Raw genomic sequence first — 57203 nt, forward strand, 5'->3', positions numbered from 1 at the left:
CAACGAAGCTGCCTTTGGGCAGGGCTTTCTTAACCAGGTCGAGCAGGACACAACTGTCCTTACCGCCCGAAAACGCTACATGGAAGCAGTCGAGCCTATCCTTGTACTTATTGTAGACAGCCAGTATTTTCTTGACCGTGGTCTGCTCGATGATTTCAAGCATCTCACGGTTTACTTCAACCGTAGCCTCTATGTCAATGGGGCGAAGCGATATGCCTTTAGGTTCTGGCATTATCGGTTTGCCGTCCTCGCCGTTCGGAATGATAATCTCAGGGGCGGTTTTGATATTGCCGCCTTTCAGCTTTGCAACAAGTGTCCCGCGATAGTAATAACTGTTCGCCTCCGCCCACATATATGGGCGGTCGGTCTGCTTGTCGTACTTCCAATACTTTTCAAAGCCCAGCACGTCCAATTCTGGCGCGTAAACCGGGCGAGGTTCTTTGGAGAATCCGGTCGGCGAGGAATTAAGAAGTATCCCACCCGCTTTCTTGTCGTAGGTATACGAGTACAATTTCAATCCATCCTTTCTCGTATGGCTCTCGCCTTATCGATAATTTCGTTAACTTGTGCGGTTGTCTTTCTACCCGTGTAGCCGCTCTCATACAGGAACTTGCCCACGGCGGCTTCCTTCAAGGGAACGTCGGCATTCGCCACGGCACAGGTCATAATCTCCGTATAATCCATGCCACAGCTTTTGCGGATAATTGCTCCGGCGTTCCGAGAGTTAACCGATGGGGTACCAAACCGAAACTTCCGACTGAAGCGGCGGCAGTAGCTTTCAAGTATAAACAAATTCCACGTCTGACCGCAGTCGGGGAACGCTCCGAATGTGGTGAAAGACTTAAGCGGAAGATAATCTCCCTTAACAAACAGCCCAATTGCTTCGTCGATTATGTCGGCGTTGAAGTGAACATATTTATCCGCCAAATATGTGTCTTTATCAATACGAACCAGAACGGTGTTACCCGCTTCCATCGGAATCCAACGGTGCGCTTCACCCGTCAGTTCACGTTCAAAGTTAAGCAGTTCTTGCAGTGTGCATTTCTCCAAAGAGCGACAATGTTCTTTCATAATTGACAGCGCATCGAGCGTGTCACCTTTACTCATTACTATTTTGCCGCGTCTATCGTATTTGTCCGCAATAATGATTTCAAACGTCGCGTTGCGGACGGCCGTGAGTGTTAGTTCGCAATTACGCTCCACAATTTCTCCGAGCGGAATGTCACTCAGGGAAGCATACCCGCACTTACGATAAGCCATCGCGACATAATTCGTTATGGCAGCGCGCTCTTCATCGTTAATGTCTACACTGCTGATGTGTGTGTACACGCCTTCGCTGTTCCAAATGAAGTCTTTGTTTTGCGCCAAAACGTTCTTTATCTTGTCAACGGGAACGTATGGGAGCCGTTCCGAAAGCTGCTCGTAGCTTAAGAGAACATCAGCGCCCCATACGCGAAGTACCTCTCTTCTGACTTTGCTGAGTACATGGCCGCTTTGCATTTGTAACGCAAAGTATTTCATCGTGTGCGCAAATCGAGGGCACAACTTCACAAGGATGTTTTTAAGCATATCCTTGGAGATTATATTCGCCGAGAACAGCCAATCCTCATTTTTCTCGTAGAAAGCACTATAGAATATGACTTCCGCTCCCTCGGTCATCGCCGTATCTATTTCGCTCTTTATTCTATTAGTGACATTTGCCCCGACAATATACAGTTTTCCGTCGAATAGTGTTCCACGAGACAGAATAGCTGAATTGAGTTCTTCATCGGATAAATCAATCTCCTCACCGAAATCTTCTGCTACAAACTTGCGAAGACGAAACAATTCTATCGGTGAACCGCTCCTGAATCCGTTTAGAAAATGCTCCCTCAGAGTTTTTATAAGTATGTTGCCAAGCTGTTCTTCGTCTTCTTTTTTCACATCGACTCTTCCGTTTATCATAATTGGAGAAGTGGTATAATTGATAGTAGAAATGTCGTAATCTACCAATTGAATAATCCTTTCTTAAATCAGACTGTCTATGGCAAATACATACACCAGACGGGGAAATTACTATTTATCAACCATAAAAATTGGCATTTTCTGAAACTATTAAACCTCGCGAATGATAAATCCAACTAATAGACTCTAAACGGAGATTCTGGCTTTTCCAAATTCATAAATGCGGTCCAGCAGTCAAACAAATGCGAAGCATCCCTCTGCCAGTACGGGGATAGATTAGTGATAACACCCCCGCGCAGACGTTCTGCGCAGCCCTCCTCTGCCATAGGGCTCCGGGATAGCCTCTAATCCTCCCCGGATTTTTCGAAAAATTTTTTTAAAATTCCCCCCCCTCATTCGTATACATACCAGTCACACTAATTTAATCAAATGGAGTTTGCCATGTCGAAAGTTAAATTTATCTCAGTCCTCACCGAGAGCCACGGGCGCATGAAGGATGTCGTCTTCAAGACCCGGAACGGGCGCTCAACCATGTACCAGTACGAGAAGCACACGCAGGACCTTACCGCCAACCAGGAAAAGGTCCGCAAAGCCTTCGTGAAGCTCGTGGACGACTGGAAACAGTTGAGCCCCCTTGTCCGCAAATCATGGGACGGGCACGGCGAGAACCCCAACGCGAGCGGCTACAACATCTTCATAGGCGACAATTCGCCCCGCCAGATGGCCGCGGAGCCACTTCGGCTCTCGCGGAAGCTGGGGGAGGAGCGGCTCGCGGATTTCAAGGCGACGCCGGGAGGCGCCGCAGGACAGATCTCATGCGGCTTCGCGCCGGTGAACGGTGACAGGCACCTCGCCTTTTTCGTACAGGAAAAGGCGAACGGCGTTGCCACCGGTTCCCTGGAGCGTCATGACGGGGGCGCGAACTGCGCGTCTCCCTTCATCGTAACGGGGCTCAACCCCGGGATGGAATACTTCGTGTACGCCCTGGTGACTGATAAGGCCTACCACGAGGCGATGCTCGTCTCCGAGTCCGTGGGGATGCTCACCACGGCCGGCTGAGGGCGCAGATGCGCTGATACGCTGGTCGCAGATTCACCGGTTCGCCGCCGTGCCGATACACCAAAGGCCCGGCGGCACCCGAGTTAAATAAAATACTTACCTCCCTGTTGATTCGCCCTCCCTCCCGGGAGGGCGTTTTTTTGCTCCGTTGATCCGCTTATTATCCTCTTATTGTTCCCTTCCGGACTCATCGCCCCAGCAACCGTCCTCCCCCTGTCATTTCGAACCCCTCCTTTCGGGGTGAGAAATCTTAACGGCATAACCCATGCCCTAAGATTTCTCCTCATCCCAAAAGGCCGGGATTCGTCGAAATGACAGGGGGAGCCTGAATAAATTCCAACACCCTGCATCTTTAAGATAAATTTTGTCGGGATATTTGGGACCTGAAGCGTAGTAAAAGAGAGGAAACCATGAAAAACGATATCTCAATAATCCTTCCCCCGTACATCCGCGCGATCGTGACGGAGGCCCACGGCAAATTCGGGGGGTATGTCCTGTGCACCAGAAACGGCAGGATCTTCCCACGGAGGCATTTCATCCCACCCAACCCGCGCACCGCGAAGCAGCAGGCCAGGCGCGCCCTCATGGCCTCCGCGGTGCGGCACTGGCGGAGACTGGACGAAAACAGGAAGCTCCCTTGGAAACGGGAAGCGGCGGCGCTCGGGAGGACCGGGTATCACCTGTTCATAAGCGTATTCATGGACAGGACTGGACGCCGTAGCGGGTCCGTTTCCCGCATTCAATTAACTGCTTTCGGCGCTTCACCCTCCCCCGGCCCCTCCCATCAAGGGAGGAGAGTTGTCCGATTAAGCATTCACCGGCACTTCCAACCAGTCGCGAACACGATGTTCGCGGCGGCCACCGCGATTTCCGCATCCTGCGGGCAGTGGCAGGCGAACATCGTGTTCGCACGCCACTGCAAGCCATGGACGGCTTATCAGGGGCCGCGAGCGGAACGCACATTTAATCACCAGCCGTTATTGAGCATCCGGCTTCTTGTACATTAAATCTGCTGGTCCGACATCGACCTGCAACCCGCCCCTAAATCGCCGCCGTTGCGGTTATCCATATTAAAGCGTGCGACGGACAGGATGTCCTAGTGCCGGGCACGCGACACGAGGTCGCGTCTGTGCCCGGCCAGGGGGTGTTTGCTGTTGAACACCCCCTGCAAGCTCCTCATTGCCAATGAGTCGGTAAAATGCCAATAACGCTTTGCGCAGCACTATCATCCCTCAATAAACCCCTTCTCGACCGCGTCCTCGATCATCTCCCGGACAAAATCCCACAGGGCCGGCGAGCCGTTCTCGATCCTGCTGTTGACCTGCATTATTTTTTCCGCGGGCACCTGGTGTGCCCGCCACCCTTTTCCCCCGCTCCGGTAATTCAGCATGACCGCCACCAGCCTGTCGATCGATCGCGCGAATCGGGCCTCGGGCGTGACGCCGTCTTCGAACTCCCTCCACAGGGCGAGATACTGCGCGGCCTGGTCGGCGGGAAGCAGGCCGAACAGTCGCTCCGCAGCGCGTTCCTCGCGCTCCCTCTGGCCGGCCTTCGCCGCATCGTCATAGATGAAGGTGTCGCCCGCGTCTATCTCGACGATGTCGTGGATGAGGCCCATGGTTGTCACCTTGAAGGCATCCACCGGCGTCCGTGCGTGTTCGGCCAGGAGCATCGCCGCGGTGGCGAAATGCCATGAATGCTCAGCGTCGTTTTCCGATCGTGAGCCGTCCGCAATGAAATTTCTCCGGAAGATCGATTTGAGCTTGTCGATTTCCAGCAGAAACTCGATCTGCCGCTGCAATCGTTCTTTCATTATTCGCCTTTCAGTTTTTTCATGACCGCATCACGGCCCGCCTTCTTTGACCTGTCGGCCTTTTTCATCAAGATGGCCATCCCGGTATCTTCAATTTCGTCGTCGGTCATGGTTTTGAAATTCAATTTCATTTTTCTCAGGAGCTCGCTGATAAGCCTGGATTCCCACTGGTTTTTCGGTGTAATGATTATCGGGTTCATGGTAATGCTCCGAAATGAAAAAATATGAATTGGTCTTAGCTAATTAAAATTATATAGTAAGGCAAGCGTAAAACACCAATCTGGGAGCCCGTATGGCGCTTGAGTTTTTCTTCATGCCCCTTCCATCAAGCTTATGGAGTTGCAAATTTCAAGCATTCACCAGTTAATCCAACCGGTCGCGAACACGATGTTCGCGGCGGCCGATTCAAGCCACGGATGGCTTACAATCGGCCGCGAGCAGAACGCACATTCAATTTCTAGCCGTTAATGAGCATCTGGCTTCTTGAACATCAAATCTGCTGGTCCGACATCGACTTGCAACCAGCCCCTAAATCGCCGCCGTTGCGGCAAACCAAATCCGCCCGCTTGTCTGAGCCAAATCCCACGCAGTGGGTTTGGCGAGAAAGGGCGGCCAGCCCCTCCGGCTTCTGAGGAGCGGCGCGGGGGTGCAGGGGGTGTTCGCTGTTGAACACCCCCTGCAAGCATCTCATTGCCAATGAGTCGGTAAAATGCCGATAACGGCCCGCGCAGGCGTGCCGCGCAACGTCTACCCCCCCGGCAGCTCCCTCCTCCTCACCCACTCAATCCCCTCCCTCTTCTTCAACTTCACCTTAACGTACCGAATATTCGGATACTCCATGAGCGCCTCCCGGATCACCTCGAACGCGAGCGGGACCGCGAGTGCGAAGAGCGCGACGGCCGCCGCGAGACCGGCGACCAGGAGCGCGATTTTCCCGTCCGCGTCCATGGGCAGGAGCGCGGTCAACGCTTCCACCCCGGCACCAGTTCCCGCGTAAAGAACGAGCATGACCCCGAACGCCGCGAGCACCGCGCATGCCGCCAGGTAATTGAAAAAAAGTATCCACTTGCCGAACTGCCGTGGGATGCCGCGCAGCGGCCTTGCCGCGAGCCTCCCCAGCGATTCCGCGAACCGCGTTCGCAGGATAGCTATCTTCCTGCGCGTTTTGCGCAGCGCACGGAAAAGCAGGAAGGCCAGCACGACCGACGCAAGCGATGTCGCGGCGAAGGCCGCAAGCAAGACCGCCGCGGCGAGTGCGATCATGGGCACGGTTACGAATACGATGGTCAGCACCGCGAGCGCGGCGGCGAGCCCGGACAGGATCGACAGCCCCGCGCCTATGGCGGCCCTCCAGACCCCCTCGAAGAGCCCCAGGTAATCGTCGGGATGGCGGACGAAGTACTCCCACTCCTCGCGGTACTCGTCGCCCTGCCGGAAGCCTTCGTACGCCTGCCGGAACGCTTCCTCCGCCCCGATATCGGCGGGCGAGGAATCGTGGTGTATCGTCCAGAGCCGGTCGTAGTCGGCGCGGCGCTCCGGGTCGGCGAGCACGTCGTAGGCCTCGCGTATCATGATGAAATGCTCATAGTTGTGCGCCTCACGGGTAATGTCCGGGTGTGTCCTGAGCGCCATTGCGCGGAAGGCCGCCCTGATCTCGCGGAGCCCCGCGAATCGGCCCACCCCAAGGATGGCGTAGTAGTCCTTTATTATGAACTCGGTCTGCATGATAAACCCTGGAAATCCGGCGCGGATACGGCTTCGCGCTATTTCATGAACACTCCCTCGTTGCGCGGCATGACGAGTCCCAGTATTTTCGTGCGAACCAGGGAGACCTCTTTCAGCCCGCTGCCCGTCATGAGCACGCGGATCTCGTCCATCGACATGGAGTGCCCCTCCTCGTCCGGCTCGTTGATGTGGAGTCTGCCGCCCGGTTTCAATACCCGCGCAAGGGCCTTCCCGATCCCCGGCCACAGGGATTTATCGATGCCGTGGATCACGTAATTGACCAGGATCACGTCATACGAGTTCTCCTTGATGGGGAGGCTCGTGATATCGCCGCAGATATACTCGACATTCGTGTACGCCGCCAGCCGTAACCGCGCCACCCTCTGCCAGAGGGGCGAGATATCCATGCAGGTAAGCGAGCCGCTGCTCCGCGACAGCGTGTCCGCGATGTAGATATCGGGCGCCCCCGAACCGCAGCCGAAATCGAGCACTTTCTCCCCGCCGGAAAGGCCCATACTATCGGCTATGGATTTATAGAAGAATGCGTACAGGTACCCGGTCATGAAGAAGTCCCGTTTCATCTGACGGATGCTGGGACGATCGTACGCCCGGGAGGAATCATCCGTGGTGTTCCCGATGTTCATCGCGTCAATAGCCTTCGATATCTGCCCGTACCGATACACCCCCCAGCCCGCCACGGCCGCCGCGCAGAGGACGAGAATCGCAAGACCCACCTGAAGCTTTTTCTTCATGCCCGTTTCCTCCTGACCAGGAAATTTCCTAATGGGTTGACACGCGCCCCCACCGGCATGCATATTATGATCACGCGTGTTCTGCGCGCCATTCATTTTTAAAGAGAGAGCCGATAATGCTTACCCTGATAAAGTGCCTGAAAATCCTTCCCCTGATTCTCCTTGGCGCATCGGCGGCATGTGCGGCGGCCGACCCGGCCCTCGTGCGCCAGAAGATCGCGGCCGGGGCGCTGGTGCTCGACGTGCGCACCATCGAGGAATTCAACGCGGGCCACTATCCCGGGGCGACCCACATCCCCGTCCAGGTGCTCAGGGAGCGCATAGGCGAGCTGGGCGCGCCCGGCAAACCGGTCGTCATCTATTGCCGCACGGGCCGGCGCTCGGAGATCGCGCGGGGCATATTGCTCGAGCACGGCTTCACCGACGTCACCAACGCGGGGGGGCTCACCGACATGCCCGTTCCCGGGAACTAGTTTGAATGTCTCCCCTCCCTCGATGGGAGGGGCTGGGGGAGGGTGAAGCGCTCTACGCCACTCGCCTATCGGACCCCCAAAATAATCTTTACTTTGCCCCCCCTTTCCTGTAACTTTTACCAGAGCATGATACCTTTATACCGGCGGCGAAGGTGACGATACTATAAACAGGGTGGACGTAATGAAAATGTCACTTATCATATCCGGGCTCATCATGCTTTGCGCGGCAGGCGGGTACGCCGCGGCGGAGGACGTGAAAAAGCCGGCCGAGGAAACCCTCTTCAAGAAGGCAGTGGCGTACTACTACCAGCAGAAATTCGAGATGGCCGAGCTTATGCTCCAGGAGGAGCTCAAGACCAACCCGGAGAACGCCCTCGCCTACTCGTACCTGGGCGACATCTTCCTGCTGAAAAAGCGCTATGACGGGGCCATGGACCTCTACCGCAAGGCGGTGGACCTGAATCCCTCGAGCGCCGAGGACCATTTCCGGATCGGCCAGATATACTATTACAAGAAGGACGGCAAGACCGCGATCGAGGAGTTTCGCAGGGCGTTCGAGATCAACGAGAACATCAAGTACGCCTACTACCACATGGGCCTCTCGTACCTCATGCTCATGCGCGACAAGAAGCAAACCATCGAGTGCTGGGAGACGTACCTGCGCATCGCGCCCGAGGATCCCCAGCACGAGAAGATCCGCCGCGTGATCGAGCTCCTGAAAGACCCCAACTTCACGATCCCCCCCGTGGGCAGCGAAATATCCATTGAGGAGGCCCTGCACCTGGGCGGCGCCGTGCTCAAGGAGACCGCGCACCAGACCGAGGACAAGAAGGCGGGCCACGAGAAAAAAAAGACCAAGGACACGATGGAAGACGTATACCGCGACGACGCGTTAAAATAAATCCCGGAGGGCCTCAATGTATTACGACCGTTCGCGCAGCATCAAGATGGTGGGCGCGGGAGCCCTTGTAGCGCTCTTTCTCCTGGGCGGCTCCTACCTGCTCTACAAGAATTTCAGCAACCCGGCGAAGGACGTGCCCGACCTGCGCTACGAGCAGATCGAGCTTTTCAAGAAGCTGCTCGCGACCGATCCCACGAACGTCGAGTACCTCATGAAGATCGGCGGCCTTTACAAGGCCCTGGGCGAGTACGACAAGGCAATCGATTATTTCAAGCGCGCCCTCAAGGAGGATCCCAACAACTACGCCGCGCTCACGGAGCTGGGTCACGCGTACGCCCTCAAGGGCGATTTCGACAGCGCCATAGCCACACTCGAGCTCGCGAAGAAGAATTTCCCGAAAAATCCGGCCGCGTACAACAAGCTGGGCGGCATCTATGAAAGCATGGACAAGCTGAACAAGGCGATCGACGAGTACAGGGCGGCCATCAAGGTCGCGCCCCAGTACCAGGAGAGCTACTGGAACATCGCGAAGAACAACCTCAAGACGGGCGACACCAAGGGCGCCGTCGATATCGTCAACCAGGGGATCAAGGCGAACCCCAAGGACCCCGAGGGACATTACAACCTGGGAAACGTGTACATGGGCGAGAACAGGTTCGCCGATGCGCTCGGCTCCTTCAAGAAGGCCGTGGCGCTGGATCCGCGCGTGTCCAAGTACCACCGGGGCGAAGGGGAAGCGGACCTGAAGCTGGGCCGCACGGACGACGCGATCGCCGCATTCAGGCGCGCCCTGGACGCCGACAAGGCCGACGCGATGGCGGCGGAACGACTGGGCGACATCTTCGCGCAGGCGGGGGATTACGAAAACGCGCTCAAGAACTACACGCAGGCGCTCAATTACAACGGCAACGACAAGAATTTACAGGATAAGTACAATTTCGCCTACGGCAAGGTCAACGCCGCGAAGAAACCGGCGGACGGCAAGGTTCGGGCCGATAAATCCGGCGTGGACCGGGGCGGCGAGGATATCGGGGAGGAGAAGATCCCCGGGGTGAAAAAGCCGAAAGACGGCGATTCCAAGTGGCGCGAGATGGGGGACAAGTACCGCGAGGAAAAGGACTACGACAACGCGGTAAAGTCCTACAAGAAGGCCATCGCCCAGGACCCCATGGACGACTACTCCCATTACTGGATGGGAAGGATCCATTACCACAACAAGATGGACGAGGAGGCCAAGAAGGAATTCACCGAGGCGGCCACCCTGAACCCGCAGAACGCCGACGCGTTCTATCGCCTGGGAACGATCAACCACATGGAGGGCCGCTACGATACGGCAGTCCGGAATTTCAGCAAGGCCGTAGAGATACAGCCCAATTTCCCGCGTGCCTATTATTCAAGGGGCCTCTCTTATTATAAGCAGAACGACCAGGGACGCGCAATCCAGGACCTGAAAACGTCCATCCAGCAGGACCCCCAACTCGACAAGGCCTATTTCAACCTGGGCACCATCTATCTTAAAAACAAGAACTTCCAGGAGGCGCTCAACAACTTCTCGCGCGACAAGGAGCTTCGCCCCAACAATCCCGATACCAATTTCAAGCTGGGCGAGACCTACCACGAGATGAAATCCTACGCCAACGCGGTGCAGTTTTACCAGAAGGCCATAGAGGCCGATCCCTCCTATTCCCAGGCCTATTTCAACATGGGCCTTATCAGCTCGGAGCGCAAGCAGTTCCAGGAATCGGTGGGATATTTCGAAAAAGCGCTCAACGTGAAATCCGAGGATGCGCCCTCCTATTACGAACTGGGCAAAGCATACGAAGGACTGGGGAACGAGAATAAGGCGATCGAGAGCTACAAGCAGGCCATAAACAAGAACCCCTCCTATTCAGCCGCGTACCTGAACCTGGGCAATATCTACGCCAAGAACAAGCTTACCGACAAGGCGATAGAGCTCTTCAAGAACGCGACCACGAACGATCCGCGGTCGTTCGACGCCCATTTCAATCTCGCGAACGCGTACCAGGACGCGAAGACCTACGACGACGCGATAGAGGAATACAAGACGGCGCTCGCGATCTCCCCCACCGACTCGCGCGCCCACTTCTACCTGGGTATTTCCTACCGCGACAAGGGCCAATATGACGAGGCGGCGAAGTCCTTCGACCGGTCGGTGCAGCTCAATACCGCGCTGTGGAGCGGCCACGAGGAGCTGGGGATGATCTATTACCGCAAGATTCAGGACAAGAAGAAGGCGATTTTCCATTTCGAGAAGGTCCTCGCCATGAAACCGGACCATCCCGAGGCCGATAAAATCCGGGAGATCATCAACCTGCTCAGGAAAGAACCCTAGCCGATGAGACCGGAATCGATCAGAATAATAACCCTATGCGCCTGCGCGCTGTGCGCCGCGCTCGCGTGCTCGATATTCACCCGCGACGACGAGCGCCTGCGCACCGACTTCAAGACCGAGGGCTTTATTTACCCGGATGTATTCCAGGGCGTGGTGCGCGCCGCGCCGGAGAGCGGGTGCCGCGGCCTGGTGGCCTGTCGTGAAAGCGCGCGCCTGAAGGCCGAGTCTACCTTCACCGACTCCGTGACCCGGCAGCTCGTGAAATACCGCATAGAGTCCCACCTTTCGCAGCGGGGGATCACGGACCGTACCGCCCTGACGGCCGACCTTGAGCGCGCCGAAAAGACGCTCTACGACGAGCTTATCGGGTTCGCGCGGGACGGAGAGCGCGCGTTCGAATACTACGACAAGGATTTTTCGTCGGTGATTGTGTTCAGAATTAAGAAATCAAGGCTGCAAAAAAAAATAGAGGCGCTCGAGGTGATTCCGGCCCGCGCCGAACCATCCAAAGAGGAAAAGAAATGAATCCATTGAGGCTTACGGCACTCACGGCGGCCCTGCTCATGTCGGCGCTTTTTGCACTCCTGCCCGTCCAGTGTACGTGCGACAAGATCGGGGGCCCCGAAACCGTCAATAACGGCAGGCTTCCGGACAACAATAAAACGGCGCCGCCGGAGTTCGAACAGGAAGGCTTTATCGGCGACGGCGTGTACCGGGTGATCATCATTCAGCCCGCCGAAACCGCACCGAAGGGATCGGTGCTGGAAGACACCGCCCGCCAGCGCGCGCTGAGCTCCCTCCAGAAGTACCTTATCGCGCAGGACCGAATCGTGGACGCGAACGTGACGGCGGAACTGAACGCCCTCATCGCCCGGCACGGCACGCTCGCCGAACAGCCGAGCACCAGGGATACGCGCAGGCTCTATTATTTCGATGTCAGGAAAGACCGCTTGAAGGAATACCTGAATACCACGACCAGGAAGCGCTGACGGTCAGCCGCTCGCGGCGTAGATCGCAAGACTGGTCGACCCATAGTGTCTCAGGTCCTCCATGACGAGACGGGCAGCATTTTCCGGGATCCTGTTTTTTCCAAAATGCTGGACGACCACGCGTGCCCCCGCCGCCATCAGCGGGCTTTCACCTATCGAGCCCAGGATGGTGTCGTACTGATCTCCCCCTCCGCTTTTTTTCTCATACGGGGGATCCAGGAACACGATGTCGAACGTCATGCCCGTCCGCGTGAGTTCCTCGATGCAGCGCCCGGCGCGCAGGCGATACAGGCGGACTATTTCCCCTATTCCGAATTCGTCCGTCGTTCTCCGGATGAACGCGTGGCGCTCGAAATCGGGCTCATTCATCACGACGAGCGAGCATCCCCGGCTCGCCGCCTCGAAGCCTATCTGTCCCGAACAGGCGTAAAGATCGAGGAATCTCGATCCGCCCAGGGAATTCCCGAGTATCGAAAACAGGGCTTCCTTTAATTTCTGCTGGGTCGTTTCGGCGTTCCCGAACTTCCGGTTGTTGAAGGGTATCACCCTGCCTTTTAGGGTGCCCGCGATTATCCGCATCGATTGTTCCTGCTATGACTTTGCCGCCTGGTTGAGCTCCCTAAGCAATTCTTTCAGATCCAGGCCGTTATTGACCGCGACCTTTTCGATGGTATCTTCCTTTGCGCCCCTGCACCCGGCGCAATCGAGGTTATATTTTTTCAATACCTTCGCCACCTCGCGCGATTTCCTGATCGCTTCATCGACCGTCGTTTTTTCCCTGATCTCCATCCCCTATCGTCTCTCCTGGTAGTCCTTAGTGCCGCTGATTAAAAAATTTGTCCATTGCGGGGGAAAAGTGTTGCAATTTTATCCAAGTGAATCTAAGTATGTCTATCTTTTTTTAACGGAGTTTCACATGGCAAAGTGCTCGGTATGCGGGAAATCGGTTCAGTTTGGCCACAGTGTGAGCCACTCGAACACGAAGACGCAAAAAATCTGGAAACCCAACATTAAGCGCGTGCGTGTGCTCGAGGGCGGCCGCGTGTCGAGAAAGTATGTCTGCACCCGGTGCATCCGGTCCGGGTTCGTCCAGAAGGCAGTATAGCGGTTTTCAATCATTTTGAAAGACAGGACGCCCGGTCAACGCCGGGCGTTTTTCATTTATAGCGCCGCGATATATCCCGCCACTGTCATGACGCCAACCACCGATACGAGCACCATGAAAACGAGGCCCGCGACGAAAGGGGCCGCGACGATGAACGTCGCCCGCGAGGACGTGATCTCGTGCGATTCCGAAAGGCCCTGGACCACGATCACGGCCGCCCAGGCCACGAGTCCCAGGCTGAAAAGTCCGTAAAAGAATACCGGTGCGAAGCCGAACACCCTGAAGACGAACACGGCCGGCAGGAGCAGCGTGCGCGGGAAAAGGGAGAACCCGACAAGCGTGATCACGGTTCTGATAGAGCCTTGATGTCCCGCGAACTGGCAGGCCCCGTCGATGAACAGGCCCAGCAGGAGCGCCTCCAGGCACAGGAGCAGGTAGCCCAGTATCCACCCGTAGGTGATCTTGGTGAAGAAGAAGGCCGACTGCCCCGCGAGCAGGGACGCGGAGAGCGTGTCAGCCATGGCAACGAGCGCAAGTCCGATCGCGCACAGGATAAGGGCCTCGCGGCCCTCCCTGCGGACAAGGTCGGCGAGCTTGCGGGGCTCGGTGAGCGTGAAATAGAAAAAGTCCAGCCAGCGCAGCGACGCGATGTATTCCTTCATGGCTGGTACCGGTATTCTATCATGGGCGGTCCCATCATGAGCAGCCGGTCCACGCGGGTTTCCGGGCCCAGCACGCCGGAGAGCATCCCCAGGAACCGGTCGAACGGGCCGTGCGATTCCTCGTACACCGGCGCGTCCTCGGGGAGTTTCGCGAGGATCTTCGCGCGCGCGATCGCGTCCTCGAAGGTCCCCACCTCGTCGACGAGCTTGCAGGCCACCGCGGCCTCCCCGTTCATGACACGTCCGTCCGCGTAGGGCTCAATGTCGGATATCGCGAGGTTGCGCCCGACCGAGACGTCCTTCACAAACTTGTGATAGGCCGAATCGATGAGCTTCTGCACGATGTCCCGCTCCTCGGGGGTCATGTCCTTGTGCGCGGCGAGCATGTCCTTGTACTTGCCGCTCTTGATCACGTTCATGTGAATGCCCAGGCGCTCGAAGAGGCCCTTGAGGTTCGGGGCGCTCGCGATCACGCCAATGGAACCGGTTATGGTCCCCTGGTTCGCGCAGATATGTCCGCAGGCGGACGCGATGTAGTACCCACCCGAGGCGGCGAGCTCCGCCATGGAGGCGACGAGCACCACGTTCTTCTTCCTGAGCTTCATGAGCTTCTCATAGATTTCCTGCGACGCGCCCACCGTTCCTCCGGGTGAGTTTATACGCAGGACAACGGCCTTTATCCTGCCGTCCGCCTCCAGTTCCGAGAGCCTGCGGATGACGCCGTCGGCTCCCGCGTCCCCGTCAAAGGGACCGCCCGATCGCGCGATCGAGGATATCGTCCCGTACACGCGGACCACGCCCACGCCCGGCCCCGTATCGGGCGTCGCGAGTGTGGGGAGCGCGCGCCGCGTTCCCTGCATGGTAAGGCTGATGTCGATGATCGCGAGCACCGACGAGAGCACCAGCAGCATGAGTATCGAGATGAGTATTTTCCTGTTCTTGTCCATTATGGCTTCCGCTTAGGGGGATTTTGCATATCCTGACTTCACTATTATCGACGCATTATTGCAAGAAATATTTGAATAAACCGGGGCCCCGTGGTAGATTGGCCCGGGTATAATGAATGGCGCATCAACCGCAATCGATCATAGATTTCCACGTGCATCTTTTCCCCGACCGGATGTTCGACGCGATATGGAGCTATTTCTCCAAGGGCTACGGGTGGGACGTGCTGCACCGCATGTACTACCGCGAGTGTGTCGCCTATCTCCAGGAACGAGGGGTGTCGCACATCGTCTATTCCAATTATGCCCACAAGAAGGGCGTCGCCCGCGCGCTCAACCGGTGGAACCTCGAAATCCTGGATGAAATTCCCGAACTCTACTGCTTTGCCGCGTATCATCCCGACGACGAGGACGCGCTTGCGATGGCGCGCGACGTGCTCCAGCACCCGCGCGTCCTGGGATTCAAGCTCCAGCTCCTGGTCCAGAGGTTTTATCCCCACGACGAGAGATTGTTTCCCATGTACGAACTGGTCATGGAACGGGGCAAGCGGCTCCTCCTCCATACCGGGACGGGTCCCGTCGGCAACGAGTTCGTAGGGGCCGCGCACTTCGGGGCGCTCATGGAGCGCTATCCCGCGCTTCCCGCAAACGTCGCCCACATGGGGGCGCTCGAGTATGCAGCGTTCATGGAATTCCTGGACAAGTACCCCGGGTTATACATGGATACCTCGTTTTCGTTCTTACCCGGCCTTGGCCGGTATTTCGACCTGGGCGCCGATTCGCTTCTCTCCCATTCGACGAAAATCCTTTACGGCTCGGACTTCCCGAACGTAATCCTTCCCCGCGAAAACGAAATCGATACATTGCTCGCAATGAACCTGCCCCAGGATTTTTACGACCGGGTTTTTTACCGAAACGGCCTCGCCCTGCTCCCGGCCTGAAATTTATTATTGCATTTTAACGGATATTGTTGCGAGAATGCCGTTCTTGCTGTAAAATGATGTACTGCGCAAGACCATTTCCTGAATGAAACGAATCGATACAGAAGCCATTGTAATAGGGGGCGGGGCGACCGGCTGCGGAATCCTACGCGATCTCGCGCTCAGGGGCATCAAGGCCGTGCTCATCGAGAAAAACGATATCGCCTCGGGTACCACGGGACGCAACCACGGCCTGCTCCACTCGGGCGCGCGCTACGCGGTGAACGACCTTGAGTCCGCGCAGGAATGCATCGCCGAGAACAGGATCCTCAAGAAGATCGCGCGGCACTGCATCGAGGACACCGGCGGTCTCTTCGTGACGCTTCCCGACGACGACCCGGGCTATCATCGCAAGCTCATGGAGCATTGCAAGTACGCCGGCATTCCCTGCGAAGAGCTCAGCGTCGGGAAGGCCCTTAAAATCGAACCCAACCTTAATCCCAACGCTCTGTCCGCCCTCAGGGTCCCGGACGGAACCATTGATCCGTTCCGCCTGGCCGCCGCGAACATCCTGGACGCGCAGGAGCACGGGGCGAAGGTACACACCCACACCTTCGTCACCGCGATAATACAGGAAGGCGGCACCGCGACGGGCGTGCACTGCCACGACACCAGGACGCGCGAGGATTTCGAGATTTTCGGCCGGATCATCATCAACGCGTCGGGGGTATGGGGTCAGCGCATCTGCGCACTCGCGGGAATCGAGCTCAGGATGTTCCCCTCCAAGGGTGCCATGGTCATAATCGACTACAGGCTCAACAGCGTAGTCGTCAACCGGTGCAGAATTCCCTCTGACGGCGACATCATCGTGCCCGGCGATACCGTGTCCCTGATCGGGACGACCTCGAAAAGGATCGAGTACAGCCAGATCGAGGAGCTCAACGTCGACGACGGCGAAATCGAGGTGCTGCTCGCGGACGGCGAGAAGCTCATCCCGAACCTCTCCCGGACCCGGGTCCTGCGCGCCTACAGCGGCGTACGTCCCCTGATCGACGTATCGGGCGACGTGGACGGGCGCACTATCAGCCGCGGAATCGTGCTCATCGACCATGCGGCGCGCGACGGCGTGGAGGGACTCGTGACCATCGCCGGGGGCAAGCTCATGACCTACCGCCTAATGGCCCAGATGGCGGTCGACCTTGCCTGTAAGAAGCTCGATGTTTCCCGGAAATGCTCGACACACCGGGAGCCCCTCCCCGGCTCCGAGCTCACGATGCTCCCGTCGAAACATATCAAGTACTTCACCGGCATCCCGCAGTCGGTGGTCGGGTCCACCCTGTACCGCCACGGCGAGCGGGTCCGGCAGATCCTGAGCCTCTCGAAGCACAACTACGCGCTCATCTGCGAGTGCGAAATGGTGTGCGAGGGGGAGGTCGAGTACGCGATTCGAAACCTTAACGTGAAGGACCTGGTGGACCTTCGCAGGCGCACCAGGATAGGCATGGGTCCCTGCCAGGGGGAGCTGTGTTCCTACCGCGCCGCGGGCCTGTTTACGCGGCTCAAGGTGGCGACCTCCGATGAGTCCAACGGGATGCTCATCGATTTTCTCGAGGAACGCTGGAAGGGGATGAAACCGATACTCTGGGGGGACGGGCTGCGCGAGGCCGAGTTCACGTACTGGATATACCAGGGGCTCTTTGGCCTGGGCGATGTCGCCATGCGCGGAGAAGAAGGCGATAAATGAATTACGATTGCCTGATAATCGGCGGCGGCATATCGGGGCTCACCTGCGGGATCAGGTGCCAGTCCGCGGGCCTGTCCACCGCGATACTCTCGGCCGGTATGAGCGCGCTTCATTTCTCCTCCGGTTCGATCGACCTTATCGGCTACGACCGCGCCCGCCGCATCGTGCATTCGCCCTTTGAATATCTGAAGGAGTTCACGGGCGCTATGCCCGACCACCCGTACGCCCACTGCGGCGTCGATACCGTGCGCGAGGCGCTCGTCTTTCTCCGCGACACGTTGAAGGCGGAAGAGCTTGAAATCTACGACAACGGCGAACGCAACCACTTTCACGTCACCGGCATGGGCACCCTTAAGCCCACCTATTTTTCGCAGAGAAGCGTCTTCAACGATTCGATACGTCAGGCCTTCGAGCGGAGGGCGAAGATCGCGGTGCTCAATTTCGAGGGATACCGCGACTTTTACCCAGAGCTGGCCATAAGCAACCTCTTGAAGAACGAGCTCTTTAAAAACGTCGAAATCGTTACCGGGAGGCTCGTGTTCCCGGATTACGGGGACCCGGAAAAGAACCCCTTCGAATACCGTTCCATCGACATCGCGCGCATATTCGATACCATCCAGTACCTGGACGAGATTGCGGAGCAGATCAAGCGGGAGGCGGGCGACGCCGAATTCGTGGCGATGCCGGCCTTCATCGGGATCAACAATTACAAGAAGCACCACCAGATTCTGCAGATGCTCACGGGCAAGCTCATCTATGAAATTCCCACGCTTCCCCCTTCAATCCTGGGGATGCGGCTGGACGATGCGCTCAAGTCCCGGTTTGCCGACCTGGGGGGCGTGTTGATCGCCGGCGACAAGGTTATGGGGGGCGACTTCCTCGACGGGGTGCTGGATCACGTCCACACCCAGAATTACGGCACGACCCGCCTGCGGGCCCGGGCGTTCGTGCTCTCGACGGGAAGCTTTTTCAGCGGCGGACTGGTGAGCGATTCCGGCGGGATGCGGGAACCCGTGCTCAATCTTCGCATGAGCGCGACCTCACCGCGCAATACATGGTATTCCCCCCAGTTTCTCGATCGCAAAGGCCACCCGTTCTTCGAATTCGGCGTGGAGACTACCGGGAAGCTTAATCCGTTCGACGCGGAGGGGAAGGTGATCGAAAACATGTTCTGCACGGGGGCCATCCTCGCGCACTACAATCCCATAGGGGAAGGCTCCGGTGGGGGTGTCGCCGTTTCAACCGGCTATTACGCGGCGAACCAGATAATCAAGGCGTGCGGTAAGTAAGGGCTCATGATAGATCTCGAAAATATCAGCTTCGACCACTGCATCAAGTGCACGGTGTGCACCATCTATTGCCCCGTGGCCAGGGTCACGCATCATTTCCCCGGGCCCAAGCAGTGCGGTCCCGATACGGAACGCCTGCGCATCAAGAACCCGGAGCTCCTGGACGATTCCCTGCGCTACTGCACGAACTGCAAGCGCTGCGAGATCGCATGCCCGTCGAACGTCAAGATCGCGGATATTATCCAGAGCAGCAAGTGGAAATACTTTAAGAAGAAATTCCGCATCAGGGACTATTTCCTCTCCCATACGGACCTGATTGGAAACACCGCGGTAAAGTACAGCGGAATCATGAATTTCTTCACGGCACTGTCGCCGGTCAAGTTCTTCCTGGACCAGGTGCTGCTCATCCCCTCAAAGCGCATCTTCCCGAAATACGCCCGGGGCACATTCCGGAAATGGTTTAAGAAATTCGCCCGGAAGAAACAGTCCGCTTTCGGGACGCACGTCGTGTATTTTCACGGCTGCTTCGTCAACTACAACGAGCACGGCCTGGGCAAGGACCTCGTGAGCGTCATGAACGCCATGAATATCGGCGTCACGATACCCAGGGAGCGCTGCTGCGGGGTGCCGTTGATAGCGAACGGATATATCGAAAAGGCGCGCAAGAACGCGCGGTTCAATATCAACGCCCTTCGAAAGACAATTGAAGACCCGGGAACGCGCATCGTCACCACCTCGTCGAGCTGCGCGTTCGCGCTCAAGTACGAATACGCGAACCTGCTTGAAATGGACAATTCCTCAATATTCAACAACCTGAACTATATCACGCGCTATATCTACGACCAGTTCCAGGCGGGCAACGTGCCTCCCATGAAACCCGTGACGATTCGCGCCGCGTACCATTCCCCCTGCCACCTGGAGCGCATGGGCGGCGTCATCTACACGATAGACGTGCTGCGGCGAGTTCCGGGACTGGATCTCCAGATACTGCATTCCGAATGCTGCGGGATCGCCGGGACCTACGGCTTTAAAAAAGAATACTACGACGTATCGCAGAAGGTCGGCTCCGCGCTGTTCAAGCGAATCGAAAAAGCGCGCCCCGATTTCGTGATCACCGACTGTGAAACCTGCAAATGGCAGATCGAGATGAGCACCCCCTACAAGGTGCTTCACCCGGTCAGCATTCTCGCGCGCGCGTTCGAAAAATAATTTACCAGAAGCACGGGAGGGACCATGAAATCTTTCACCGAGCACCTCACCTTCACCACCGGGAAAAAACGCGAGTACCTCAACATCACGGGGAAGGTGCAGGAACTCCTGGCGAAGAGCGGTATCCGCGAGGGCCTGTGCCTGGTAAACGCCATGCACATAACGGCCTCGGTATTCATCAACGACGCCGAGGAGGGCCTTATCCGGGATTTCGACGATTTCCTGGAGCGGCTGGCGCCCCACGAACCCGTCTCCGCGTATCGGCACAACCGGACCGGTGAGGACAACGGTGACGCCCACATCAAGCGGACCGTCATGGGACGCGAGGTGGTGGTGGCGGTCACGAAGGGCGCGCTCGATTTCGGCCCGTGGGAGCAAATCTTCTACGGGGAGTTCGACGGCCGGCGGCCCAAGCGCGTGATGGTCAAGATAATCGGGGAATGACATGCGCCTGGTGGACGTGCATTGCCACCTCGAGAGCGATTATTTCAGGGACTCGCTTGAAACAATCCTGCGCGACGCGGCCCGGGCGGGCGTCGTGAGGCTCATCACCTCCACCACCGGCCCTGACGAATGGGAACGCTCCGCCTCGATCTCCGCCCGTTTCCCCGAGGTGAAATTCGCCCTGGGCATACACCCGTGGTACTGCAAGCCGGAGGACTTACCCTTCATCGACGAGCTCGCCTACGCGCGCGACCGCGGCGCGATCGCGCTGGGAGAGATAGGTCTTGATAGCAAGATCGAAAATTCTGATTTCGAGCTCCAGAGGCTTTTTTTCGAGCGCCAGCTCGCGATCGCCAGGGACCTCGACCTGCCGGTGGTGCTCCACTGCCGCGGGGCGTTCGACGCCATGCACGCCGCGTTCCGGAAAATCGGCGCACCCGCGCGCGGCGGCCTCCTGCATTCCTTTTCCGGGAGCGTGGAGATCGCCGAGACATTCATGAAGCACGGCATGATGTTTTCCTTCGGGGGCGCGCTCACCTTCCGCAACAGCAAAAAGAAGGCCGCGGTTTTGAAACGGGTCTATCCCGACCACATGCTCCTCGAAACCGACGCGCCGGACATTCCGCCCGTCGAGTCCCGGGAAATGCCCAATGTCCCCGCGAACATCAGGTACAACCTGCGCGCCGCCGCGGAGATCCTGGGTAAAAGCGAAGAAGAGATCGCCGAAACGACCACCATGAACGCATCCCGCCTTTTCGGCCTGGGGCTCTGACCCCTTGACCTGCATTCGCGGCGACGCATCCCGAGCATGGCCATGCCGCTTTTTACAGGTGACGTATCGGACGAGGAGCCCATTAATAGAACTGAGGTATGGTAATTGCAGGGTGGCGAACGCGCGGGAAGGCCCGGAAAACCATTAAGGTATTGTGGGGTCCGATACTGCCGGCTGCATCCTAATGATTCGCGGTTATCCCCAGGCCGGAAAGGATGGTCACCACCTCGTACGTGGACAACTCGGAGAAGAGCACGGGAATGTTTTCCCGGAGCGCCCTTTCCAGAAAATCGCCCCCGGGCTTGATCCCGCCCGAGATGATGATACCCGCATGCTCCTTCAGGCTCGCGACCGCGATGCCGTTCGGGTGGGCGAGGATGGTGATCCAGATATTGCCCTCGCGCGAATTGGCGTTCACGTCGCTCAGCATGTCGCCGGCGAATCCACCGGTCACGTTTCGCGTGAGATCGATTCCTTCCGTCAGGAGCGTAAAATTCGTCCTGGTAAGGACCTCTTCCATGGTTATGTTCATCGGTTCCCTCTTCTGGTCGGGATTGAGCAATACTTCGATCTGCAGCGTAGTGCCGATTCCGGGCAGCGAATGCAGGAACATCAGGTCCGAGTTTTTCTTGATGTTCGCGAGCCCCATCCCCGCGCCGAAACCGAGCCGCTTGATCTCCTCGGATGCGGTCGAGTATCCTTCTTTCATGGCGAGCGCGATATCGGTGATCCCCTGGCCCGAGTCCTTGACGACGATTTTAATCCTGTCGTTAAGAAAGTAAATCCATAAATATCCGTAATAGGTGTAACATGCGAGGTTGATCTCCGCTTCGTAGGTGATGATCGCGATGCGCTGGATGACACCCGGATCGAATTTATTTTCCTTGAGCACCCGCTTTATGGAACTCGAGATCCTGCCCGCGTTGGAGAAATCGCGCCCGCGGAGCATGTACACCTGGAAGGGAATCATGCCCCTCAGTCCACCGTCTGGCGCGAGGCGCCCACACCCGCGGTATACATCCTGCCGCATGCCTCGAACATTATGCACTTGGTCCTGAGCAGGGGAATGTTCCTGCGCTTCGCCAGTTCGACGGTTTCAAGCTGGGGAACCTTGCCCCTGACGAACACCACGCCGACGAGGTCCAGTACCTCTACCGTGCGGATAACCTGCGGGTTCGTGAGGCCCGTTATAAAAAGCGCGTTTGGCTTGGAATACGCGAGCACATCGCTCAGCAGGTCCGAGGCGAAGGCGGTTTCGACCTCGGTGGTTTCGAGAAGCTCTTCCCCGAAAATTATATCTGCGTTCAGCAATGTCCTGATTTCCGAAAGTTTCATGTCCGTTCAACTTCCTGAGTATTAATAGGTTTTTCCCGGCCCGCACCTTTCCGCCGGTTCCGCCCGCATTCTATATGTCTGGAGCGAAAAGCCCTTTCAGCGCCGTTTCGCCGGGCAGCACCCCCTGTTCCTGGTTCGGGCGACCCGTGGCGGACGTCGCACTACTCTAAGATGCGGGCTGTACCTGTCAAGTATCTTTGCGCGTATACACCTGTCCGGATCGATCCTGACGTCGTGCCGTCTCCCTGAATTCACGCGCAGCCCCTAAAATGGGCCAATGGGCGTGCCTGCGCCTGCCGGGATTCCGGCCATTAAATAAATCTTGCCTTCACAACGCGCATAAAGATAGTTGTCGGCTTACGGGTATGGATGAATAATTTTCTGGACATTCGGATCGCGAGCCTGGTCTACGGCGGACACGGCCTGGGTTTCCCGGACGGCAGGGCCGTGTTCGTACCGGGAACGGCCCCCGGCGACCTCGCCAGGATTCGCATCGTCGCGGAGAAAAAGGGGTATGCGTTCGGCGAGGTCGTGGAGCTGCTTGAAGCCTCGCCCTCGAGGATTGCGCCCGAATGCCCGAATTTCGGGCGATGCGGGGGGTGCGAGTACCTGCACCTCGACTATGACGCGGAGCGTGCCGCCAAACAAGCCATCCTGACAGAATCCCTGGCCCGAATCGGCAAAATACAGCTTCAGAGTATCCCCGAGATCGAATCGGTCTCCGGGGAGCGCTTTCGTTACCGCAGCCATGCCGTTATCAAGACCGATCTCCGGGGACAGGCCGGTTTCTTTGCACGGCACTCTCATGATATCGTTCCTTTTCCGGAGGGAGGGTGCCTCCTGCTGGCCGGCAGTATCGGCCCCCGCCCGCCCTTCGCCGCTGCCGGACACGCCGGGGAGATGTGCGTCGCTTTCGGTGACAACGGCTCGATCATTCCCGAACGGGAGGGAGCGGTTCTGCGGGAACACGCGTGCGGGATCGTGTACGAGCGCGGGCATCGGGATTTCTTCCAGGCCAACCGCTATTTACGCGAAAAGATGCTCGGGATCGTAGGGAATTACGCCACGGCGGTACCGGGAGACCCGGGCGGATTCTGCGACGCGGGATGCGGCGTGGGATTTTTCGCCCTCCACCTCGCGCGCGCCGGATTTTCCGGGACCGGCTTCGATTCCTCGACCCGGCTCGTGCGGCTGGCGAGACGCAACGCCGCGCTGAACGCCATACGGAACGTCACGTTTGACGCCCACGGGTTTTCGTCCATGACCGGTTCGCTCCGCGGGAGGAAGGTGCTCGTGTGCGATCCGCCGCGCGCGGGACTGGACGCGAAGGCGCGGGGTATCGTGCGCGCGCTGCTCCCCGCGGGGATCGTCTACGTCTCGTGCAACCCGGCTGCGTTCGCGCGCGATTGCGCCGATTTCGTATCCGCGGGTTACGCGCTCAGGGCGCTCACGCTTATCGACATGTTTCCCGGCACGTATCATATCGAATCCATCAGCCTTTTCGTGCGCGGGGACGAGCGTACCCGGTAGCGCGTTTCCGGAAATTATCGTTTCTTTCAGGGAGTCGAGAGAAGGCGTTCGACGGTTTTTGCGACGATGCCAAGATCGACCAGCGGTTTTTTCAGGATATCGCCGGCGCCTATTCCCATCGCGGCCAGGGTCTCAGGAAGCACATATGTCGCGGAGCCCGTGTGAATAACGTACCGCATGGAGGGATCAAGGACGTGGGCCTTCGCGATGAATGCGTTTCCGTCCATTCCCGGAAGCCTCATGTCGACGATGCACAGTGCGAACCGCTCATCCTTCATGCGGATGAGGGCCTCCTCGCCGCTCGCGCATACGGCCGCCGCATATCCCTGGTCCTCGAGATAAGCCCTGAGATTGAGCCGGACGATTTCCTCGTCATCGACGATCAGCAGTTTTGCGCCCGTTCTCTTCATGGTGCCTGGTCCAGGTCCTCCCCGCGTCATCCCGAAATCACCGGCTTCCTGTATTCGTCCTTGTGCGCCGCGGCGCGTTTTTCGTCAAACCAAAATTTGGCGCCGATACGTCCCGTTTCCCACGAGGCTCAGGACCCCCCGGGCCCGCCTACGCCCGAGGGAAGCACGATCACGAACTTGGCCCCCCTTCCCGGCAATGACTCGACGGTCATGATCCCCTTGTGGTTGTTCGTTATGATGAAATACGAGACGCTGAGCCCCAGCCCCGTGCCGTGCCCGGTCTTTTTGGTGGTATAGAACGGCTCGAAAATGCGTTTCCGCACGTTCTCGGTCATGCCGGGACCGTTGTCCTCGATCTCGATCCGGTGGAAGCCGCCCTCGCGCCCGAGCCTTATTTTTATCTGGGGCGCGTCCTCCCCGTATGCTTTTTCACCCATTGCGTGCGCGGCGTTCTTTAAGAGATTAAGCAGAACCTGTTCGATCTCCGTGGCCACGCATTGAAGCGGCGGGAGGGCCGGCTCCACTTCCCATATTATCCCGATATGCTTGAAATCGTATTTCCTGTTTATGTCGAAGTCATGGGCCGCGATTTCGATCGCCTTGCGGGCCAGCTGCTCGACACCGACGGACGTCATGACCGGTTCCCCTTCTCTTGAAAACGCGAGCATGTTCGCGACTATCCGGGAGGCCCTTGCCCCCATCTCGCGTATTCCCGCGAGCAGCGTCAGTATGTCGCGTTTTTCAAGGTAGGCGTTAACAAGCCCCAGGTCGAGTCCCAATCCCGCCGCCGCGTCCGTATTTGCCGGGAGGGCCGGGGAAAAGCGCCTGATGACGTTTTCCGCCCCCATGAGAATGCCGCCCAGGGGATTGTTGATCTCATGCGCCATCCCCGCGGCGAGTCCCCCAAGCGAGAGCATTTTCTCCGACTGTACGATCATTTCCTCGAGTTTGACCCTGGCCGTGATATCATCGAGCCTGATTACCGCGCCTTCGATGTCGTCGGCCATGAGGGGGAAAATCATGACGTCGAAGTAGCGCGGGGTTCCCTCTTCTTCCGTTCGAATTCGTTCCGGGGACTGGGCCGTTTTCAGCCAGATCGCGTTCCTGACCCTTGCCGCCTGGGCCTCGAGGAAGGGAAATGCCTCCCCGAACATGCGGCCCGCGGAGAGCGCCCCGGCGAATCCAGAAAACCTTTCCGCCTCGCGGTTCCACCGCGTGATCCTGCCGTCGGTATCGACGCTCAACAGAATAGAGGGCATCGAATCGATCACATTCTGGAAATAATAGCGCATCCTCATCGCGTCCCTCTGCGCCTCGCTTACGGATGCGACCATGTTATTGAAGGAGCGCGAAAGATAGCCGATCTCGTCCTCTACCAGGACGGGGACCTGGGCCTCCAGGCGTCCCTCGTTCACCTTTTTCACACCGTCAAGGAGCAAGCGCAGCGGCCTCACGATCGCCCGAAGAAAGAAGAAGGGAAACACCGTAACCATGAGCAGGATAATTCCGCCCAGGAGCGCGATGAGCCTCACTGCCGGAACGTGAATCTGCGCCCGGTATTCCGCATAGGAAAATCCTCCCTCATACACCATGCCCGCGAATCGGTCTATGTACACATAGCTCAGGTAGTGATTATCGTCCGGACCACTCCGGTACATGCGCGTATGCACATCCGGGAGCGGCACGAAATACGCAATGGCCTCCGCGCGAAGCGAACCGGCATCCTGCGGCAGGGAGTGTAATCGGCGCCGGACCACGTTGGCGAATATTTTTTCCGGGCCCTGCATGGTTTCCAGGTACGCATCCGCGCGCTCCCTGAAACCTGCTTCAGGAATCATCGCGAGCTTTTTGCCGTGATAGGCGATGCGGGCGCACAGCTTTTCCAGGTGGCGGGCGGGCGTGGTCGTCTCAATGGTTCCGGCATGCGCGCTCAACAGCGCGGCATACGCCTGGAGGTACGGGGGCGCAATTTTCGCGAAAGAATGCAAAGCGGCGCGCGCGCCCTCCCCGTCCAGCCTGCCCAGGCGATCGTGTAAATCCGCCAGGACAAGGTGCGACTGAATGCGCGCGGGGTCCCAGGGATGCGGTGCTCCCGATTTCAATACCGTACCTTCTCCGGTGCCCGGGTCGTAGCGGTAGAGGTAGCGCATTTCGGCGGGGAAGTACCCGCGTTCGCCCACTGCCCGTCTCAGCTGTTCCATCTTCACGCCGTCGATGAGCTGTTCCCCGTACCGCCAGACTATATAGACGAAGCCCTGAAAGAACAGCAGGAAGGTAACCATGCTGATACCCGCTATCTTGGCCATGATGGAGCTCCGGTCCGGCGTCACGTTTACATATACCGTGAGCATCAGGAAAAAACCCAGTACGGTCACCAGGTTCCAGGTCACCTGGAAATATTCTCGGTCGATCGTTCCCTCGCGGCTCAGAACGTTCGCGATCGCGGGGGCCACGAGTATGACCATCATGCTCGCCAGGATGAGCACGACATACAGCCTGTTTTTCCCCGTCGAGGTCATGATGCGCCAGATCCCCGCGGCCAGGACCATCGCGATATTCGCCATGATCACAATCCCGATCAGGTAGCTGAGCCTGTCCGCGTCGAAATCCCAATATTGACCGTCGAAATGATATATCCTCGGCAGGTCTGTCGTTTTCCAGAAAAATACCGCATCCACCGCGATCGAGATAGTCCATTGCGCGGCACACGCGATTCCGGCCAGCCTGGTCCGTTCCGGATGCGGAAAATAGAAAAAGAACCTGGTCATGTAAATGATTCCCGGGATAACGGCAAACACGGTGATCCAGCGGTGATACGCGGCAGCGGGATGATAGACCGAGGAGGCGAAGAGATAGCCCATGTTCTGAAGCATGATGAACAGGTAGACGAGAAGAAGGTGGATGGTCGGCCTGGACTTTCTGGGAATGAGGACAAGGAAGACGACACCGGCGATGTTGAAGGCGGTGGCGATGAAGGCGCCAATCGAGAAATAATTGAGATACAGGAACTCCTGTGTTTCCATTTATTCGCCGCCTTCCGCTCCCTGGCCCCTTTCAGGCCCCAAGGGGTATCCTTCCCTCGAACCCCGTTTTATGCGAGTCCAGGGTATAACCCTTTTCGCGGAACAGCCGCACGCAGGCGTCCACCGCGGCCGGATCGTAATACGAATTTTTTTTCGCTATGATCTCCTCAATGGCTTTATCGATACCGAGCGCGGGGCGGTAGGGCCGATGCGAAGCCATCGCCTCGACGACGTCCGCGACCCCGATGATTCTCGCTTCGAGCAGGATATCTTCCCCCTTCAGGCCGCCCGGGAACCCGGACCCGTCCATGCGTTCGTGGTGTTGTAAAACAATGCGGGCCACGGGCCAGGGGAACTCGATCTCGCGAAGGATCTCCCAGCTCACCTCGGGATGGGTTTTCAGCATCATCGATTCTATCTCGGTGATCCCGGAGGGCTTGCACAGTATCTCGATGGGCACCGATATTTTTCCGATATCATGCAGCATGCCGGCGACGAATACCCCTTGCAGGCGATCCTCGTCCAGGCCAAGCTCCTCGCCTATCGCCCGCGCGAGCTCCGCCACGCGCCGCTGGTGTCCGCCCGTGTACGGATCCCGAATCTCACCGATAAGCGAGATCGTATGTACGATGCCGGTGATGGTTTTTTGAAGTGTGGTGATTGATTTGCGGAGTTCCTCCTCGACCTTCCAACGTTCGAGGATTTCCTCCTTGAGCATGTAGTTTGTTTCCCGCAGCTCCGCGGTGCGCTTCTTTATCTCGTCCTCGAGGTGCTCTTTATAAATACGGTTTTCCCGGAGAAGGGAGGCGCGCTCAAGGCTCTTCATTATGGAGTATTTAAGAACCTCCATGTCCTGTATCGGCTTGGTGACGAAATCCCACGCGCCCAGCCTGAGCGCCTCGATCGCGTCCCGCATGATGCCGGTACCCGATACGATTATCACGGGTATTTCCGGCGCCTCCACCGCGACGTGGCCCAGCACCTGCAGCCCGTTGATCTCCGGCATCCTCAAGTCCACCAGCACGAGGTCCGGTTTTTCGGCCCGAAACATGTCCAGACCCTCACGCCCGTTCGCCGCCTGCAGCACGGAGAATCCATGATCCTCCAGGTATGCCGCAATATTTATCCGAACTATGTCCTCATCCTCTATCGTAAGAATCCGCGCTGGCGTCTCCTGTGCCATGATGAACCCCTCTCTGCAGATATCTTCAGTCCGTTCCCCGGCAGCCGCCCCCTGCAACCCAGCGTGTACCTGTTTAACGCTCCTTTCACCCTGTTCTTTTACTCCATAGTTAATATAGTTTAACCTCGGGTTGGTATCAAAATATTTTACCTATCCAGCCCCCTTGCCGGAAAATACCCGCAAAAGCCGCGGGATGCATATATGCAGGAATTTTTATCCCTTCCCTAAATGGGGCTTGCGTTCCCTTCCGCGGCGCCAAACCTGTATCCTTGACAGGTATGTGATGGAACCCGGCACGCCAGAAGTACTATTCGAAGACAATCACCTGATAGCGGTGCTCAAGCCCGCGGGCACGCTCGTACAGGGCGACTCGAGCGGGAGGGCCCATCTCATGGACATGGTGAAATCCTACCTGAAGGAAAAATATAATAAGCCGGGGAACGTGTTCCTTGGGCTTGTCCATCGCCTCGATCGGCAGGTATCCGGCGTGGTCCTCTTCGCGAAAAACTCGAAATCTGCCTCCCGCCTGTCCGCCCAGTTCCGGGAAAGGACGGTACGCAAGGTATACCTTGCCGTGGTCGGCGGGGGAACCTCGGAAAACCTGCCGGCCGATTCGCCGGTGTTCGAATCGGCGGCCGGCCATTTTACCTTCGATGACGGACATCCCCGTCTCGCAGGGGGAACGACGGCCGGCACTAGGGAGGCTATACTCGAATATGCCCGCATCGCCCATGCCGGGGGCCGCAGTCTTCTCATGGTACTGCTGCATACGGGCCGGAAGCACCAGATCCGCATCCAGCTTTCCGATCTCGGCATGCCCATCGTCGGGGATGGTCTCTATGGATCACCTGAGCGCACGGGAGACGACAGCCTGCTCCTTCATGCGTACGCGCTCGCCTTCGCACACCCGACAACGCGCGCCTGGACGGTGGTAACCGCCCCTCTTCCCGCGCGATTCCGCGCATTCTTCCCGTTAGACGATATAGTTTCCGGAAATATCGCGCGCCTTATCCAGGAAGTCACCCGCACCCCCGCGTGATACGCCGCGCTGGTCAAGGCGGTCGCCAGCCGGCTAATATTTTTTTGGCGTACTGTTGACAAAGAAGTATGCGATTGGTACTCTGATCACGAAACATGGAGGTTGCACATGGGTCTCCTGAACGAAGCGGGCAGCGCGTTCCTGAAATTCAGCGAAAGGGTCGTCGAGAAAACCGAGGAATTCACCAGAATCGCGCGGCTTCATCTTGAGATCCGCAGGCTGGAGGACGACGCGGCGGGAATCGAACGCGAGATCGGGCAGATGGTCCTTTCGCGCAGGGAATCGGGCGCCTCCTCCATGGACCTTACCGACGACGGCATCACGGCGCTTGCCGGCCGCATCGCGGATATTAAAACGAGGATTGCACGCAGGAGGGAGGAAATTGAATCCCTCAGGTTTGCCCATCGGGGAAATTATAATGACGAGATCTGACTCACCGAGGCCGCGCACAGGCGGGCCTCAAGATTCATCCAGGCATATCTTAGCGCACATCAAACAACTGAACGGTCCCTTCACAGAACAAAGCCTATCGGCGAAAATCTCAACGGAATCCGGCCAAAAAAAGAAATCGACCAAGGGCAGGTCGCGCGCCTCCCGCAAGGGGGAAAGCCGCCTGTCGGAATTGCTCGCGCTGCTTTCCAACATCGGTTTCCTCGAATTTAACAGGGGGAAGTACACGCGCACACGGGACTTCCGGATTCAGGGAACCCTGCGCACCGACGCACGCGGCGGCGGAGTCCTGCGTACGCCCGACGGAACCGAATTCCTGGTCCGCCGCGAGGACACGGGCGGCGCGCACTTCAATGACGAGGTGATCGCGGAGCTCACCGATATCCGCGAGGATCGGCTCTGCGCGGCGGTAACCGGTGTCGCAAAGCGAAAAAAGGAGCGCTACCTCGCCCAGGTTCGCGGGAAATCGAAAAGCCAGATCCACTTCGTCCTCATCGACCAGCCCGGGAATATCGAGGTCTTCGCACCCCGTTCACCCGTGGAGCCCAATAAGGGAGACCTGTCCATCGTAAAGCTCACCGGCAGGACCTCGGGCGGCCTGCAGGAGTGCGAAGTGGACGAGTCGTACGCCCCGGACGACGAAAGCCTCGATCTGCGGCGCGTCATGATCAAACACTCCATCCCCGAACCCCACGGAGAATACGAGGAACTCGGAGCGATCGACCAGGGTTTCATCACCCGCGAACGAAAGGGACGCAAGGACTTCCGGAAGCTTCGCACCATCACCATTGACGGGAAAAACGCGAAGGATTTCGACGACGCCATCTCCCTGGAAAAAACCCGTAAGGGCTACACCCTCTACGTGCATATCGCCGACGTTTCCGCGTTCGTCGCCAAGGGCTCTCCACTTGACAAGGAAGCGCGTGCGCGGGGAACGAGTTTCTACCTGGGAAACCACGTGGTTCCCATGCTTCCGGAAGCGCTTTCGAACGACCTCTGCTCCCTCAGGGAGGGCGTCGAGCGGCTTGTGCTGTCGGCGGAAATGTCGTTCGACCGTTCGGGGGCGTTCGTTTCCTCGAGCTTTCACCGCGGCATAATCAAGTCCGACAAGCGGCTGACCTACGAGCAGGCGCATGACATGGTCATGAAGAAAGGGCGCGACAAGCTGTCCAAACTTCTTCTCGATATGCAGGAGCTCGCCGCAATTCTAAAAAAAAGGCGCATCGACCACGGGCGCGTCGACCTGAACCTCACCGATTCCGAGGTCGTGTACGAGGGCAATTATCTCATCGACATCATCTCGGTCCAGCGCCTCGTGAGCCACGTCATCGTCGAGGAATTCATGCTGAGCGCGAACGAGGCCGTCTCGCGCGCGCTCCGGGAAAACGCGATTCCCGCCCTCTTCCGCGTTCACGAATCCGTCTCGCAGGAAAAGCTGTCGGCGCTGGTCAAATTCCTGCGCACCCTGGGCGTACAGATGAACTTGAAGGTATCCATAGGAAGCGCGCTGCAATCGGTGATCGATCAGGTCCGCGGCCGGGAATACGAAGAGGTCATCAACTTCATAATACTTAAATCCATGATGCAGGCGTTTTACGGTGTGGAGCCCCTGGGGCACTTCGGCCTGGGCTTCGCCGATTATACCCATTTTACATCACCCATCCGGCGCTACCCCGACCTTATCGTGCATCGGTGCCTCAAGAGCCTCATAGCCGGTTCGCCGCGGCCCTACACGCTTGAGGAACTCATCCCCATAGGTGAGACCAGCTCGACCATGGAGCGCGTCGCCGTGAACGCCGAGAGGGACCTGTTCAAGCTGAAATGCTGCCGTCTCATGCTCGATCGAATCGGCGACGAATTCGATTCCGTGATCAGCAGCGTTGCGCGATTCGGTTTTTTCGTCACGATACTCGAGCGTCCCATCGAGGGCCTCGTACCCCTTCGTTTCCTCACCGATGATTTCTACCTGGTGCAGGAAGACGAGCATACCGTGATCGGAAAGCGGCTCGGCAAGCGGTTCCGTCTCGGGGACAAGGTGAGGGTCAGGCTGGTCAGCGTCGAGATGGAGACGATGCGCATCGACTTCGAGCTCGTGTAATACCCAAAATTATTGTTGAAATTACGTACGCGGTGCCGTAACTGAACCCATACCGGACAAATCGTACACGGAGCACCATGAAACTTACTGCCAGAGACCGTATTTTTTCGTTCAGTTCCAGGGACACTATCGCGCTCCTTCTCACCGAGGAATACCGGAAGGAACTGGCCAAGCAGGTCCCCACCGATCTGCTGTTCGTCAGGGAGAAAACCAACCTGGACCATTTCCGCGGGAAGCAGGGAGAAATGCTGTTCATCCCCCTGGCGGGTTCCCCCACGGTCATACTGTCGGGACTGGGAAAGAAGGCCGATCTTACCCGGGAATCCGTCAGGAACACGTCCGCCGCGGTGGCGGAGACGTGCAGGAAGAAAAAGGTTAAGGCGGTCCACGTTATCGCCCCCGAAATCGAGAAGCTGTCGCCCTCCGAGACCGCTGTTTCGATCGGCGAGGGGCTGTGCCTGGCCAATTACAGCTTCGCGAGGTACAAGGCGCGCAACGGGGAAAACAACCGACTGATCGAGGAGGCCGTAGTGCTCACCTCCTCGCATGACCGCGTCGCCGGCACGTTCCGGGAAATCGAAATCACGTGCGGGAATACCCTGCTCTGCCGCGACCTCGTTAATGAAACCAGCGACAAGAGCAACCCGGTCGCAATCGCCCAGGAGGCGAAAAAGCTCTCCAGGCTCAAAGGCGTCCGCTGCACCGTGTACGGCCGCGGTGATATCGAGAAAATGAAAATGGGCCTCCTCTCCGCGGTGAGCCGCGGGAGCGATTATCCCCCTCAGCTCGTCGTGCTGAAATACACCGGCAATCCCCGGAGCAAGAAATCCGTCGCCATCGTGGGCAAGGGCATCACCTTCGATTCGGGCGGCCTCAACCTGAAACCGACCGGACATATCGAGGACATGCGCAGCGACATGTCCGGCGCGGCGGTGTGCATCTACACCATAAAATCGGCCGCCGAGCTTCGCCTGAAAAAAAACATCTACGCGGTGATACCGCTCTGCGAAAACATGCTGAGCGGCAAAAGCTATCGGCCCGGCGACGTCTACATCGGGTACAACGGAAAAAGCGTCGAAATAGGGAACACCGACGCCGAGGGAAGGCTCGTCCTCGCCGATGCGGTCGCGTTTGCCGAAGACCGGCTCAAGCCTTCCTGCATCATCGATATCGCCACGCTCACGGGCGCGTGCCTCGTGTGTTTCGGCGAAATCATTGCGGGACTCCTCACGCCGGAGGATGAATTGGCAAATCTGATCTTCGCGGCGGGAGAGGAGACGGGCGATCGCCTCTGGAGAATGCCCCTGTACAAGGAATACAATGAAGACATCAAGTCCGATATCGCGGATTTGTCCAACGTTTCCTCCGGCAGGAACGCCGGGACCATTATCGGCGGTACGTTCATCAAAAATTTCGTGAAGAATACGCCGTGGGCGCACATCGATATCGCGGGTACCTCCTGGTATTCAAAAGCCAGGGGATACCGGCCCAAGCACGCGACCGGCTACGGCGTACGGCTGCTCATCGAGGCCATCCGGAACTACCGGGACTGACGCCGCGGTATCCACACCGCGTTCGGGGAGAATGACGGATGAACTATTCCACGAAGGAAGTAATAGATATCGCGATTGCGATCGAGGATACGGGTTATTATTTCTACACGCAGTGCAGGAACAAATTCGAGGACAGGACGTTCAGGGAATTGTTCGGATTCCTCGCCCAGGAGGAACTGCGGCACCGGGAAATATTCGAGAAGCTGCACCCTCAGGAATATTCCTCAAAGGCCGCTTCCACGGATGAATTCCACTATAACCTCAGGGCCATTTCGGAATCAAAAGTATTCAAGAACAACAACGATGTGGACACGATCGTAAAAAATCTGCGCACGCCGAAAGACGTTTTTAAAGTGGCGCTCACCGCGGAAAAAGACTCCATACTCTGGTACAGCGAAGTGGAGATTATGTACGAGCCGGGATCGGATACCCATATCATCCTGGGCAGGCTCATCGGCGAGGAACGAAGGCACGTCGTGACCCTGCTCGAGGTCCAGGAAAAGATGGGGCTGCTCGATCAGTAAAACTGCCGCATGGTCGAGCCGGGCTCTTCGCCTTCCAGGCGCGCGAGCTCCTGTAGCAGTTCCTTCTGGCGGGGGGTAAGCTTTTTGGGCACCCTCACGTTGATCTTCACGAGCTGGTCTCCCCTGCCGTAAGAACCAAGGTAGGGGATGCCGTTCCCCTTGAGCCTGAAAATCTGTCCGTTTTCAGCTCCCGCGGGAATCTTCATTTTGACCTTGTTTCCCATGATGGTATCGACCTCGATCTCTCCCCCGAGGCAGACCATGGGATACGAAATGTCCACTATGCTCAGGATGTCATTCCCGTGCCGTTCGAACGTCGCATGCTTGAGGATGTGTATCACCACGTACAGGTCGCCGCGCGGGCCGCTTCCCGGGCCTTGCTCTCCCTCTCCCGCGATTTTCAGCCGGGAGCCCGATTCCACACCGGCGGGAATCTTGACCGTGATCTTGCGTTTCTTCATCACCAGCCCGTTGCCGCCGCAGGTTTTGCAGGGCGAGCTGATTATCTTCCCTTCCCCGCGGCATTTGTAGCAGGCCTGTGTTATCGAGAAGAATCCCTGGGTTTGCCGTATCTGTCCCGTACCGTTGCATACCGGGCAGACGATGGGCTTCGAGCCCGCGGCGGATCCGGACCCGTTGCACGATCCGCATGCCTCGCTGCGGGGGATCTCTATCTGCGCCTCTTTCCCGGTCGCGGCATGCTCGAGATCGATGGTGAGGTCGTACTGAATATCCGACCCCCTGCGCGGTTTCTTCGTGCGCTGCCGCCCGCTGAAACCCGCACCGAAAAATCCCTCGAAAATATCGCTCAGGTCGAAGTCCCCGAAAATATCCGAAAAATCGGTGTACGCCCCGCGGCCGAAACCCTCGAATCCCGCGACGCCCTCGTGGCCGTATTTATCGTACTGCGCGCGCTTTTTGGGATCTCGTAAAATTTCATACGCCTCGGTCGCTTCCTTGAACTTCTCCTCGGATTCCACGTTTCCCTTGTTGCGGTCGGGATGGAACTTAAGCGCCGCCTTCCTGTAAGCCTGTTTGATCTCGTCGTCCTGTGCGCTCTTCGAAACGCCAAGTATTTCGTAATAATCCCTTTTATTCGCCACGTTATCCCCCGGCGTTTTCCACGTGAAATAATTAATAGGCAAGGCGGGCTTCTATGCCCGCCCTGCCCGCTGTCGTCTTACTTCTTGTCGTCGTCCACAACCTCGAAATCGGCGTCTACGACCTTTTCGTCCTTCGGGCCCTGGGTGCCCGTGGACTCCGAATTCTTTTGCTCCCCTCCTTTATCGGCGGACTGCTCCTGCTGGTGCTGCGCCGCGCCTTCGCGGTAGATCCGCTCGGCGAACTTGTGGGTCGCCTGCTCGAGCGTGGTCTTCCCCGCACGGATCGCGTTTTCGTCGTCCGATTCCATCGCCTTCCTGAGGTTTGCTATCTCCGACTCGATCTGCTGGCGCTCCGAGGCGTCAATCTTGCCCTCGTTGTCCTTAATGAGCTTTTCGACCGAGTAGATCATGGAATCGGCCTCGTTCCGGAGCTCGATCTTGGCGCGGATTTTCTTGTCTTCGTCCGCGTGCGATTCGGCCTCCTTGACCATCTTCTTGATCTCTTCATCGTTCAAGCCGCTGGAGGACTCTATCCTGATCTTTTGCTCCTTGCCCGTGCCCAGGTCCTTCGCCGAAACGTGCACGATCCCGTTCGCGTCGATATCGAACGTAACCTCGATCTGGGGAATGCCGCGCGGCGCGGGGGGTATTCCCACCAGGTCGAAGCGTCCAAGGGTCCTGTTCTGGGCCGCAAGCTCCCGCTCGCCCTGGAGCACGTGGATGGAAACCGCCGGCTGGCTGTCCGCGGCGGTCGAGAATATCTGGCTCTTTCGCGTGGGAATGGTCGTGTTCCTCTCGATGAGCTTGGTCATCACGCCGCCCAGCGTCTCGATGCCTAGTGACAGAGGCGTCACATCAAGGAGAAGCACGTCATGGACGTCGCCCGCAAGCACGCCGCCCTGAATCGCCGCACCGATCGCGACCACCTCGTCGGGGTTCACTCCCTTGTGGGGTTCCTTCCCGAAGATGCGTTTTACCAGTTCCTGGACCGCGGGTATCCTCGTGGATCCGCCGACAAGTATTACCTCGTCGATATCGCCCGCCGAAAACCCCGAATCCTCGATCGCCCTCAAGCACGGATCATTGGTGCTCGCAATGAGGTCCTCGACCAGCTGCTCGAGCTTCGCCCGCGTAAGCGTCATTATCAGGTGCTTGGGTCCGCTCTGGTCCGCGGTAAGGAAGGGTATGTTGATCTCCGCCTGCATTTTATTCGAAAGCTCGATCTTCGCCTTTTCGGCCCCTTCCTTGAGGCGCTGAAGCGCCATCTTGTCGCTGGCTACGTCGATCCCCGTCTGCTTCTTGAACTCCGCGATCAGCCAGAGCATGATGCGCTGGTCGAAGTCGTCGCCGCCAAGATGCGTATTCCCGTTCGTCGCCTTGACCTCGAAAACGCCGTCGCCGAGCTCAAGGATGGATACGTCAAACGTCCCCCCGCCAAGATCGTAGACCGCGATCTTCTCATTCTTGTTCTTCTTGTCGAGCCCGTAGGCGAGCGACGCGGCGGTAGGCTCGTTGATGATGCGTTCCACGTGCAGACCGGCGATCTTACCCGCGTCCTTGGTCGCCTGGCGCTGGGCGTCGTTGAAATATGCGGGAACGGTGATCACCGCCCTCGTGACCGGTTCGCCAAGGAAATCCTCCGCGGTCTGCTTCATCTTCTGAAGCACCCGCGCCGAGATCTCCTGGGGCGTGAACTCGCCGCCCACGGTCTTCACTTTAACACCGGCTTTTCCGTCATCCATCACGTTGTAGGAGACCATCTTTATTTCCTGGGGAATCTCCGAATAGCTCCTGCCCATGAACCGCTTTATCGAACGAATCGTATTTTCGGGATTCGTTATGATCTGGTTTTTCGCAACCTGTCCTACCAGCCGCTCCCCTTTATCGGTGAACGCGACTATGGAGGGCGTGGTACGCTGGCCTTCCGAATTCTGTATGACCACCGGTTCCCCGCCCATCATGACAGCCACACATGAATTCGTGGTACCCAGGTCAATTCCGATAATCTTACTCATGATATTTTCTCCTTAGTATGAATTATTCAATTTTCCGTTTTCGCGTTTAACACGACGCCCGTCATATTTTCGCTTCAGCCGCCCCCTGTTCACGGCAATCGCTTTCGGCCTGTCCCGGCGACTGCTCCAGGCCTTGTTTGTTCCGCGATGGACGTGTTACCCTCACGCGCGCGCTGCGCACGACGTATTCATCAAGGGCAAATCCCTTCTGGTAGACCTTGGTGATGGTATCGTGCTCGACATCGCCGCTTTCGGTTATTTCCACGGCTTCGTTCATGCACGGATCGAACTCCTTGTTGAGCGAATCGATCTCGTGAACGCCGTATTTTTTAAGCATCTCCTCCATGCGCCGGGAGATCATGGACACCCCGTCGATAAAGGCGCTGTGCGAGGCCGCGAGCTGTTCGGGGTTGACGCACGCCGCCGCGTCTATCGCCCTCAGGATATCGTCATTGATCTGTATGACATCCACCGCGATGTCCTTGATCGCGAGTTTCCTGTATTCGTCTTCCGATTTAACCATTCGTTTCTTATAGTTATCGAAATCGGCCTGACGGCGCATCATCAGGTCTTTTAATCCGTTCAATTCCTCGTTTTTTTTCACGAGCTCCTCTTCCTTCGCCTTGAGGGCTTCTTTCAATGATTTAATTTCCTCGGGCTGTATCGACTGCGTATCCGCAGCCGCGCTGTCCTGCATTCCGGGTTCGGCGGTCCTGGTAGTATCCGCGGAAGGAGACGGTCCCTCCCCGTTCATCGTCTTTTCTTCTTCTTTGTCAGGTTCGCTCTCCCTTCCATGATTTCGCGGGTGTTTGATCATTACGTCCTCTCTTTCGATAGTATTGGCATTCAACGCGGTCATTTCGAAAGCTTGGTCAGAAATTCGGAGAAGACCTTGCCCGTGTAGTCGACCAGGGGAACCACCTTCTCGTAGTCCATCCGCGTGGGTCCGATAATCCCGACCACGCCGACACGCTTATTGCCTATTTTATACGACGACGATACGATACTGCACCCCGACATTTCGACCTCTGCGATCTCGTCGCCTATGAGTGTCTGAACGCCGTCCCTTTCCATGGTTCTTTCCATGATACCCTTAAGCAGGTGCTTCTCCTCTATGAGGTGAAGCAGCGCCCGAAGGCGATCAGCTTCCACCATTTCAGGAATGTGCAGCAGGTTTTCTATCCCGTCGATATACAGGTCCGGCTCCTCCGTTTCCTGCAGGGCCAGCTCCGCGATATCGAGCGCCATCTGGTGATCGGTATCGCCCGCCCTTTCCTTTCTCAATCGCTCGAAAATGTCCTTTTTAATTTCATAGAGCGCATATCCGCACAATTCCGACGTAAGGAATTTCGAGTACCGATACAGCTCGTCCTGGGTGAGGCTCGTCGACACGGAAATACGCTTGTTGATCACCATGCCGTTTCTCGTAACCATGATGACGAGAATATCATTGGAATCAAGGTGTACGAGCTCGATATGCTTGAGCACGGTGAAATCGGGCCGGGGCGTGAGCACGATACCGGCGTATCGGGACACCAGTGAAATGGTCTTTGTAATTGAGATAAACATGCGATCGAGCCGGGTTTCGCTTTTTATCAGCTCGTCGCGAAGTCTTACTTTTTCGTTCATGACGAATTCGTAGGTGTCGAGGAGCGAATCGACGTAGAATCGGTAACCCAGGTCCGTGGGAATGCGACCTGCCGAGGTATGCGGTTGAAGAAGAAATCCCATTCGCTCCAGGTCGAACATCGTGTTTCGCATGGTCGCCGGTGAAATGGAAAATGAATACTTCTGGACAAACGAGCGCGATCCCACTGGCTTCCCGGTGGTTATATATTCATATACTATCGCCCCCAGAACCGCCGATTCACGATCCCCCAGGGTTCTTTCTGGCTTGTTATCCGATGGCATTGCCTGTTACCCGGTGCTTATTAGCACTCCAACTTATTGAGTGCTAATATATTAATAAAAAACTTCGTCTCCGTCAAGTCAAAATAATATTATTGTTTATAATAAGAAGGGGATTATTCGCTTTTTTCGGATTTTTTATCTTTTTTGTCTTTGTCTTTTTCGTCGGCTTCCATCCTCGCCCTGAGCGCATCGATGGTATTCTTAACCTTGTTCGCTTCGTCGGTTTCCGAGAACAATATCAATATTTTCCTGAGCACGGCGAGAAACTCGAGCGATTTCAGCATATCCCCGGGGACCTTTGTGGATTGCTCGTACTTGTTCCGGTACTGTTGCGCCACATCCCTGAGGCTGGACCTGCAAATCCTCATGAGCTCCTGGCGTTCACGGAAGAACTCCGTGCGCGGATCGCGGTATTTCTGTATATCGGAAAAATTGATGACGTTCTTGGTTATCACCGCCACCCGTGCGTTGAGATCGACGAAGGACCACTTCCACTTGGAGGTCTCGCCGATTTTTTCGATGAGCGTGGAAAGGACATAGTGAAGTCGCTTGATGAAATCCAGCCATTGCTTCGGGCTTATCCTGTCGAGCGCCTGGAGATAGTCCTCGTTCTCCTTGAGCGACCTGTCGATCTGGTTCCCCACGAGATCTTCCATCTTCTGGAGAACATTTATAAATTCCTTGCGCGCGTTCTTGAGGCTGTTCTCATTCTTAAAATTCATTATTTCAAGCGACGCGTCGCTCATGTTCAATTCAAGCGAAATTATCTTCAACAACTCGAGCACGGACTCGATCACGTAATAGGCCTTGATACGGGGCAGCTCTTTCTGCTTTTTCTGAAGCTCGGTGATGTGTTTGTACGAAGCCTCCTTGTCGGTCTTGAGATCCTTTACGTACTCGTTGTATGCGGTTTTGTCTGATTTTGATATTGGCATCTCTGGCGCCTATGCGTAGGTATCTACTTGCTCGCCCCGACCTTCTTCACGCCTGGGTGCCGGTTCCGGGTTATCCCTGGGCGTCTTTTCCGGCTGCTGCGCGCCGGAACCTTCGGGACTGAATCCCCTCGTGATCACATCGGGTCCACTTATATTTTGAACTTCCATTTTCGCCGTCCGGGAACATAACCTTATCAAGTATATGCCCCCGAGCGGGGAAAAGTCAAAGGCTTTTTTCTGGACCCTGGGTTCTTACGCGGTGGTTCCGCCGTCGACCAGGACTACCTGCCCCGTGATAAAACCGGCGGCGTCGGAGCACAGGAAGAGCGTGGGATGTACCACGTCCATGGGCTCCGCAATCCTGCCCATCGGCACCGTTTTTACAATCTGGTCGTATATATCCTTGTTTGACCAGAACGGCTTGCTGAAATCCGTTCTTACCATCCCGGGGGCGACCGCGTTTACCTGCACATTGTACGCCGCCAGCTCAAACGCGAGTACCCTGGTAAGCATTTCGATACCCGCCTTGGCTATCCCGTAGATGCCCATCGCGGGAGATGCCTTTCTGCCGGCGATCGACGAAATGCTCACGATCTTCCCGTACTTCTGGTCTCTCATGATGCGCGCCGCGCGCCGGGAACAGAGAAAGGTCCCGGTGAGGTTCGATTCCATTATCTTCTGCCAGCTTGCAAGTTCCGCGTCGGCGATCGAAGGGGTAATAAGGTTCATCCCCACGTTATTGATCAGTATATCCACCCTTCCGAACCGGTCCAGGACCGCGGCAAACAACGAATCGACGTCCTCCTCCTTTGCTATATGAGCCTGGACGGTGAGGAGCGAGTCGCCCCCTCCAAGGGACGCGGCAGCGGCATCCAGGCCTTCCTTCTTGCGCCCGCATACAACAACCTTCGCCTTCTGTTCAAGCAGTGTCCGCGCTATCTGGAGCCCTATGCCCCGGCTGCCGCCCGTAACCACCGCGACTTTTCCTTCGAGCCCGTAATTCATTCCCGGCATGATTCGTTCCTCCGCGCATTATTCTACGTGAATGCTGCTTTCGCACGCCCGGCAGAGCTTAATGTCATCCAAGGTCAACTGCCGCATTCGCCCCGATGACGGTTCCGCGAATTTCATAATTTTTTCTTGAAATTTGCATTTCCCCGGGAGACAACTGTACAGGACCCCGGCCGGGAAAATCAAGCATTTCTATCCCGGACGCGAAGGAATAACCGGATACGACATGAAAAAAAAGCCAGCGATCCTCCTTGCCGTTTTCTGTTCCGCCCTTGCGCTATTCGCCGTTCCGGCCGTCCCGGATGAAAAATCGATTCCATTGTACGAGGAGGATGGAGCTTATTGGAAGGATTTGATGAACGATGCATCGATCGCAAAGAGGAACCAGCTGTACGCCGGGTTCGTCGCCTACAGGGAGCGGCTTTACGATCTTTCCGGTGAAAGTTTCAAGGCAAGCCTTTCCGCGAACCCTTCGCTCGGGTCAATCCGCGGCATATCCTGGTACTTTGTGGGGAAATGCTTTTTCCAGCAGGGAAAATATACCGAAGCCCTGGAGCAGTTCGCCCTGTTGAAGCCTCTGGATATGGGAACATTCAGCTTCATCAAGCATTGCGCGCTCATTAACTCCGCGATTGCCTGCCAGAGAATGAAAGACATCACAAAATGCCGGGAATTTTTGCAGATCGTGATTTCAGGCGATGCGGACAAGCGCTACAAAGACGCTGCGCTGGATGTTCTCAAGGCCTTGTAATAAAACCGGCGGGGTATGACGCCCCGCCGATCAAGATCTGACCAGTCGCCGCCTCGTCGCGGCAAATGGCCTTACACCCTGCCGATCGAATAGTATTCGAATCCCATTTCCCTCATCTTCAGCGGGTCATAGACATTGCGTCCGTCGAACACCACCGGGGATTTCAGGTGTGCTTTGATTTTTTCATAGTCAGGTTTTCGGAACTGGTTCCACTCCGTGAGCAGCAGCAGTGCGTCGGCCCCGTCGAGCACATCGTACGAATTCGCGATATATTCGATATTTGAAGCGCCGATAATCGATTTCGCCACATCCATGGCAACGGGATCGTGCGCCTTGAACCGGGCGCCGTGCTCCCTGAGGATATTGATGATATCGATGGAGGGGGCTTCGCGCATGTCATCGGTCTGGGGCTTGAATGCGAGTCCCCACACGGCGAATGTCTTTCCCTTTACGCTGCCATTGAAATGTTCGAGCACCTTCCCCGCGAACAGGGCGCGCTGCCTTTTGTTCACCTCTTCGACGGCGCTCAATATTTTCGCGTCGAGACCGTGCTCCTTGAGCGTATAGATGAGCGCTTTAACGTCCTTGGGGAAACACGACCCCCCGTACCCAAGCCCCGCATACAGGAATGCCGACCCGATACGTGAATCCGACCCGATCCCGCTGCGGACGCTTTCTATGTCGGCGCCGGCAATTGTGCACAGGTGCGCAAGCTCGTTCATGAAACTTATCCGCGTGGCGAGCATCGCGTTCGCCGCGTACTTGGTCAGTTCCGCCGAATGCACGTCCATAACCAGGACTCGGTTGCTGCTCCTGGTAAATGTTCCGTAAAGCTCCTTCATGAGCTCGCCTGTGCGGACGTTGTCGGTTCCGATAATTATGCGGTCCGGTCTCATGAAATCCTCGAGGGCCGCACCCTCTTTCAAAAATTCCGGATTCGATACCACGTCGCATTCGAGGTCGGTCCGGCCCCGGTTGGCCAGCTCTTCCATGATGGCCGCCTTCACCTTGTCGGCGGTCCCCACGGGGACGGTGGATTTATTTACGACGATGAGGTAGCGCTCCATGGTACGGCCTATTTCACGTGCGACGGTGAGGACGTGCTGCAGGTCCGCAGACCCGTCCTCGTCGGGAGGGGTTCCCACCGCGATGAACACGAAGAGCGAATCTGCGAGTCCGTCCTGGAGTTTTTTCGAAAACTGCAGCCTTCCCCCGCCGACGTTGCGCTTGACGATCTCTTCGAGACCGGGTTCATATATCGGGATAATGCCTTTTTTCAGCTTCTCAATTTTCTTTTCGTCGATGTCGACACACCAGACATCGTTTCCCATTTCGGCGAAACAGGCTCCCGTCACGAGGCCCACATATCCGGAACCCACCACAGTTACTTTCACACACGCCTCCAGTATTAGGTTGATACAGGCACTGCTGTCAGAATCGCAAATAACTCAGATGCGATTCATTACGTCAAGCCGGTTTTTAAGCGATTAGACGCCATGATACTCACGATACCAGGCGATGAATTTGGGTATTCCCTCTTCGACCGTCGTGCGGGGCGAATACCCGGTGTCCCTGGAGAGGTCATCGATGTCGGCATAGGTCTCCTTTACATCCCCGGGCTGCATCGGCTTGAAATTCAGGGCCGCCTTTTTCCCGAGCGATTTTTCGATGATCTCGATAAAGCGCATGAGCTCCGTCGGCTTGTTATTTCCGATATTATATATCCGGTAGGGGGCGGCCGCGGATCCGGGATCAGGGTTCTTGCCGGACCACGCGGGATCGGGAACCGGTTTCCGGGGTATGACCCTGCAAATTCCGTCAATGATATCGTCGATATACGTGAAATCGCGCCGCATCTTGCCATTGTTGAACACGTCTATCGGGATTCCCTTGATAATCGAGCTCGTGAACGAATAATAGGCCATATCGGGCCTGCCCCAGGGGCCGTAAACCGTAAAGAAGCGAAGCCCGGTCGCCGGCAACCCAAATAGGTGGGCGTAACTATGGGCCATGAGCTCGTTGGACTTTTTGGAGGCGGCATACAGTGATACGGGGTGGTCCACGTTATGGTGCACTGAAAACGGTATCTTCGTGTTGGCACCGTACACGGAGCTCGATGAAGCGAATACGAGGTGCTCTACACGGTAATGCCTGCAGCATTCGAGTATGTTCACGAAGCCCATTAGATTGCTTTCAACATACGCCCGCGGATTCTCAAGGCTGTAGCGGACACCGGCCTGCGCGGCAAGGTGGACAACGTGGCTGAACGAAGCGTCCTTGAATACCCCCTCAACGGCGGCCGCGTCCGCAAGGTCCACCCGCTTCATTTCGAAATTCGCGTATGCGTCCAGGAGGAACGCGCGCGATTCCTTGAGGGAAACATCGTAATATGAATTAAAATTATCGAGTCCCACGACCTCATGGCCCTCGTCGAGCAGCCTTTTCGCCGTGAAGTAGCCGATAAACCCCGCAGCACCCGTCACCAGTATTTTCATTTGTCCCCCGGGAAATCACGGCCCGACCAGCACCCATTTTCCGGCCGGTCGTCCGAATCAGCACACTAGAAAACAAATCGTTTTTTTGCAATTAAAATTGCCGGCCGACATCGTGATGGTCTCGTCCCCGCCCCGGTTATGCACATTTGCATAAATAGTGTCACTCGCGGGGCCCTTAAAATCAATAAGAATTTGCCGCCCTGTCGGCGTCGACGACTGCGCATCACACCAGCGCATATTTTCCCGACAGGCCGCATTTTTGCTTTACGGGACCCCCTTCCTGCCTATAATGATTGCACGTGCCGAAAATCGACGGGAGCCGTCGTCATGTACAATATATTGATCGTAGATTTCACGTCCTACAGGAAGACCCTGGAGTCGCTGTTCGCATCGGCGGGGTACGCGACACGAAGCTGCGAATCGGCGTACGATGCCATGGCGCTTTTGAAGTCCGAGGACTTCGACCTCATCGTCACGGAAGTCGAGCTCCCGGGGGATAACGCGTTCGACCTGTACAATTATATCGGCACCTACTATCCTTACATCCCCACCATCATGATCACCGCTAAAAACATCGACGATTTTTTCGGGCGCATCTTCGAGGAGGGAATCGGCAATGTTTTACATAAACCGGTCAACGGCGAAGAGCTCCTCAGCCTCGCGGACAAGCTCATTACTAAGAAAAACATTTTCGGGATCAGCCATTACCTCTCCCCGGCGGGCGGGGAGATCAGGAAGATCAGGATCACGGCCTCGGGGCAGATACAAAAGGCCATCGACCTCATCATCGCGCAGATCATCGAATGGGGATTCGTAATAACGAGCAAAGCGGTGCTGACTCTGATACTCAACGAAATGCTCATCAACGCCGTGTATCATTCCCACGGCTTCACGAAAGAGAAGGAAAAACGCGTTCCGGTCACGCTCGCGGAAGGGGATTTCGTCGATATATTTTTCGCGCGCGGGGAATCGCGGTACGGCATTTCCATTAACGATTACAAGGGAAAGCTTTCCAAGAAGAGAATACTGGACAGTTTGAACCGCGCAATCGAGCAGAACAACCTCATCCTCAGGGCCGCGGAGAGCGGCGAGGACGTGTCGAGCCTGGTTTCCGAAACGGGACGCGGGATGGACCTGGTACGCAAGCTCCTCGCGGAGTACTACTTCGTGATCAAGCGGGACGTGCGCACCGAGATCATTCTGCTCTTCGACCGCGAATTCGCGAGGACCGACGAGACAGGCTCCTCGCTGAAAATAATCGAAGACCTGGCCTGATCGCGGCGCTAACCGGGAGGGGATCAGCGCGGGGCGCGGGCGGAGAGCGCGTTCCGGATGAATTTCATGATCCCGGCGATCACGCGCTCATCGTCACCGAACGCGTCATCACCCACGAAAACCTTCAGGCGCTCCTTGTAATACTCCGAGGTATAGGAAAACTGCAATAGCACCACGATGTTGTCGATGCAAAGCGTCGCAACCCGGATGTCGAGGTCCGCATCGACCAGTCCCTGGGCCTTCGCCTCTTCTATCTGGCTGCGGTAGAAAACCGCCGAGATGTTCTCCATTTTCTGCGAAAGTTTGCGCGAGAGGTGCGCGAGCCCCTCGGTGGTGATGTCCTGGTACAGCTGTATGAGGGTGGGATGCGATTTCGAAAAATGAATCGCAAGCCGCATGACCTTTTCAAGCTTGTCGAACACGGTTCCCTCTTCCAGGTTGACGCTTGAGAGCGCTCCTTCGAGGAGCGAGTATGCGTCCTCGACGCAGGCGAGCAGGAGGTGCTCCTTGGTCGAAAAATAATTATACATCGACCCGATGCTGATATTCGCCTTCTTCGCGATCACGTTGATATTGGCGCCGTTGAATCCCTTGTCGGCGAACTCGGCGGTGGCGATCTTCATGATGCGCTCGCGCTTCTTGTCGGGAATCTTATCGAATGTATCCTTATGATACTTGCGCGCAACGCCCGTTTCGTTTTCCCTGGTCCTGGTCTCTTTCATCGTAGTGTGCTTCCTTCCATCTGGTTATACCATGTGAACGTCCGCTATCCTTTCAATCAGGCCTTTGAATATCGCGCTCGATCTGTCGTCAATCCCGAGCCTGGCCAAACCCTTCCCGGCCGATTGCGCGTTTTCGTGTATCATCGCGCGAACGTGGTCAAGCGCGCCGCTCTCGCGCATCAGTTCGCGCACCCGCCCGATATCGGCCGCCGTCTTTTTTCTCTTGAGGAAAAGCCGGATAAACCGGTCCCGCGCCTTTGCGTTCGCGGTCAGTATCGTGTGCGCAACGAGCGCGGTCATCTTTCCTTCAAGAATATCGGAATCGGCCGGTTTCCCCGTTTTTACCGAGTCCCCGAACACGCCCAGTATATCGTCCCTGAGCTGAAAGGCAAGTCCCATGGGCAACGCCGCGTCCCTGATCGCGCGAAGGACTTTCCGGTCACGCCCGCCCGTAAGCACATACCCCATCACCATCGGATAGTGTACCGTATAGTGCGCGGTTTTCAATATGCTTATGTCAAGCGCCGCCCTGGCGCTCGCCTCAATGTCCGCCGGCATGGAATTGAGGCTGTCGTATATCTGCCCCCATGCCGTGCGCTCATAGGTGAGGCCGAAGTATTTCATGAGGGGGCCGATATTCTTTTCGCCGATATCCGCGCCGCTGATCATTTCGAGCGCGTTCGAAAAAAGGACGTCTCCCGCCACGAGCGCGACATCGGTTCCGATCAGGGGATTCGCGCTCGATTTTCCGTAGCGCTTCGCGCACGTCACATGGAGGGAATCCTTCCCCCGCCGTGAATCCGACTTGTCGATGATATCGTCCTGCACCAGGAGGAACGCGTGCATGAGCTCCAGCGCCGCGCCCACACCGATCACGCCACGCAGGGATTTCTTCCCCCGGGGGGAAAATCCCAGGTACGACGCGAGCAGGATGAGCGGCCTGATTCTTTTCCCATCGCGCAGGCAGTACTCGCGAAGGTCGGCGTAAATCTCACGCATGAAATCCATGGACGCGGAGGCGAGCTTTTCCCGGTAAAAATTCTCAATGCGCGCGTCCACCATGGGCGCATAGCGCCTCATGAATCGATCGAATTCACCGGTTAAAGCCTTTTTCTCTGCCGCGGTTTTCCTCATGCCAGTGCGTCTTGCCTGCCGATTTCAGCCGGCGCGAATATCCTGCGGCCGGATCGAATAAAGAAGCCTAGGTTTTGACCCGGGATGTGTCAATGACTTTTCTCGGGGGTACCGGGTGTCCGCATCCCCCCACTGTTTCCCGCCCGGGAATGAAACACTTGCAATTTTTCGCCGTCCGGCCGAGCATTGCGCACGCGGGGAAACTTATCGGTTTCCCGCGCATCATCGCTGTGAAGAGAGACCGCGGATGCTGGCCAAGCGAATTATTCCATGCCTGGATGTCAAGGACGGGCGCGTCGTGAAAGGCGTCAATTTCATCAATTTCAAGGATGCGGGCGATCCCGTGGAAAACGGCAAGTTTTACGATGAGGAGGGGGCCGACGAGCTCGTCTTCCTCGATATTACCGCATCTTCCGATCGGAGGGCCATCATTCTCGATATGGTCAAGCACGTCGCGGAAACGGTGAACATTCCATTTACGGTGGGCGGAGGCATCCGTACCGTCGAGGACGTGCGCATGATCCTTGAGAACGGGGCCGACAAGGTTTCCATTAATACCGCCGCGGTGCAGAACCCCATGATCATCCGCGAATCGGCGCTTCGATTCGGCTCCCAGTGCATACTCGTAGCCATCGACGCGAAGAAAAACGATCGCGGGGGATGGACGGTCTATCTGCACGGCGGCAGGACCCCCACGGAATTCGATGCGATCGAGTGGGCCATGAGGGCCTGCGACCTGGGCGCGGGAGAGATCCTGCTCACCAGCATGGACAGGGACGGGACCAGGATCGGGTACGATATCGAGCTTACCAGCGCGATCGCGCGGGCCGTATCGATTCCGGTGATCGCCTCGGGCGGGGTCGGCACCATAGAACACATGTACGAGGGACTGACCGCGGGAATGGCCGATGCGGTCCTTGCGGCGTCGATTTTCCATTTCAGGGAGATAACGATCCGCGAAGTTAAAACCTATCTCACCGGCAGGGGAGTTCCGATGCGAATGGTCTGACAGGCTATACGATCAACATCACCACTATTCCCAGGAGCAGCACCAGGGCCGCCACGAGGAGCATGACCACCTTGAGATTCATCTTCGGCTCGTCGGACCGCGCCGCACCCTTCGCCATTTCATAGGCGGAATCCATGGCGACCCTGATGTTTTTCTCCTCTTCCAGTATCTTCACGAATATCCCCTTGGCTATGATGCCGTACACGGTATATCCGACCGCCGGATCGAAGGTTATCGACTTCAGCCGCGCTATGACGGGTTTAAAATTCCCTTCCTGGTACGCGTTGAGCGCCTGCGCCACCTGGACAGCCTTGGGCGAGCTATCGACGATGCTGACCTTGACCCTGTCGCCGGGCTGCAGCGTCGAAATCTCCTTGCCCTTGATGGGCGCGAGAATGAGCGAGGCCTTGAGGATCAGCTGAACGCCTTCGCGTCCCACTGCGATCCCGTCGCCGCCTGCGGTCTTTTCACCCTCGGCCGCGGCCTTCGGCTGTTCGGCCGGCCCCGGCTTCACCAATGCGGCGCTGTCCAGCTTTACGCTCGTAGTGGAGAAAAGCTCCATATCGAGCGAGGAAATCTGCTGGGCCTCCACACGCACGTCTATTCGCGACTGGTTCAGGATGTACTGGATCAGTTTCTGGAACGCGCGTTCGATCGCGATCGAATTATTCCCTTCGAGATAGCGAAAGAGCTCGCGGGCGAACGTGAAGGTGAAGCTCTCGTAGAGTTTCACCTTGAGTGCGTTCCCCAGGTGTTCGTCGGGGACGCCGGCGGCGGTCGTTTCCTGCATTTCCTTTTCAAACACGCGCCAGTCCAGCGAGGGATCGAGCTGGTTCGTCGCATATGACGCTATCACGTAGGCGAACGGGTTCGCGATCTTGCTGTACACGTGATTGAAGAATATCAGCACCGCGCCGTGCATGGCCGACGACGTGTACACCGCCTTGATCGCGAAAAGATCCCGATAGGACCCCGCGACCATCTGGCGGGCCTTTTCAAGGTCCCCGCCCACGTAATGCAGGGCGATGTTGATCTTCCCCGTCTGTTCCGAAAGCGAGTTGAGCGCCGAGCTTAATTGTTCATCCACTGTATTCGCCTACAACCGGTCCGAGGCTTGCTGGGATTTAAGCGCCTTGTCGAGTACCATTTTTATCCTCTCAAGTATTCTGCCGCGCTGGATTGGTTTCAGAATGAAATCAGCCGCTCCCATTTTTAAAAGATCCTGGATCACGTTTTTCGACGTATCATCGCTTATGAATACGATCCGGGCCCGCGGTTTTTTCTGCACGAGCTCGAAAAGCAGGGCGTATCCATCCAGTATGGGCATATCGAGATCGGTCGTGATGAGATCGAGGTCGCGGGAATATTGCTCGTAGTGGTTAACCGCCTCCTGCCCGTTCGTGAAGGAGGCGACGACCTCGTAGCCTTCGCTTTCCAGTATCTGCACCAGCTGTTTTCTCTGGAAGTCCTTGTCCTCAACTACTATAACCCTGAAAGGCCTGCCGCTCGGCTTAATGCCGTCCGGCCGTTTCGCGTTTAAATTGGGAAAATCATGCTGACTTTTCATCGTGCTCCCCTGTACCTGCAGAATCCCGAATACCTGGAATATAGCAAAAATATGCGTATTCGTCTCAACGGATCATATCTCCACGATTTCGTACCCGCATGTCCCCATGCCTATTTTTTCCGCGTACTGAAGCTGGTATTTCCAGTCTATATCGTAAAGTGCCTGGAGATTGTCCTTGGACGGGTCTTTGCCGGCGATCTTGGATCCCGGCATGGGCGCGGCCCTGTTTATTAGATCCGCGGACGCCATGTCGATCGCCACCGGGTCCGTCGAGGCGAGAATGCCCAGGTTGGGCACCACCGGTGTATCGTTCCAGTAATAACAGTCGCATTGCGGCGATACGTTCATTATAAAATTGAAAAACATCCATTTGCCCGGCTTCGTATCGATCATGGCCTTGACATATTCGCCCGATCGTTCATGCAGCGGCTTGAAATCCGTTTTCCAGAGCACCGGGACCGCCTCGTTGGGGCAGATAACGGTACATTCGCCGCAGCTTATGCATGCGTCCTGATTGATCTCGGCCTTCTTGCGGGCATTGATAATGATGGCGTCAGAAGGGCACCTTCGCACGCAGGCATTGCACGCGGTGCACAGCGCCTCCTTCACCTTCGGCTTCATGTCGGAATGGAGCATCTGCTTCCCGGCCGGGGGCGCGCATCCCATCGCGAGGTTCTTGATCGCACCGCCGAAACCGTAGAGCTCGTGACCCTTTACATGGGAAACGACCACCACCGCATCGGCGTCATGTATGGCCGAGGCGATCTTTATGTCCTTGAAATATTTTCCCTTTGCGGGCACGGTCCTGAAATCGTTTCCCCTGAGCCCGTCGGCGATGATGACGGGCGCTCCCGCGGTTTCCAGCAGGAAGCCGTTCATTGCCGCGTTCCTGAGGTGATCGAGCGCGTTGCTCCTGCTTCCCCGGTAGAGCGTGTTGCTGTCGGTCAGGAAAGGCCGTCCCCCCGCCCCCGTCACCATCTCCACGATAGTCTTGAGAACGGGCGCCGGTATAAACGCGAGGTTCCCGTATTCGCCAAAATGGGTCTTTATGGCGACAAAATCCTTTTCCTGCAGGCAAGCGCCAAACCCGGCCTTCAGGAACAGTTTCCTGACCTTGCTGAAAACATTGTCCTTGCTGTTGCACCGGAAATCGGCGAAATACACCATGCTCATTTAAGGTTCTTCCATTGTACAGGCGTTCTGGTCCCGCGTCGGTCTGTTTACCTCGGGGTATCCTATTGAATTATCATGTCAATACTTTACTGCAAAATCAATTATTTTTACTGACCGCAGCTAAAAATGGGAAACCCCCGTGTCGATCAAAACATCCCCCGCTCCAAAAAAGTGCTTTATAAAATCCAAAGCCTGTGTGAGGATGTTGCGATCAACCGAATATATAGTAAATTCTTGCCGGAGTGCAGGAGCGGTAAATTGGAAGGCGCGATCGACACCCAGATAATTTTAAACCCCGTAGATTTCAAGGAAGCGATCAAGAACGGCGAAGACTGCTATGTCCAGTTCTCAAGGATGACGCTCGAGGTCGAAGAAAAGCTGATCAAGATGCTTCACCGGTTCCTCGAGATCCACGACATTTTGTACCTGAAGGACGTTCTCCTCACCGTTCTCAAGGAAGTCATCAATAATTCCATCAAGGCGAACGCCAAGAGGCTTTATTTCAAGCAGAAAGGCCTCGACATCAAGAACAGGGATCAGTATCGCTCCGGCATGGAGGATTTTAAGGAAACCGTCTTCGGAACCGAAGGCACTATCCTGGGCGAGCTCCATGACGCGAAGCTCATTGTGCGCGTATTCTTCAAGGCGCTTCCCGACGTCCTTCGCCTGAGTGTCATCAACAATATCCCCATACTCGACGAAGAGCTCAAGAAGGTCGAGGCCAGGCTTAAAAAGGCGTATTCATACGCCGATATAGCGGAAGCCTTCGACGATGTGCTCGATGATTCGGAGGGAGCGGGCCTTGGCCTCATCATGGCGCTCATGCTCTTCAAGAATGTCGGATTCCCCGAGGAATCGTTCACCATAGACACCGATGGGAAGCTCACCATAACGAAGATCGTCATCCCCAAGAAAGCCGACCAAACGGAATTTTCCACGCAGATCGCGAACGAAATCATGGAAGAGGTCGACAACATCCCCTCCTTCCCTGAAAATATCATGGAGATCCAGCGTCTCTGCGCCAATCCCGAGGCGAGCGTGCGCGACATTTCGGACAGCATCAAGCGCGACCCCGGGCTTATCACCGCGCTGCTCAAGCTGGCCAATTCCGCGGGCTATATCACCGCAAAGCGAATCGAAACCGTCGAGGAAGCCGTTATGATTATCGGTACCAAGGGCATCAACATGCTCCTGGTGGCCACCGGGGTCCAGAAAATCCTCGACGCCCGGTATAAAAAGTTCGAGACCATCTGGAAAAATTCGTCACGGACTGCCTTCTATTCCCAGCGGATCGCGATGCAGATGCGCAAGGCCAAGCTCGCCGAATTCGCCTACCTCGCCGCGCTGCTTTCGGATATCGGCAAGATCGTGCTTCTCTCCATTCACCCCGACAAGATACAGCGCCTCTCGGACCTTGCGGGCATAAAGAATATGGGCGACTCCAATCTCCTCGAGGAAATATCCCTGGGGATAAGTCACAGCACGCTGGGCAGCCTCATCTGCAAGAAGTGGAAATTCAACGAGGCGCTCATCAAGGCCATAGAATTTCATCACCGCCCCCACATGGCCGCCGAGAAATACAAGGATATCGTCTATACGGTCTATCTCGCCTACACGTTTACCGAGATCGAGACCCGCAACATGCGCTTCGAGATCGTCGACGAGGACGCGCTTGAATATTTTAATTTGACAAATAAAAAGGACTTTGAGCTACTGCATAAGATCCTCAAAGAGGCGTACGAGTCTTACACGAGCATGAAAAACCAGTAGATGAGCGTACGCCCGGATTAAATCCGACCGGGCGCCCTCCCGCCCGGCTCGAGGCGACTCTCGGAAACAGGGTATCGAACATGTATTTTCAGGATCTCATCTCCACGCTTAACGACTACTGGGCCAGGAAAGGCTGCATCATCATCCAGGGATACGACCTGGAGGTCGGCGCCGGGACATTCAATCCCGAAACCTTCCTGCGTGCGCTGGGCCCGGAACCGTGGAACGTGGCCTATGTCGAACCCTCGCGCCGTCCCACGGACGGGCGCTATGGCGACAATCCCAACAGGTTGCAGCATTATTACCAATACCAGGTGATACTGAAGCCCTCTCCGCTTGATGTACAGGAGCTTTACCTGGATTCCCTGCGGGCCCTGGGAATCAGGCTGGAAGAGCATGATGTGCGCTTCGTCGAAGACGATTGGGAATCCCCCACCCTGGGCGCATCGGGTCTCGGGTGGGAGGTGTGGCTTGACGGCATGGAAATCACGCAATTCACCTATTTCCAGCAATGCGGCAGCTTCGAGCTCTCACCCATCCCGGTGGAGCTCACCTATGGCCTTGAACGAATATGCATGTACATCCAGGGCGTCAACAGCGTGTTCGATATCAGGTGGAACAAGGATCTCACCTATCGCGACGTGCATCACCGCAGCGAAATCGAATTTTCGCACTACAACTTCAATATCGCCAATGTCGCCCTCCATTTTGCCCGTTTCGACGAATATGAACGCGAGTGCCTTGCGATTCTCGATTACCAGGATTTCAAGGTGGTTCTCCCGGCATATGATTACGTACTCAAGTGCTCGCACGTTTTCAACATGCTGGACGCCCGGGGCGCAATTTCCGTTACCGAACGCGTGGGTTACATCACACGCGTACGCAACCTTGCCCGCCGCTGCGCCGAACGTTACCTTGAGATACGGGAGGAAATGGGTTACCCACTCCTGAAGGCGGAGTCGAAGGTCGGGGGATAATGTACAGGGGATATCATAATCTCGATTCGTTCCTTTCAGCGCACGAAAGATTCCTGATATCTACTCATGAAAGCCCCGACGGGGACGGGCTTGGCGCAGAGATCGCCTTCAACGAGCTCTTGGGCAAACTGGGTAAAAAATCCAGTATCCTTAATTCCGATCCCCTGCCCGAAAAATATAAATTCATGGATCCGGACGGCGAAATCGGCGTCTTTGATCCTGCCGAATCCCTTCCCCCGGACATCGGGGATTACGTGCTATTCGTTCTCGACACGAACGATATGAGCAATATCGGGGCGTCATACCGCGTACTGAGCCCGCTCGTCAGGGATGTGTTCGTAATCGATCACCACGAGGGCGGCAGGGACCTGCTTGAATCGAACTTCATCAAGGTCGAGGCATCCTCGGCGAGCGAGATCGTGTATTCTTTTTTCCAGTATTACAATCGCGTACCCAGCTTCAAGGCGGCCCAGGCGCTTTACACGGGCATACTCTTCGATACGGGAAGCTTCAGGTATCCCAAGACATCCCCCGAGACGTTTAAAATCATTTCGCACCTGGTTGAGCTCGGGGCGAATCCATTCTCAATCTACGAGCACATCTATGAAAACAATGAGCTTTCCAGCTTCCTGCTAAGGGCGAAAATACTCTCCACCGCCGAAGTACATTACGACGGGAAGCTGATCATGATGACGCTCACGCCCGAAATGATCCGCGTGTCGGGATCCACGTTTCCCGAGGGCGAGCTTTCCATTAATATGCCGCTAACCATAAAGGGAGTGATCGCGAGCGTTCTCGTGAAACAGGATGTGGAGGGACCCGTCAAGGTAAGCATGCGCACGAAGGGCGACTATAACGTCGCGGAAATCGCGCTTAAAAACGGGGGTGGCGGGCACAAGAACGCCGCGGGGTACAAATCGACCCTCTCTCTGGAAGACACCCGGCAAAAGGTCCTGGGCGAAGTCGGGGCATTTTTCGAAAGCGGCAGCCCTGCTGCTCCCCGCTCATGAAAGCAGGTCCAGGAGTGACCTTATATCCCCGGGAGCGATACTACCTATAGCCTTCCCGATTTTCTCGATAGAATCCTTTCTCCCAAAACTGATCCTCGCTTCCACGCTGCCGCCCTCGAGCCTTGACGGCAGCACAAGGCTGACCCCGCGGTCCCTGTAGCGCTCACGGATGGAGTCGGCGGCCGCGATTATTCCGGAATATTCCGGGTAGCGGATTCGAAAAAGCGCCTCGTGAAGCCTCTCTTCTTCCGCGTGGGGATCCGCGCCCGGCCGGGGAAGTATGCCGGCGATCTCCTCGATCGAACCCTTTTTTCGGTAGATATCCAGCATCAATTCGAGCGCGTCGCGAAAGATATTCAGGCGCAGATAATACTCCTCCACCCATTGTGCGATAAGCCCGATTCCCTCCGCAGGAAGCCGCATGAGCGACTTGAGCGGCTTGAAGCCGATGTCCCGCTGATCGATGTAGCGCAGCAGTTCACCCGGAAGCGCGCGCACGCCGGATATGAACGCATGGTCCCGGTAAATTTCATCCGGGATCCCCAGTCCGCGGATCGCAGTATGTCCAAGCTCGATCTCATCGGCTCCCAACGAGCGCGCGATCTGGACGCTGCGCAGCTTTCCCGCGGGACCGAGCGCGCCGCGGTACGCCTTCAGGAGCGCATGTTTCATGAAAATTCGCGGCGATATCGTTTGACATACCGTGCATTCGGCCGCGTGCGTGCCAACGGCGCGAGCGGCTTCAAGCCGGTTATGTCCGCTGATGATGACATAGTCGTTTCCCGTCGCCAGGAGCGTGGGCGGGCAGAGTATGCCGAACATCTCCACGGAGCGCGCAAGCGCATCCTCGCGATGGATCCTGCCAATCCTGAATCTCGAATCCGAAAAATCGATCCGGTCCAGCGGAATGGACTCTGTCGGTCCCGTTCCCGGATCGATCATGACTAGATGATCCCCTTCAGGTGTACGCCAAGTTCCTCGGGGAATATCACATTCACCTTGGGGAGCTTGTCGAGGTTCGCCTTGGCGGGTTCGGTAAGATCTGATGCAGTGACGAGAAGCCCCTTCTTCGCCTTGGCGTCATTGATCGCCTGCGCAAAATTCCTGAGCGGTATCTCCCCCACCATCGTTTTGGTCCATCGCCTCACCCACACCAGGGTTTTGTCCTTGGTGGCCGCGTCGTACGCCATGAAATCCACCCCGTCCGCTTCACGGTACGTCTGAAGTATCTGGTCAACCTTATAGCCCATCTTCCCCACCACCCTGTTTGCGATAATTCTGAAATTTTCGCTGTCGAGCTGGCAGAATTTATCGATGAGCTCCATCGTATCACCGTCCGCGGCAAGGGGCGTTCCCTCTCCCTCCCGCGTCCGCGCGATGCGTGCCGTTACCATGATGTTTTTCAAATCGAGCTTGCGCTCGCTTTTCAGTCCGCAGATATCCCAGAGGAAGGTCGCCGGAAACGGGTTCTGTATCCATTCGTCGATATTGTCCATTATCGAGATTTCAAAATCGTCTCTCAGGCTCTTGAGGTCAATATCGATCTCCCGGCGAAGCTGGGTGACGAGACGATAGATATCGTTGTACGTTTTATCGATGCGGTACAGTTCGTTCCAGTACTCAAGCGCCTGCGTGGACCGTTCGGACCTGAGATTTGCATAGCCGATATCGAACAATGCCAGCATGAGCTCGTTCTGCATATCGTTTTCCCTCGTAAAATCGACGACCTCCTGGAAGACTTTCAGCGCCTCCTCGTTCTTTTTCGCCTGGAGCAGAAGAAACGCATGCAGGCGAAGTGCGAGGTACTTTACCGAGGCATCCGGGGTCCGGTCCCTGAGCGCGATCGCGTAGGGAATGGCCTGCTTGAAGTCCCGTTTCTTCTGGTTGGCAAACGCCATCGCGAGATTCGCCGCGTCCGAATAGGGATTGATCGAAACCGCAAGCTTGAAATTGTTGATGGCCTCGTTCAGCTTCTGGTTCTGGTAACTACATATGCCCGCCCCGAAAAAAACCTCGAAATCGTTCTTGTTCACCTTTACCAGTCGCTCGAAATGCTTTTGCGCGAAATCGAACTCCTCCTGCCCCAGTGAAATGAAGGCGGC

The 57203-nt window shown here is 56.7% G+C and carries 56 protein-coding genes (2 of these 56 cut by a window edge); 26 read left to right on the top strand and 30 right to left on the bottom strand.

Features of this window, described 5'->3' with window-relative positions; translation table 11 throughout:
- On the bottom strand, positions 1 to 511 hold the 5' portion of the coding sequence (locus EPN93_03020; protein TAL39061.1) for a phosphoadenosine phosphosulfate reductase. Its footprint begins 1844 nt before the window's first position; only the first 511 of its 2355 coding nucleotides appear in the window; its start codon is at positions 509 to 511; its stop codon lies off the left edge, out of view.
- Positions 512 to 513: 2 nt separating this feature from the next.
- Positions 514 to 1923: a hypothetical protein gene (locus EPN93_03025; protein TAL39062.1), complete on the bottom strand. Its 1410-nt coding sequence runs from the start codon at positions 1921 to 1923 to the stop codon at positions 514 to 516.
- Between the two features lie 462 nt (positions 1924 to 2385).
- On the opposite strand from EPN93_03025, the gene EPN93_03030 reads away from it, so the two are divergent.
- Both EPN93_03030 and EPN93_03035 read left to right on the top strand, forming a co-directional pair.
- Positions 2386 to 3003 carry a hypothetical protein gene (locus tag EPN93_03030; protein ID TAL39063.1) on the top strand — a complete coding sequence of 206 codons (618 nt, stop codon included), beginning with the start codon at positions 2386 to 2388 and terminating at the stop codon, positions 3001 to 3003.
- Between the two features lie 410 nt (positions 3004 to 3413).
- Complete coding sequence (locus EPN93_03035) at positions 3414 to 4010, top strand: hypothetical protein (GenBank protein ID TAL39064.1); 597 nt, start codon at positions 3414 to 3416, stop codon at positions 4008 to 4010.
- Between the two features lie 218 nt (positions 4011 to 4228).
- Here EPN93_03035 and EPN93_03040 read toward each other — a convergent pair whose 3' ends face one another.
- The 4 genes from EPN93_03040 to EPN93_03055 all read right to left on the bottom strand — a co-directional run bounded on the left by EPN93_03040 (position 4229) and on the right by EPN93_03055 (position 7389).
- The gene (locus tag EPN93_03040; GenBank protein TAL39065.1) at positions 4229 to 4816 is read right to left on the bottom strand and encodes an HD domain-containing protein; all 588 of its coding nucleotides are present in this window, start codon (positions 4814 to 4816) and stop codon (positions 4229 to 4231) included.
- Positions 4816 to 5016: a hypothetical protein gene (locus tag EPN93_03045; GenBank protein TAL39066.1), complete on the bottom strand. Its 201-nt coding sequence runs from the start codon at positions 5014 to 5016 to the stop codon at positions 4816 to 4818. The genes EPN93_03040 and EPN93_03045 overlap by 1 nt, the downstream gene beginning before the upstream one ends.
- Before the next feature lie 547 nt (positions 5017 to 5563).
- Positions 5564 to 6541 (bottom strand): J domain-containing protein, encoded by a 978-nt coding sequence (locus EPN93_03050; protein TAL39067.1) that lies wholly within the window; start codon positions 6539 to 6541, stop codon positions 5564 to 5566.
- 38 nt (positions 6542 to 6579) lie between these two features.
- Positions 6580 to 7389: a class I SAM-dependent methyltransferase gene (locus EPN93_03055; GenBank protein ID TAL39068.1), complete on the bottom strand. Its 810-nt coding sequence runs from the start codon at positions 7387 to 7389 to the stop codon at positions 6580 to 6582.
- Positions 7390 to 7409: 20 nt separating this feature from the next.
- Here EPN93_03055 and EPN93_03060 point away from each other — a divergent pair, with 20 nt between their 5' ends.
- The 5 genes from EPN93_03060 (at position 7410) to EPN93_03080 (ending at position 12009) form a co-directional block, all read left to right on the top strand.
- Positions 7410 to 7766: a rhodanese-like domain-containing protein gene (locus EPN93_03060; GenBank protein ID TAL39069.1), complete on the top strand. Its 357-nt coding sequence runs from the start codon at positions 7410 to 7412 to the stop codon at positions 7764 to 7766.
- Between the two features lie 181 nt (positions 7767 to 7947).
- Positions 7948 to 8667, top strand: a complete 720-nt coding sequence (locus EPN93_03065) for a tetratricopeptide repeat protein (GenBank protein ID TAL39070.1) — start codon at positions 7948 to 7950, stop codon at positions 8665 to 8667.
- A 16-nt stretch (positions 8668 to 8683) separates the two neighbouring features.
- Entirely contained in the window at positions 8684 to 11020 is a 2337-nt protein-coding gene (locus EPN93_03070) for a tetratricopeptide repeat protein (protein TAL39071.1), read from the top strand.
- Positions 11021 to 11023: 3 nt separating this feature from the next.
- Positions 11024 to 11545: a hypothetical protein gene (locus EPN93_03075; protein TAL39072.1), complete on the top strand. Its 522-nt coding sequence runs from the start codon at positions 11024 to 11026 to the stop codon at positions 11543 to 11545.
- Complete coding sequence (locus EPN93_03080) at positions 11542 to 12009, top strand: hypothetical protein (GenBank protein ID TAL39073.1); 468 nt, start codon at positions 11542 to 11544, stop codon at positions 12007 to 12009. The genes EPN93_03075 and EPN93_03080 overlap by 4 nt, the downstream gene beginning before the upstream one ends.
- A 3-nt stretch (positions 12010 to 12012) precedes the next feature.
- On the opposite strand, the gene EPN93_03085 is transcribed toward EPN93_03080, so the two are convergent.
- Both EPN93_03085 and EPN93_03090 read right to left on the bottom strand, forming a co-directional pair.
- A complete protein-coding gene (locus tag EPN93_03085; protein TAL39074.1) occupies positions 12013 to 12588 on the bottom strand; it encodes a hypothetical protein in 576 nt (191 codons plus the stop codon).
- 12 nt (positions 12589 to 12600) lie between these two features.
- Positions 12601 to 12798, bottom strand: a complete 198-nt coding sequence (locus tag EPN93_03090) for a DUF1858 domain-containing protein (protein ID TAL39075.1) — start codon at positions 12796 to 12798, stop codon at positions 12601 to 12603.
- 127 nt (positions 12799 to 12925) lie between these two features.
- On the opposite strand from EPN93_03090, the gene rpmB reads away from it, so the two are divergent.
- Positions 12926 to 13114 (top strand): 50S ribosomal protein L28, encoded by a 189-nt coding sequence (gene rpmB / locus EPN93_03095; protein TAL39076.1) that lies wholly within the window; start codon positions 12926 to 12928, stop codon positions 13112 to 13114.
- 56 nt (positions 13115 to 13170) lie between these two features.
- Here rpmB and EPN93_03100 read toward each other — a convergent pair whose 3' ends face one another.
- Both EPN93_03100 and sppA read right to left on the bottom strand, forming a co-directional pair.
- Positions 13171 to 13776 (bottom strand): hypothetical protein, encoded by a 606-nt coding sequence (locus EPN93_03100; GenBank protein TAL39077.1) that lies wholly within the window; start codon positions 13774 to 13776, stop codon positions 13171 to 13173.
- Positions 13773 to 14723, bottom strand: a complete 951-nt coding sequence (gene sppA, locus EPN93_03105; GenBank protein TAL39078.1) for a signal peptide peptidase SppA — start codon at positions 14721 to 14723, stop codon at positions 13773 to 13775. The genes EPN93_03100 and sppA overlap by 4 nt, the downstream gene beginning before the upstream one ends.
- A 116-nt stretch (positions 14724 to 14839) precedes the next feature.
- Between sppA and EPN93_03110 the strand changes: the two genes are divergently transcribed.
- The 6 genes from EPN93_03110 (at position 14840) to EPN93_03135 (ending at position 21098) form a co-directional block, all read left to right on the top strand.
- Positions 14840 to 15661 carry a hypothetical protein gene (locus tag EPN93_03110; GenBank protein TAL39079.1) on the top strand — a complete coding sequence of 274 codons (822 nt, stop codon included), beginning with the start codon at positions 14840 to 14842 and terminating at the stop codon, positions 15659 to 15661.
- Positions 15662 to 15746: 85 nt separating this feature from the next.
- Positions 15747 to 17384 (top strand): anaerobic glycerol-3-phosphate dehydrogenase subunit A, encoded by a 1638-nt coding sequence (locus EPN93_03115; GenBank protein TAL39080.1) that lies wholly within the window; start codon positions 15747 to 15749, stop codon positions 17382 to 17384.
- A complete protein-coding gene (gene glpB, locus EPN93_03120) occupies positions 17381 to 18673 on the top strand; it encodes a glycerol-3-phosphate dehydrogenase subunit GlpB (GenBank protein ID TAL39081.1) in 1293 nt (430 codons plus the stop codon). Before EPN93_03115 ends, glpB begins: the two co-directional genes overlap by 4 nt.
- Before the next feature lie 6 nt (positions 18674 to 18679).
- Positions 18680 to 19882, top strand: a complete 1203-nt coding sequence (glpC, locus tag EPN93_03125; protein ID TAL39082.1) for an anaerobic glycerol-3-phosphate dehydrogenase subunit C — start codon at positions 18680 to 18682, stop codon at positions 19880 to 19882.
- 24 nt (positions 19883 to 19906) lie between these two features.
- Entirely contained in the window at positions 19907 to 20326 is a 420-nt protein-coding gene (locus EPN93_03130) for a YjbQ family protein (GenBank protein TAL39083.1), read from the top strand.
- Between the two features lies 1 nt (position 20327).
- A complete protein-coding gene (locus tag EPN93_03135) occupies positions 20328 to 21098 on the top strand; it encodes a TatD family deoxyribonuclease (protein TAL39084.1) in 771 nt (256 codons plus the stop codon).
- 181 nt (positions 21099 to 21279) lie between these two features.
- On the opposite strand, the gene EPN93_03140 is transcribed toward EPN93_03135, so the two are convergent.
- Both EPN93_03140 and EPN93_03145 read right to left on the bottom strand, forming a co-directional pair.
- Complete coding sequence (locus EPN93_03140; GenBank protein TAL39085.1) at positions 21280 to 22128, bottom strand: hypothetical protein; 849 nt, start codon at positions 22126 to 22128, stop codon at positions 21280 to 21282.
- Positions 22074 to 22433: a hypothetical protein gene (locus EPN93_03145; protein TAL39086.1), complete on the bottom strand. Its 360-nt coding sequence runs from the start codon at positions 22431 to 22433 to the stop codon at positions 22074 to 22076. Before EPN93_03145 ends, EPN93_03140 begins: the two co-directional genes overlap by 55 nt.
- Positions 22434 to 22802: 369 nt before the next feature.
- On the opposite strand from EPN93_03145, the gene EPN93_03150 reads away from it, so the two are divergent.
- A complete protein-coding gene (locus EPN93_03150; GenBank protein ID TAL39087.1) occupies positions 22803 to 23963 on the top strand; it encodes a class I SAM-dependent RNA methyltransferase in 1161 nt (386 codons plus the stop codon).
- A 26-nt stretch (positions 23964 to 23989) separates the two neighbouring features.
- Here the strand turns inward: EPN93_03150 and EPN93_03155 are convergent, their stop codons facing one another.
- The 3 genes from EPN93_03155 to EPN93_03165 form a co-directional block, all read right to left on the bottom strand.
- Positions 23990 to 24373, bottom strand: a complete 384-nt coding sequence (locus EPN93_03155; GenBank protein TAL39088.1) for a response regulator — start codon at positions 24371 to 24373, stop codon at positions 23990 to 23992.
- A gap of 128 nt (positions 24374 to 24501) precedes the next feature.
- Positions 24502 to 27396: a HAMP domain-containing protein gene (locus EPN93_03160; GenBank protein ID TAL39089.1), complete on the bottom strand. Its 2895-nt coding sequence runs from the start codon at positions 27394 to 27396 to the stop codon at positions 24502 to 24504.
- A 31-nt stretch (positions 27397 to 27427) separates the two neighbouring features.
- Positions 27428 to 28579 carry a response regulator gene (locus EPN93_03165; GenBank protein ID TAL39090.1) on the bottom strand — a complete coding sequence of 384 codons (1152 nt, stop codon included), beginning with the start codon at positions 28577 to 28579 and terminating at the stop codon, positions 27428 to 27430.
- A gap of 283 nt (positions 28580 to 28862) precedes the next feature.
- On the opposite strand from EPN93_03165, the gene EPN93_03170 reads away from it, so the two are divergent.
- From EPN93_03170 to EPN93_03190, 5 genes are all read left to right on the top strand, one after another.
- Positions 28863 to 29618, top strand: coding sequence for an RluA family pseudouridine synthase (locus EPN93_03170; protein TAL39091.1), 756 nt, complete (start codon positions 28863 to 28865; stop codon positions 29616 to 29618).
- A 108-nt stretch (positions 29619 to 29726) separates the two neighbouring features.
- Positions 29727 to 30050, top strand: coding sequence for a hypothetical protein (locus EPN93_03175; protein TAL39092.1), 324 nt, complete (start codon positions 29727 to 29729; stop codon positions 30048 to 30050).
- Positions 30037 to 32166 carry a VacB/RNase II family 3'-5' exoribonuclease gene (locus tag EPN93_03180; GenBank protein TAL39093.1) on the top strand — a complete coding sequence of 710 codons (2130 nt, stop codon included), beginning with the start codon at positions 30037 to 30039 and terminating at the stop codon, positions 32164 to 32166. Before EPN93_03175 ends, EPN93_03180 begins: the two co-directional genes overlap by 14 nt.
- A gap of 77 nt (positions 32167 to 32243) precedes the next feature.
- Complete coding sequence (locus tag EPN93_03185) at positions 32244 to 33719, top strand: leucyl aminopeptidase (protein ID TAL39094.1); 1476 nt, start codon at positions 32244 to 32246, stop codon at positions 33717 to 33719.
- Between the two features lie 38 nt (positions 33720 to 33757).
- Positions 33758 to 34243, top strand: coding sequence for a hypothetical protein (locus tag EPN93_03190; protein TAL39095.1), 486 nt, complete (start codon positions 33758 to 33760; stop codon positions 34241 to 34243).
- Here the strand turns inward: EPN93_03190 and dnaJ are convergent.
- From dnaJ to EPN93_03220, 6 genes are all read right to left on the bottom strand, one after another.
- Entirely contained in the window at positions 34237 to 35346 is a 1110-nt protein-coding gene (gene dnaJ, locus EPN93_03195) for a molecular chaperone DnaJ (GenBank protein TAL39096.1), read from the bottom strand. The two genes, EPN93_03190 and dnaJ, sit on opposite strands and share 7 nt — an antisense overlap.
- A gap of 77 nt (positions 35347 to 35423) precedes the next feature.
- Complete coding sequence (gene dnaK, locus EPN93_03200) at positions 35424 to 37361, bottom strand: molecular chaperone DnaK (GenBank protein TAL39097.1); 1938 nt, start codon at positions 37359 to 37361, stop codon at positions 35424 to 35426.
- Between the two features lie 61 nt (positions 37362 to 37422).
- The gene (gene grpE, locus EPN93_03205) at positions 37423 to 38220 is read right to left on the bottom strand and encodes a nucleotide exchange factor GrpE (protein ID TAL39098.1); all 798 of its coding nucleotides are present in this window, start codon (positions 38218 to 38220) and stop codon (positions 37423 to 37425) included.
- Positions 38217 to 39272: a heat-inducible transcription repressor HrcA gene (gene hrcA, locus EPN93_03210; protein ID TAL39099.1), complete on the bottom strand. Its 1056-nt coding sequence runs from the start codon at positions 39270 to 39272 to the stop codon at positions 38217 to 38219. The genes grpE and hrcA overlap by 4 nt, the downstream gene beginning before the upstream one ends.
- Positions 39273 to 39385: 113 nt before the next feature.
- The gene (locus EPN93_03215) at positions 39386 to 40207 is read right to left on the bottom strand and encodes a hypothetical protein (GenBank protein TAL39100.1); all 822 of its coding nucleotides are present in this window, start codon (positions 40205 to 40207) and stop codon (positions 39386 to 39388) included.
- Positions 40208 to 40459: 252 nt separating this feature from the next.
- Positions 40460 to 41221, bottom strand: a complete 762-nt coding sequence (locus EPN93_03220) for an SDR family oxidoreductase (GenBank protein TAL39101.1) — start codon at positions 41219 to 41221, stop codon at positions 40460 to 40462.
- Between the two features lie 223 nt (positions 41222 to 41444).
- On the opposite strand from EPN93_03220, the gene EPN93_03225 reads away from it, so the two are divergent.
- A complete protein-coding gene (locus EPN93_03225) occupies positions 41445 to 41969 on the top strand; it encodes a tetratricopeptide repeat protein (GenBank protein ID TAL39102.1) in 525 nt (174 codons plus the stop codon).
- Between the two features lie 71 nt (positions 41970 to 42040).
- Here EPN93_03225 and EPN93_03230 read toward each other — a convergent pair whose 3' ends face one another.
- Entirely contained in the window at positions 42041 to 43363 is a 1323-nt protein-coding gene (locus tag EPN93_03230; protein TAL39103.1) for a UDP-glucose/GDP-mannose dehydrogenase family protein, read from the bottom strand.
- A 93-nt stretch (positions 43364 to 43456) separates the two neighbouring features.
- Positions 43457 to 44464: an NAD-dependent epimerase gene (locus EPN93_03235; GenBank protein ID TAL39104.1), complete on the bottom strand. Its 1008-nt coding sequence runs from the start codon at positions 44462 to 44464 to the stop codon at positions 43457 to 43459.
- Positions 44465 to 44602: 138 nt separating this feature from the next.
- Between EPN93_03235 and EPN93_03240 the strand changes: the two genes are divergently transcribed.
- Entirely contained in the window at positions 44603 to 45739 is a 1137-nt protein-coding gene (locus tag EPN93_03240; GenBank protein ID TAL39105.1) for a response regulator, read from the top strand.
- 23 nt (positions 45740 to 45762) lie between these two features.
- Here the strand turns inward: EPN93_03240 and EPN93_03245 are convergent, their stop codons facing one another.
- Positions 45763 to 46461 carry a TetR/AcrR family transcriptional regulator gene (locus EPN93_03245; GenBank protein ID TAL39106.1) on the bottom strand — a complete coding sequence of 233 codons (699 nt, stop codon included), beginning with the start codon at positions 46459 to 46461 and terminating at the stop codon, positions 45763 to 45765.
- Between the two features lie 24 nt (positions 46462 to 46485).
- Positions 46486 to 47595: a polyprenyl synthetase family protein gene (locus tag EPN93_03250; GenBank protein ID TAL39107.1), complete on the bottom strand. Its 1110-nt coding sequence runs from the start codon at positions 47593 to 47595 to the stop codon at positions 46486 to 46488.
- A gap of 247 nt (positions 47596 to 47842) precedes the next feature.
- Between EPN93_03250 and hisF the strand changes: the two genes are divergently transcribed.
- Positions 47843 to 48604 carry an imidazole glycerol phosphate synthase subunit HisF gene (gene hisF / locus EPN93_03255; GenBank protein ID TAL39108.1) on the top strand — a complete coding sequence of 254 codons (762 nt, stop codon included), beginning with the start codon at positions 47843 to 47845 and terminating at the stop codon, positions 48602 to 48604.
- Positions 48605 to 48608: 4 nt separating this feature from the next.
- Here the strand turns inward: hisF and EPN93_03260 are convergent, their stop codons facing one another.
- The 3 genes from EPN93_03260 to EPN93_03270 form a co-directional block, all read right to left on the bottom strand.
- Entirely contained in the window at positions 48609 to 49691 is a 1083-nt protein-coding gene (locus EPN93_03260; protein ID TAL39109.1) for a hypothetical protein, read from the bottom strand.
- 9 nt (positions 49692 to 49700) lie between these two features.
- Positions 49701 to 50171 carry a response regulator gene (locus EPN93_03265; protein ID TAL39110.1) on the bottom strand — a complete coding sequence of 157 codons (471 nt, stop codon included), beginning with the start codon at positions 50169 to 50171 and terminating at the stop codon, positions 49701 to 49703.
- A gap of 72 nt (positions 50172 to 50243) precedes the next feature.
- Positions 50244 to 51344: a DUF362 domain-containing protein gene (locus EPN93_03270; GenBank protein ID TAL39111.1), complete on the bottom strand. Its 1101-nt coding sequence runs from the start codon at positions 51342 to 51344 to the stop codon at positions 50244 to 50246.
- 126 nt (positions 51345 to 51470) lie between these two features.
- Here EPN93_03270 and EPN93_03275 point away from each other — a divergent pair, with 126 nt between their 5' ends.
- The 3 genes from EPN93_03275 (at position 51471) to EPN93_03285 (ending at position 55101) form a co-directional block, all read left to right on the top strand.
- A complete protein-coding gene (locus EPN93_03275; protein ID TAL39112.1) occupies positions 51471 to 53114 on the top strand; it encodes an HDOD domain-containing protein in 1644 nt (547 codons plus the stop codon).
- An 80-nt stretch (positions 53115 to 53194) separates the two neighbouring features.
- Positions 53195 to 54091 (top strand): glycine--tRNA ligase subunit alpha, encoded by an 897-nt coding sequence (locus EPN93_03280; GenBank protein TAL39113.1) that lies wholly within the window; start codon positions 53195 to 53197, stop codon positions 54089 to 54091.
- Positions 54091 to 55101, top strand: a complete 1011-nt coding sequence (locus EPN93_03285) for a bifunctional oligoribonuclease/PAP phosphatase NrnA (GenBank protein ID TAL39114.1) — start codon at positions 54091 to 54093, stop codon at positions 55099 to 55101. The genes EPN93_03280 and EPN93_03285 overlap by 1 nt, the downstream gene beginning before the upstream one ends.
- Here the strand turns inward: EPN93_03285 and EPN93_03290 are convergent.
- Positions 55096 to 56043 (bottom strand): hypothetical protein, encoded by a 948-nt coding sequence (locus EPN93_03290; GenBank protein TAL39115.1) that lies wholly within the window; start codon positions 56041 to 56043, stop codon positions 55096 to 55098. The two genes, EPN93_03285 and EPN93_03290, sit on opposite strands and share 6 nt — an antisense overlap.
- Before the next feature lie 2 nt (positions 56044 to 56045).
- Positions 56046 to 57203, bottom strand: the 3' portion of a protein-coding gene (locus EPN93_03295) for a tetratricopeptide repeat protein (protein ID TAL39116.1). Its footprint extends 411 nt past the window's final position; 1158 of the gene's 1569 nt are visible here — the last part of the coding sequence; its start codon lies off the right edge, out of view; it ends in the stop codon at positions 56046 to 56048.

The organism is Spirochaetota bacterium, from assembly GCA_004297825.1.
Taxonomy (GTDB): domain Bacteria; phylum Spirochaetota; class UBA4802; order UBA4802; family UBA5368; genus FW300-bin19.

Excerpts from the sequence above, each read along its gene's own strand:
- EPN93_03030 (TAL39063.1), top strand. The coding sequence starts at position 2,386 with ATGTCGAAAGTTAAATTTATCTCAGTCCTCACCGAGAGCCACGGGCGC.
- EPN93_03035 (TAL39064.1), top strand. The coding sequence starts at position 3,414 with ATGAAAAACGATATCTCAATAATCCTTCCCCCGTACATCCGCGCGATC.
- EPN93_03040 (TAL39065.1), bottom strand. The coding sequence starts at position 4,816 with ATGAAAGAACGATTGCAGCGGCAGATCGAGTTTCTGCTGGAAATCGAC.
- EPN93_03045 (TAL39066.1), bottom strand. The coding sequence starts at position 5,016 with ATGAACCCGATAATCATTACACCGAAAAACCAGTGGGAATCCAGGCTT.
- EPN93_03050 (TAL39067.1), bottom strand. The coding sequence starts at position 6,541 with ATGCAGACCGAGTTCATAATAAAGGACTACTACGCCATCCTTGGGGTG.
- EPN93_03055 (TAL39068.1), bottom strand. The coding sequence starts at position 7,389 with ATGAATGGCGCGCAGAACACGCGTGATCATAATATGCATGCCGGTGGG.
- EPN93_03060 (TAL39069.1), top strand. The coding sequence starts at position 7,410 with ATGCTTACCCTGATAAAGTGCCTGAAAATCCTTCCCCTGATTCTCCTT.
- EPN93_03065 (TAL39070.1), top strand. The coding sequence starts at position 7,948 with ATGAAAATGTCACTTATCATATCCGGGCTCATCATGCTTTGCGCGGCA.
- EPN93_03070 (TAL39071.1), top strand. The coding sequence starts at position 8,684 with ATGTATTACGACCGTTCGCGCAGCATCAAGATGGTGGGCGCGGGAGCC.
- EPN93_03075 (TAL39072.1), top strand. The coding sequence starts at position 11,024 with ATGAGACCGGAATCGATCAGAATAATAACCCTATGCGCCTGCGCGCTG.
- EPN93_03080 (TAL39073.1), top strand. The coding sequence starts at position 11,542 with ATGAATCCATTGAGGCTTACGGCACTCACGGCGGCCCTGCTCATGTCG.
- EPN93_03085 (TAL39074.1), bottom strand. The coding sequence starts at position 12,588 with ATGCGGATAATCGCGGGCACCCTAAAAGGCAGGGTGATACCCTTCAAC.
- EPN93_03090 (TAL39075.1), bottom strand. The coding sequence starts at position 12,798 with ATGGAGATCAGGGAAAAAACGACGGTCGATGAAGCGATCAGGAAATCG.
- rpmB (TAL39076.1), top strand. The coding sequence starts at position 12,926 with ATGGCAAAGTGCTCGGTATGCGGGAAATCGGTTCAGTTTGGCCACAGT.
- EPN93_03100 (TAL39077.1), bottom strand. The coding sequence starts at position 13,776 with ATGAAGGAATACATCGCGTCGCTGCGCTGGCTGGACTTTTTCTATTTC.
- sppA (TAL39078.1), bottom strand. The coding sequence starts at position 14,723 with ATGGACAAGAACAGGAAAATACTCATCTCGATACTCATGCTGCTGGTG.
- EPN93_03110 (TAL39079.1), top strand. The coding sequence starts at position 14,840 with ATGGCGCATCAACCGCAATCGATCATAGATTTCCACGTGCATCTTTTC.
- EPN93_03115 (TAL39080.1), top strand. The coding sequence starts at position 15,747 with ATGAAACGAATCGATACAGAAGCCATTGTAATAGGGGGCGGGGCGACC.
- glpB (TAL39081.1), top strand. The coding sequence starts at position 17,381 with ATGAATTACGATTGCCTGATAATCGGCGGCGGCATATCGGGGCTCACC.
- glpC (TAL39082.1), top strand. The coding sequence starts at position 18,680 with ATGATAGATCTCGAAAATATCAGCTTCGACCACTGCATCAAGTGCACG.
- EPN93_03130 (TAL39083.1), top strand. The coding sequence starts at position 19,907 with ATGAAATCTTTCACCGAGCACCTCACCTTCACCACCGGGAAAAAACGC.
- EPN93_03135 (TAL39084.1), top strand. The coding sequence starts at position 20,328 with ATGCGCCTGGTGGACGTGCATTGCCACCTCGAGAGCGATTATTTCAGG.
- EPN93_03140 (TAL39085.1), bottom strand. The coding sequence starts at position 22,128 with ATGCGGCAGGATGTATACCGCGGGTGTGGGCGCCTCGCGCCAGACGGT.
- EPN93_03145 (TAL39086.1), bottom strand. The coding sequence starts at position 22,433 with ATGAAACTTTCGGAAATCAGGACATTGCTGAACGCAGATATAATTTTC.
- EPN93_03150 (TAL39087.1), top strand. The coding sequence starts at position 22,803 with ATGAATAATTTTCTGGACATTCGGATCGCGAGCCTGGTCTACGGCGGA.
- EPN93_03155 (TAL39088.1), bottom strand. The coding sequence starts at position 24,373 with ATGAAGAGAACGGGCGCAAAACTGCTGATCGTCGATGACGAGGAAATC.
- EPN93_03160 (TAL39089.1), bottom strand. The coding sequence starts at position 27,396 with ATGGAAACACAGGAGTTCCTGTATCTCAATTATTTCTCGATTGGCGCC.
- EPN93_03165 (TAL39090.1), bottom strand. The coding sequence starts at position 28,579 with ATGGCACAGGAGACGCCAGCGCGGATTCTTACGATAGAGGATGAGGAC.
- EPN93_03170 (TAL39091.1), top strand. The coding sequence starts at position 28,863 with ATGGAACCCGGCACGCCAGAAGTACTATTCGAAGACAATCACCTGATA.
- EPN93_03175 (TAL39092.1), top strand. The coding sequence starts at position 29,727 with ATGGGTCTCCTGAACGAAGCGGGCAGCGCGTTCCTGAAATTCAGCGAA.
- EPN93_03180 (TAL39093.1), top strand. The coding sequence starts at position 30,037 with ATGACGAGATCTGACTCACCGAGGCCGCGCACAGGCGGGCCTCAAGAT.
- EPN93_03185 (TAL39094.1), top strand. The coding sequence starts at position 32,244 with ATGAAACTTACTGCCAGAGACCGTATTTTTTCGTTCAGTTCCAGGGAC.
- EPN93_03190 (TAL39095.1), top strand. The coding sequence starts at position 33,758 with ATGAACTATTCCACGAAGGAAGTAATAGATATCGCGATTGCGATCGAG.
- dnaK (TAL39097.1), bottom strand. The coding sequence starts at position 37,361 with ATGAGTAAGATTATCGGAATTGACCTGGGTACCACGAATTCATGTGTG.
- grpE (TAL39098.1), bottom strand. The coding sequence starts at position 38,220 with ATGACCGCGTTGAATGCCAATACTATCGAAAGAGAGGACGTAATGATC.
- hrcA (TAL39099.1), bottom strand. The coding sequence starts at position 39,272 with ATGCCATCGGATAACAAGCCAGAAAGAACCCTGGGGGATCGTGAATCG.
- EPN93_03215 (TAL39100.1), bottom strand. The coding sequence starts at position 40,207 with ATGCCAATATCAAAATCAGACAAAACCGCATACAACGAGTACGTAAAG.
- EPN93_03220 (TAL39101.1), bottom strand. The coding sequence starts at position 41,221 with ATGCCGGGAATGAATTACGGGCTCGAAGGAAAAGTCGCGGTGGTTACG.
- EPN93_03225 (TAL39102.1), top strand. The coding sequence starts at position 41,445 with ATGAAAAAAAAGCCAGCGATCCTCCTTGCCGTTTTCTGTTCCGCCCTT.
- EPN93_03235 (TAL39104.1), bottom strand. The coding sequence starts at position 44,464 with ATGAAAATACTGGTGACGGGTGCTGCGGGGTTTATCGGCTACTTCACG.
- EPN93_03240 (TAL39105.1), top strand. The coding sequence starts at position 44,603 with ATGCACATTTGCATAAATAGTGTCACTCGCGGGGCCCTTAAAATCAAT.
- EPN93_03245 (TAL39106.1), bottom strand. The coding sequence starts at position 46,461 with ATGAAAGAGACCAGGACCAGGGAAAACGAAACGGGCGTTGCGCGCAAG.
- EPN93_03250 (TAL39107.1), bottom strand. The coding sequence starts at position 47,595 with ATGAGGAAAACCGCGGCAGAGAAAAAGGCTTTAACCGGTGAATTCGAT.
- hisF (TAL39108.1), top strand. The coding sequence starts at position 47,843 with ATGCTGGCCAAGCGAATTATTCCATGCCTGGATGTCAAGGACGGGCGC.
- EPN93_03265 (TAL39110.1), bottom strand. The coding sequence starts at position 50,171 with ATGAAAAGTCAGCATGATTTTCCCAATTTAAACGCGAAACGGCCGGAC.
- EPN93_03270 (TAL39111.1), bottom strand. The coding sequence starts at position 51,344 with ATGAGCATGGTGTATTTCGCCGATTTCCGGTGCAACAGCAAGGACAAT.
- EPN93_03275 (TAL39112.1), top strand. The coding sequence starts at position 51,471 with ATGGGAAACCCCCGTGTCGATCAAAACATCCCCCGCTCCAAAAAAGTG.
- EPN93_03280 (TAL39113.1), top strand. The coding sequence starts at position 53,195 with ATGTATTTTCAGGATCTCATCTCCACGCTTAACGACTACTGGGCCAGG.
- EPN93_03285 (TAL39114.1), top strand. The coding sequence starts at position 54,091 with ATGTACAGGGGATATCATAATCTCGATTCGTTCCTTTCAGCGCACGAA.
- EPN93_03290 (TAL39115.1), bottom strand. The coding sequence starts at position 56,043 with ATGATCGATCCGGGAACGGGACCGACAGAGTCCATTCCGCTGGACCGG.